Here is a 56,925-nt window from a genome sequence, read left to right as displayed (position 1 = left end):
AGGGTTTCTCCCGCCACCAGAAGCTGGACAAGCTGGGCATGCGCGGCTCCAACACCTGCGAGCTGGTGTTCGAAGACTGCGAAGTGCCGGAAGAGAACATCTTAGGCAGCGAGGGCGGTGGCGTACGCGTGCTGATGAGCGGCCTGGACTACGAGCGCACCGTGCTCTCCGGCGGTCCGACCGGGATCATGAGCGCCTGCATGGACGTGGTGCTGCCCTACGTGCACGAGCGTCAGCAGTTCAAGCAGTCCATCGGAGAATTTCAGCTGGTGCAGGGCAAGCTGGCCGACATGTACGCCGGCATGAATGCCTCCAAGTCCTACCTGTACAACGTGGCCAAGGCCTGCGACCGCGGCGAGGAATCGCGCAAGGACGCCGCCGCGGTGATCCTCTATACCGCCGAGATGGCCACCAAGATGGCCCTGGATACCATCCAGCTGCTGGGCGGCAACGGCTACACCAATGAATACCCGGCCGGCCGCCTACTGCGCGACGCCAAGCTCTACGAGATCGGCGCCGGCACCAGCGAGATCCGTCGTATGCTGATCGGCCGTGAGCTGTTCAACGAGACCAAGTGATCCCTTCTCCCGCTGGGAGAAGGTGCCCGAAGGGCGGATGAGGGGCTTTCCCCTCACCCCACCCCTCTCCCGGAGGGAGAGGGAGCCAAGCGAAGAGGCATCCATGCCCATCCTGCATACCCAGATCAACACCCGCTCCCCCGAGTTCGCCAACAATCAGGCGGCCATGCTCGCCCAGGTGAACGAACTGCGCGCCCTGCTCGCCCGCGTCCATGAAGGCGGCGGCGCCAAGGCGCAGGAGCGCCACACCTCGCGCGGTAAATTGCTGCCGCGCGAACGCATCAACCGCCTGCTCGATCCCGGCTCGCCCTTCCTCGAGATCGGCCAGCTCGCCGCCCATGAGGTCTACGGCGAAGACGTGCCCGCCGCAGGGGTGATCGCCGGTATCGGTCGTGTCGAAGGTGTCGAATGCATGATCGTGGCCAACGACGCCACGGTTAAAGGCGGCAGCTACTACCCGCTGACGGTGAAGAAGCACCTGCGCGCCCAGGCCATCGCCCGCGAAAACCGCCTGCCGTGCATCTACCTGGTGGACTCCGGCGGCGCCAACCTGCCGCGCCAGGACGAGGTGTTCCCGGATCGCGAACACTTCGGGCGGATCTTCTTCAACCAGGCCAATATGAGCGCGCTGGGCATTGCGCAGATCGCCGTGGTGATGGGCTCCTGCACCGCCGGTGGCGCCTACGTGCCGGCCATGAGCGACGAGACCATCATGGTGCGCGAACAGGCGACCATCTTCCTCGCCGGCCCGCCGCTGGTGAAGGCCGCCACGGGTGAAGAAGTCAGCGCTGAGGAACTGGGCGGTGCCGATGTGCACTGCAAGACCAGCGGCGTGGCCGACCACTATGCAGAGGACGACGAACACGCCCTGGCCCTGGCCCGACGCAGCATCAGCAATTTGAACTGGCGCAAGCTCGGCCAACTCGACAGCCGCGCGCCCATCCCCCCGCGCTATGCCGCCGAGGAGCTGTACGGGGTGATCCCGGCCGACGCCAAGCAGCCCTTCGATGTACGCGAGGTGATCGCGCGTATCGTCGACGACTCGCAGCTGGATGAGTTCAAGGCGCTGTTCGGCACCACCCTGGTGTGCGGCTTCGCCCGCATCAACGGCTATCCGGTGGCGATCCTGGCGAACAACGGCATCCTCTTTGCCGAGGCTGCGCAGAAAGGCGCGCACTTCGTCGAACTGGCCTGCCAACGTGGCATTCCGCTGCTGTTCCTGCAGAACATCACCGGCTTTATGGTCGGGCAAAAATATGAAGCCGGGGGAATTGCGAAACATGGCGCCAAGCTGGTCACCGCCGTGGCCTGCGCCCAGGTGCCGAAATTCACCGTGATCATTGGCGGCAGCTTCGGCGCCGGTAACTACGGCATGTGCGGCCGTGCCTACGACCCACGCTTTTTGTGGATGTGGCCCAACGCGCGGATCGGTGTGATGGGCGCGCAGCAGGCCGCAGGCGTGCTGGTGCAGGTCAAGCGCGAACAGGCGCAGCGTGCTGGCCAGCCCTACTCCGACGAAGACGAGCAGCGTTTGAAGCAGCCCATCGTCGAGCAGTACGAGCAGCAGGCGCACGCCTTCTATTCCAGCGCCCGGCTGTGGGACGACGGCGTGATCGATCCGGCGCAGACCCGCGAGCTGCTGGCCCTGGCGCTGTCGGCCAGCCTCAACGCGCCCATCGAGCCGACCCGTTTCGGTGTGTTCCGGATGTAACACCAGTCTGTAGGAGCCCGCTTGCGGGCGATCAAAAGCATCGCCGGCAAGCCGGCTCCTACACCAGAGTTCTGAGAGCGACAGACATGACCGAATTCACCACCATCGAGCTTGAAAAAGACCCACGCGGCTTCGCCACCCTGTGGCTGAATCGCCCGGAGAAGAACAACGCCTTCAACGCCGAGATGATCCGCGAGCTGATCCTCGCCCTCGATGCCGTCGGTGAAGACAAAAGCCTGCGTTTTCTCCTGCTGCGTGGCCGTGGCAAGCACTTCTGCGCCGGCGCCGACCTGGCCTGGATGCAACAGGCCGCCGGCCTGGACTACAACGCCAACCTGGGCGATGCCCGCGAACTGGCCGAGCTGATGTACAACCTGCACGGCCTGAAGATCCCGACCCTGGCCGTGGTGCAAGGCGCCGCCTTCGGTGGTGCAGTGGGTCTGGCCAGTTGCTGTGACATGGCCATCGGTGCCGAGGACGCCCTGTTCTCGCTGTCCGAGGTGCGCATCGGCCTGGCCCCGGCGGTGATCAGCCCCTTCGTCGTGCAGGCCATTGGCGAGCGCGCCGCCAAGCGCTACGCGCTCACCGCCGAGCGTTTCGACGGCAAGCGTGCCCGCGAACTGGGCCTGCTCGCCGAATGCTTCCCGGCCGATGAGCTGGACGCTCAGGTCGAAGCCTGGGTCGCCAACCTGCTGCAAAACAGCCCGCAAGCCATGCGCGCCAGCAAGGATCTGCTGCGCGAAGTCGGCAGCGGCGACCTGACCCCAGCCCTGCGCCGCTACACCGAGAACGCCATCGCCCGCCTGCGCGTCAGCGCCGAGGGTCAGGAAGGCCTGCGTGCGTTCCTGGAAAAACGCCAACCCACCTGGCAGGAGCAATGACATGATCGACACCCTGCTGGTCGCCAACCGTGGCGAGATCGCCTGCCGTGTGATGCGTACGGCCAAGGCCATGGGCATTCGTACCGTCGCAGTGCACAGCGCCATCGATGCCAATGCACGGCATGTGCGCGAAGCCGACATGGCGGTGAATCTCGGCGGCGCCAAGCCTGGCGAAAGCTACCTGCTGATCGACAAGATCATCGCTGCCGCCAAGGCCAGCGGCGCGCAGGCCATTCACCCCGGCTACGGTTTTCTCTCGGAGAACGCCGGCTTCGCCCGCGCCATCGAACAGGTCGGATTGATCTTCCTCGGCCCACCCGCCTCTGCTATCGAAGCCATGGGCAGCAAGTCGGCGGCCAAGTCGCTGATGGAGGCTGCCGGCGTGCCGCTGGTGCCCGGCTACCACGGTGAAAAGCAGGATCTTGATACCTTCCGCGAGGCCGCCAAACGCATCGGCTACCCGGTGCTATTCAAGGCCGCTGCCGGCGGCGGTGGCAAAGGCATGAAGGTCGCCGAGTCAGAGGTGCAGTTCGCCGAGACGCTGGAATCCGCGCAGCGCGAAGCGCAGTCAGCCTTCGGCGACTCGCGCATGCTGGTGGAAAAATACGTACTCAAGCCGCGCCATGTGGAGATTCAGGTGTTCGCCGACCAGCACGGCAACTGCCTGTACCTCAACGAGCGCGACTGCTCGATCCAGCGCCGCCACCAGAAGGTGGTGGAGGAAGCGCCCGCCCCCGGCCTGTCCGCCGAACTGCGCCGCGCCATGGGCGAGGCGGCGGTCAAGGCGGCGCAGGCCATCGGCTACGTCGGCGCCGGCACGGTGGAATTTCTGCTGGATGAGCGCGGCGACTTCTTCTTCATGGAGATGAACACCCGCCTGCAGGTCGAGCACCCGGTCACCGAAGCCATCACCGGCCTCGACCTGGTGGCCTGGCAGATTCGCGTTGCTCGTGGCGAGCCACTACCCATCAGCCAAGCGCAGATGCCGCTGAACGGCCACGCCATCGAGGTACGGCTGTACGCCGAAGACCCGGATCACGATTTTCTCCCCGCTACCGGCACCCTGGCGCTGTACCGCGAAGCTGCCAGTGGCGATGGGCGCCGTATCGACAGCGGCGTGGCCGAGGGCGACAGCGTCTCGCCCTTCTATGATCCCATGCTGGGCAAGCTGATCGCCTGGGGCGAGAACCGCGAGCAGGCGCGCCTGCGCCTGCTCGCCATGCTCGGCGACACCCTGGTCGGCGGTGTGAAGACCAACCTGGCGTTCCTGTGCCGCATCCTCGCCCATCCGGCTTTCGCCGCGTGCGAGCTGGATACGGGCTTTATCTCGCGCCATCAGCAGCAGTTGCTGCCTGCACCGAGCGAGTTGCCGGAGGCCTTCTGGCAACTGGCAGCCGATGCCTGGGTACAGAGCGAGGCGCCGCTAGAGCGCGACGACGACCCGCATTCGCCCTGGGCGACCCGCAGTGGCTGGCGCGCCGGTGGCGTGACGGAAATCGAGCTGCACCTGAGCAGTCAGGGCGAGAGCCGCAAGGTGCGCGCGAACAACCGGGCGTGCTTGCAGGGTGAAGAGCTGCTGGCGGAGATCGACGGCACACGCCAGCGTCTACGCGCCATTCGCCGTGGCGAAACCCTCTACCTGCAATGGCGCGGTGAACTGCACGCGATCACCCGCTTCGACCCCATCGCGGCCGTTGAAGCCAGCCACGCCCAGCATGGTGGCTTGAGCGCGCCCATGAACGGCAGCATTGTCCGTGTACTGGTCGAACCCGGCCAGACGGTCGAGGCTGGCGCAGCCCTGGTGGTACTGGAGGCGATGAAGATGGAGCACAGCATCCGCGCGCCGCAAGCCGGGACGGTCAAGGCGCTGTACTGCCGCGAAGGGGAAATGGTCAGCGAAGGTGCAGTGCTGGTGGAGCTCGAACCCTAGGGCGGGCCAGGCGCCAATCCGTTTCAGCCCACCGATTCTGCTCTGTGTAGGGCGGGTGCAACCCGCCAGATCGTGTTGGCGGGTTGCACCCGCCCTACGATTTCTTGCCGCAGACGGTGTGCACGGCGCACCCTACGATGAATACGAGGACAACCGATGAACCTGCCCAAATCCGTACGCCTGGTCGAAGTCGGCCCGCGCGACGGCCTGCAGAACGAGAAGCAGCCGATCAGCGTCGCCGACAAGGTACGCCTGGTGGACGATCTGACAGCAGCCGGTCTGAGCTATATCGAGGTAGGTAGCTTCGTCTCGCCCAAATGGGTACCGCAGATGGCTGGCTCCGCCGAGGTGTTCGCCGGCATTCAGCGCCAGCCGGGCGTCACCTACGCCGCCCTGACGCCCAATCTGAAAGGCCTCGAAGCCGCGCTGGAGGTAAAGGTCGAGGAAGTGGCGGTGTTCGCCGCCGCCAGCGAGGCCTTCTCGCAGAAGAACATCAACTGCTCCATCGCCGGCAGCCTGGCGCGCTTCGTACCGCTGATGGAGGCGGCGAAGGCGACGAACGTGCGCGTGCGCGGCTACGTTTCCTGCGTACTGGGCTGCCCCTACGATGGCGAAATCGCGCCCGAGCAGGTCGCCAGCGTCGCCCGCGAGCTTTACGCCATGGGCTGCTACGAGGTGTCGCTGGGCGACACTATCGGCACAGGCACCGCCGGCAAGACGCGCTCGATGCTCGAGGTGGTCGCTCGCGACATACCGCGTGACAGGCTCGCCGGGCATTTCCACGACACCTATAGCCAGGCCCTGGCCAACATCTACGCCAGCCTGCTCGAAGGCATCAATGTGTTCGACAGCTCGGTGGCCGGCCTGGGCGGTTGTCCCTACGCCAAGGGCGCCACCGGCAACGTTGCCACCGAAGACGTGCTCTACCTGCTGCAGGGCCAGGGTATCGAAACCGGCGTGGACATGGATAAGCTGATCGCCGCGGGTCAACGCATCTGTGAGGTACTGGGCAAGGCCAATGGCTCGCGGGTGGCGCGTGCTCGCCTGAGCCGATAGATGTCATCGCCTTCTGCACTGTAGGAGCGGATTCATCCGCGATTTTCGCGGCTAAAGCCGTTCCTACAAGGGGCTGCAGCGTATCGCCCCGTCGTTTTATCCAGAGTTTCGGAACCGATGAGAAAGTCGGTGCGATAGCAGCAAAGGTCGTCTGAGTTAAAGGTCAAATGCCCCGAACGCACTAAGCTGCAGCCCAGGGACAAGAACGACGAGGACTGACCATGCAGCAACCTCTGTGGACGCCTTCCGCCGAGCGTATCGCCGCCAGCCGAATGGATGCCTTCCGCCGTTTCATCAACGACCGCCATGCCCTGCATCTGGCCGACTACCCTGCCCTGCATGCCTGGAGCGTCGAGCAACGCGAAGCCTTCTGGCAGGCCATCGTCGATTTCTTCCAGATCCACTTCCACGCGCCCGCCGAACGAGTACTACGCGAAGGCCCGGCAATGCCCGATGCGCAGTGGTTTCCCGGTGCCACCCTAAATTTCGCCGAGCATCTGCTGCGTCGCCGTGACGGTCACCCGGCGCTGGTGGCCGTCGGCGAGGATGGTAGCCGCGAGCAACTCAGCCATGCGCAACTGGCCGCCCATGTCGCCGGGCTGCAACGCGCCCTGCACAACGCGGGCGTGGGCATCGGTGATCGGGTGGCTGCATTCATGCCCAACACCTGGCAGACCGTGGTGGGCGTGCTCGCCACCGCCAGCCTCGGCGCCACCTGGTCGAGTTGCTCGCCGGATTTCGGCACCCAGGGGGTCATTGATCGCTTCGGTCAGATCGAGCCCAAGGTGCTGATCGCCGCCGCCGACTACCGCTACGCCGGCAAGCGAATCGACCTCACCGACAAGCTCAACGAAATCCTCCCGCAACTGCCCAGCCTGGAACGGCTGGTTATCGTGCCCTACTCACGCGTCGAGGCCAGACCTACTGATTACAAGTCAGCTGCTCTAACGACCCTCTGGCAGGATTTCTACCAACCCGGCGGCGCGCCGCAGTTCACCCCTGTGCCCTTCGACCAGCCGCTGTACATCCTCTACTCCAGCGGCACCACCGGCGTGCCCAAGTGCATCGTCCACGGCGTCGGCGGCACCCTGCTGCAACACGTCAAGGAGCTGGGCCTGCATACCGACCTTGGGCCCGACGACACTCTGTTCTACTACACCACCTGCGGCTGGATGATGTGGAACTGGCTGATTTCCGGCCTGGCCCTGGGCGCCACCCTGGTGCTTTACGACGGCTCGCCCTTCCATCCCGAACCGGCCCGCCTGATCGATCTGATCGACGCCGAGGACATCTCCATCTTCGGCACCAGCGCCAAGTTCATCGCCGCACTGGAGAAAGCCGGCGTCAGACCTCGTGAAAGCCACAAGCTGAGCAGCCTCAAGGTCATTCTTTCCACCGGTTCGCCACTGGCTCACGAGAGCTTCGAGTACATCTACCGCGACGTGAAACGTGACCTGTGCCTGTCGTCGATTTCCGGCGGCACCGACATCGTCTCCTGTTTCGCCCTGGGCAACCCGACCCTGCCAGTCTGGCGCGGTGAACTGCAGTGCAAGGGCCTGGGCATGGACGTGCAGGTGTGGAACGACAATGGCCAGGCGCTGACAGGGGAAAAAGGTGAACTGGTCTGCGCCAGACACTTTCCTTCAATGCCAGTGGGCTTTTGGAACGATGCAGACGGCGAGAAATTCCGCGCTGCCTATTTCGCCACGTTCCCCGGCGTCTGGGCCCACGGCGATTATGCCGAGGAAACCGCTCATGGCGGCCTGGTCATCCACGGCCGCTCCGACGCCGTACTCAACCCGGGTGGCGTACGCATCGGCACCGCAGAGATCTATCGCCAAGTGGAAAAGGTGCCGCAGGTGCTGGAGTCCATCGTCATTGGCCAGGATTGGCAGGGCGATGTGCGCGTGGTGCTGTTCGTACGTCTGCGTGATGGCGTGACGCTGGACGACACCCTGCGCGAAGAGATTCGCCGAATGATCCGCGCCAACACCACGCCGCGACACGTGCCGGCGAAAATCATCCAGGTCGCCGATATCCCGCGCACCCTCAGCGGCAAGATCGTCGAGCTCGCAGTACGCAACGTCGTCCACGGCAGCCCGGTGAAGAACACCGATGCCTTGGCAAACCCACAAGCGCTGGAGCTGTATCGCAGCCTGGCAGAACTGCGAAACGAGTCGTAGCCAAAAGCCACCAGTCAGAAAAAATCACTATACTGACGCCATTTTTTCGTCTTCACAGCAGCTGAACCCTGGCCAAGGCCAACTCGGCAAATGGTAAGGTGGCGGCATGAACATCATCCAGCGCAACAACGTTCAACGCTTGAAAGCGGAAACGGCCGATGCCCCGACGCTCATCTACGGCCACGGCTTCGGTTGCAATCAGGAGATGTGGAGCAAGGTCACGCCAGCCTTCAGCCAGCACTGGCACCAGGTGCTGTTTGACTATGTCGGCAGCGGCCGCTCCGATGCCAGTGCCTTCCACCCTGCCCGCTATGCCCAGCTGGAGGGTTACGTAGAAGACCTTCTGGAAGTATGCGACGCGCTCGAACTCTCGGGTGATCTGACCTTCGTTGGCCACTCGATCAGTTGCAGCGTCGGCATTCTTGCTGCCATCAGGCGGCCCGAGCTGTTCTCCCGGCTGATTCTTCTCGGCCCCTCCCCCTGTTTTCTCAACGATCCGCCCGACTATCGCGGTGGGTTCGAACGCAGTGACCTGGAAGGGCTGCTGGAGCTGATGGCCCATAACTATCTGGGCTGGGCCCAGCAGTTCGCACCGTTGGTATCGGCCGACGAAACTCCCGCAGTCACCCGGCAGCTCTCCGACAGCTTCTGCTCGACCGACCCAATCATGGCCCATGCCTTCGCTCAAGCCACCTTCTTTTCCGATATCCGCCCGGCGCTACAGTCGTGTCCTTCGCCCAGCCTGATCCTGCACCACCAGCGTGATGCACTGGTTCCCACATCAGTTGCCGACTATCTGCATAGCGCACTCACGGGCAGCACCCTGGAAACGCTGGACGTCAGCGGCCATTGCGCGCACATGAGCCATCCTGAACTGGTGAGCGCCGCCATGCATCGCTACCTGCAGGGAGCACGCACACGTGTTCTATCTTGATCACCTACCCGGCCCGGTACTGGTCACTGACTGCAACGGCCGAATCAAGCACTCCAATTGCGATTTCAAGCGCCTGGCAGGTGCGGGTGCGGCCGAAGGCATGGACCAGTTCTTTCCGCCGGCCAGTCGCATCTTCCTGCAAACCCACGCCTGGCCCCTGTTGCTGCGCAACGGCGAGTTCAGTGAGCTTTACCTGCAACTGCAATCAGAAAACGGCCAGGCAATACCCGTCATGGCCAACGCACGCATCAGCGAAGTCGATGGCACGCCGGAGGTTATCTGGCTGTTCTTCGTCGCCAAGGATCGCCAACGTTTCGAAGCAGAGCTGCTCAAGGCTCGCGAACAGGCACAGGAAAGCGCAGCACAACTGGCCAAAGCCAACCTGGCGCTGCAGAGCGCCTACGCCCAGTTGGCCAACTACGCGGTGGAAATTCAGAGTGAAGCCGAGCAGCTTGCACAACTGAGCCATACCGACCCACTGACTGCGCTGAGTAATCGCAGAGCGCTGTCAGTGCATGTCGAGCAGTGGCTCGGCAGCGTCAGCGACCTGGCTTGCAGCAGCCTCCTGCTGATCGATATCGACCACTTCAAACAGATCAATGATCGCTTCGGCCACGCCGAGGGAGATCGAGTTCTGGTGGATATGGCGCAACGTCTTCTGGCCAGCGTGCGCAGTGGCGACAGTGTGGCGCGCTACGGCGGCGAAGAGTTCGCGATATGGCTACCCCACGCCGATCACGCTGAAGCCAGCGATATCGCCGAGCGCGTGCATGATCAGGTCAAGGCGCTTGAGATCGCCAACGAATCGGTCACGGTAAGCATCGGCATCGCCAGCCTGAAACCCTGTGAACGCTACCTGGAGCGTCTGCTGGCGGCAGCCGACAAAGCCCTTTACATAGCCAAAGCTCAGGGCAGGAATCGCAGCATTCGACACGAGTAGCCGGCTCAGGATCGATCGCTGCATCGGGCCGCAAACGGTGTTACGCTTTCTCGGGATCACGGCCTTGGCCCCTTGTTGCTCAACCTGCTCCCGAACTCTCTCGCTGTCATAGCCCTTGTCCGCGACAATGGTTTCTGCCTCCGGGAGCTTGGCAATCAATGCGGGAGCCTGGGTGCAATCATTGATTTGACCCCCGTAATTTCAAACTCGATGGACAGTCCATGAGCATCAACTGCCAGGTGAATCGTGCTGGTATTGCCAGCTCGACTTTTTCCTATGGCCTCATCGTTGCCACTGGCAGCGCCTGCACTGTGTTGGTGAGCCTTGGCATAGCTGCCATCAATGAACACTCATTCCATGTCGGGCTGCGCCACAAGCGCCTTGAAAACCTTCATTGTCGCTCCAGTATAGGAGGCGTGAAGCCCACCCTACTGACCCTTGCACCCACTCCCAACACTTAACGCAGACACAGCCTTTCTATGGCCTACCATCAGGGGCCCCTTCGGGCCGCAGCTCCACAAGAAATGGCTTGCGCTGGAAGCTCGACAACCCGCTGGACATGCCAAAGGCTTGTCCAGCGCCGCTCGCGCAGAGGACGGCGAAAGGACATTGGCGGACAAAGCTGCGCCATGTCCACCCTACGCCCCCCTGCTTCGTGCAGGAGCGACTCAAGCGCCAACCCGGCACCCCGCCGAACCGCCGGCAGCGCAAGCTGAGCGGCCGCCCAGCTTTTTGTGCACAATCCATAAATAAATTGTTTTTTAGCCATGGCCACAATTTCTATAGTCGGCATATTCTGACCGACAGGACAGCTTTCCTTCGAGCAGAGCAGAGGTGCCGTGAAGCCTCGTGTAAGCCCATGACCATATAAAACAACTGGCAGGCTATGACATGACCGCAGACAGCAACACCCAAGCCCCAGCTGCGCCCGTCGACAACAGCGACCTCATCTATCAGCTGGACGACACGCCAGCTTTCGCCCCTGCCATCTTCGCGGCGCTGCAGCATGTGCTGGCCAGCTTCGTCGGCATCATCACCCCACCCTGATCGTCGGTAGTGCCCTCGGTCTCGGCGCCCATGTGCCTTATCTGGTGAGCATGAATACGCTTGATGCTGCCATCGACCACGATTTTGGCTGCCTGCCCTTCGCGGTCGCGGCTTCGGCGGCGTTCTGCGCGCTCTTGGCTACTTCGTGCGCGGCAGCGGACATTCCATTGATCGCCGTGACCACCTGATCGGTTTCGTGGCGCTACTGCCCATGGCCTGCTCGGAGCGCTGCGCCTGCTCGGAAACCTGGCCCACCAGCTCGGTAAGCTGCCCGGTCATTTCGACGATCTGCCGCACCAGGCCATGCACCTTCTCGACAAACCGGTTGGTTGACCAACTCACGGTTGATGTACACACCGTTCGGGTCGTGCCGCTCGGCCAGGCTCTTGCCGACATCCACCGGGCTGTCGCCACGGAACAGGCGCACCACGTTGGAGTCGTGGCCGAAGAAGTAGCCGTCGGCGCCGTACTTGATCTTCGAGAGGATGGCGATGGCCTGTTCGCGCCTGGCCATGTCGCCTTGCGCGGCGCCATCGTAGAGCCCCTTCACCGAGCCCAGTGCGATCTGGATGTAGTGCTCGAGCTCGCTGCGTTTCTCCTGCAGCAGACGCTCACGGGTCTCGGCCACTTCATCAGCAGCCAGATTCTGCAACACCCTCGCCGCCGTGGCGCTGAGCACCAGCGCGAAGAGGTGACGGGAACCAGCGCAAGCAGGATTACCTTGGCTTTCAATGTCAGGTGCATTGTTATTGTCCTTGTGCGAAGCCAACGCAAAAACGGGGCTACCCGTCTATCGGCAGCCCCGTTCAGGAGTTAAGCGACCCAAGCGCCGAGAACTTAACCCGGCGTCTGTTCACACCTTTACAGCAGCATAGCGGCGGCCCAACCGAACGCCAGCAGCGGTAGGTTGTAGTGCAGGAAGGTGGGTACCACGCTGTCCCAGATGTGGTTGTGCTGACCATCGGCGTTCAACCCCGAGGTAGGCCCGAGCGTCGAGTCCGAGGCAGGTGAACCCGCGTCACCCAAGGCACCGGCCGTGCCGACGATGCAGACGATGGCCAGCGGGCTGAAACCCAGTTGCACGCCCAGCGGCACGAAGATCGCGGCGATGATCGGGATGGTCGAGAAGGAAGAGCCAATGCCCATGGTCACCAGCAGCCCGACCAGCAGCATCAGCAACGCGCCAACGGCCTTGTTGTGGCCAATCAGGGCTGCAGAGCTATCGACCAGCGTCTTGACCTCACCGGTGGTCTTCATCACCTCGGCGAAACCTGCAGCGGCGATCATGATGAAGCCGATCATGGCCATCATCTTCATGCCCTCGGTAAACAGACCGTCCGCTTCCTTCCAGCGCACCACGCCGGACACCGAGAAAATCACGAAACCGACCAGCGCACCGATGATCATCGAGTCCAGCCACAGCTGCACGACGAACGCCGCGGCGATGGCCAGCCCTGCCACCAGCAGGCTCAGCGGGTTGTAGTGCATGTCCACGCGTTCGGCCTGCGCGACTTTCTCCAGGTCATAGACGCGCTTACCACGGTAGCTGAACAGCACCGCGACAAGCAGGCCGAAGAGCATGCCCAGGGCCGGAATGAACATCGCCTGGGTGACATTGATACCCGTGACATCAACCCCGGACTTGGCGACATTGGCCAGCAGGATCTCGTTGAGGAAGATGCCGCCAAAACCCACCGGCAGGAACATGTACGGTGTGATCAGGCCGAAGGTCAGCACGCAGGCGATCAAGCGACGGTCGAGCTGCAACTTGCTCAATACATAGAGCAGCGGCGGTACCAGCAACGGAATGAAGGCGATGTGGATCGGCAGCAGGTTCTGCGAGGAGATCGCCACCGCCAGCAGCAGCCCGATCAGCAGCCACTTCAGCGCACCACCGGCGCCTTCCTGCTGCTTGCCGACCAGCGCCAGCGCCTTGTCCGCCAGGGCGTGGGCCAGGCCCGCCTTGGCGATGGCCACGGCGAAAGCCCCCAGCAGCGCGTATGAAAGGGCAACGGTCGCCCCACCACCGAGCCCCTGGTTGAACGCCTTCAGCGTGCCCTCGACGCCCAGCCCACCAAGCAGCCCACCGGCCAGCGCACCAATGATCAGCGCCACGACCACGTGTACGCGACAGAGACTGAGGACCAGCATGATGCCGACCGCAGCGATTACAGCGTTCATAAAGCACTCCACCTGCACGGCGCAAAAAGCCGCGTACTTTGCCGTAAGCGAGCCACACCTGTCAAAACGCATGCTCGTTCATTATTTAAATCGAAACGTGCATAATTTCGACCACACACGTATCGATCAAGAATACGGGCCGCACACCGATAACCCTCTAAGTCCATGTAGAAAGGAACGCACCATGCTGTTCAGCCGTCTTTCGATCCAATGGAAGATCACCCTGCTCGCCGGCCTGTGCCTGCTCGCCATCGTCACCTTGCTGGTGGGTGCCTCGCAGTATCAGTCCAACCGCAGCGCCAGCCTGGTGCGCGACGCAAGCTCTGCCATGCTGGAAGAGAGCGCGACACTGCGCCTCAAGGCGCGCAGTGAATTACAGGCGATTCGCATCCAGCGTTACTTCATGGACGCCTACCAGTACGGCAAGGGGTTTTCCCGGCAGATTCTGTTTCTGCGCGAGCAGGCTGAGAAGCGCTTTCTCGATGCCTTCGACCTGCGTGAGGACCTGACCCGCCAGGTGCGCAGCAGCCTGGAAGCCAACCCCACCCTGCTCGGCCTGTACCTGGTGTTCGAACCCAACGCTCTGGACGGCAAGGACGAGCTGTTCGCCGACCAGCCCGACCTGGGCAGCAATGACGCAGGGCGCTTCGCGCTGTACTGGGCACAACCCACGATCGGCAAGCTGGAAGCCGAGGCCATGACCGAAGAATTGCTCGGCGACACCACGCCGGGTGACAACGGCGTGGCCTACAACGCCTGGTACACCTGCCCGCGCGAGACCCGTCAGCCCTGCGTACTGGAGCCTTATTACGACGAGGTCGGCGGGCAGAAGACGCTGATGACCAGCATCGCCTTCCCGCTGGAACTAGACGGCAAGATCATCGGCGTGATGGGCGTCGATATCAGCCTGGCCAGCCTGCAACAGATCAGCCAGGAGGCCAATCGCGAGCTGTATGACGGCCAGGGCCATATCAGCATCTTCAGCCCCAGCGCCCTGCTGGCGGGCCACAGCCGCGACGGCAGCCTGCTGAGCCAGCCGGTCGAACGCGCCTTTCCCGAAAACGCCAGCGAACTGCGCGGCCTGATCCAGAGCGGCAGCGATGCCGAGCTGCATCACGGTGACATGCTCCGCGAGATCAGCCCGTTCAAACCCATCCCCGAGTCAAAGCCCTGGTCAGTGCTGCTCGAAGTACCTCAGAACGTACTGCTAGAGCGCGCCATCACGCTGGGCGCACAGCTCGATGCCAACCGTGCCAGTGACAGTCTGGTCGCGCTGCTGATGGGCCTTGTCGCGGTGATCGCCGGTCTGCTGCTGATGTGGCTGACGGCACGCGGCGTAACGCGGCCGATTCTCGGTGTGGCCGCCATGCTCAGGGATATCGCCAGCGGCGAAGGCGACCTGACCCGCCGCCTGCAATACGCCCGGCAGGATGAGCTGGGCGAGTTGGCTGGCTGGTTCAACCGCTTCCTCGACAAACTGCAGCCCATCATCGCCGACGTGAAGAACAGCGTGATCGACGCCCGCAGCACGGCCGATCAGTCCGCAGCGATCGCCAGCCAGACCAGCGCCGGCATGCAGCAGCAGTATCGCGAGGTTGACCAGGTGGCGACCGCCTTCCAGGAAATGAGCGCCACCGCCCAGGATGTCGCCCACAATGCCGCGCAGGCCGCAGAAGCCGCGCGCAATGCCGACCAGGCCAGCCGAGAAGGCCTGCAGGTGATCGACCGCACTACCAGCACCATCGATCTTTTGGCCAATGAAATGAATGTGGCCATGCAGGAAGTCGAAGGCCTGGCCAACAGCAGCGAGCAGATCGGCTCGGTGCTGGAGGTGATTCGCTCGATTGCCGAGCAGACCAACCTGCTTGCCCTCAACGCCGCCATCGAGGCCGCGCGTGCGGGCGAAGCCGGTCGCGGCTTTGCCGTGGTCGCCGACGAAGTACGCAACCTGGCCAAACGCACCCAGGATTCGGTGGAGGAAATCCGCCAGGTGATCGAAGGCCTGCAGAACGGCACGCGCGAGGTGGTCAGCACCATGCACAGCAGTCATCGCCAGGCTCAGGGCAGCGTCGAGCAGGTTCAGCAGGCCGTGGCCGCGCTGCAGCGCATCAGCCAGGCGGTCAGCACCATTACCGATATGAACCTGCAGATCGCCAGCGCGGCGGAGGAACAGAGTTCGGTGGCCGAGGAGATCAACCGCAACGTTGCCTCGATTCGCGACGTCACCGAAGCCATCACCGCGCAGGCCGACGAGTCGGCGCAGGTGAGCCAGAACCTCAATCGCCTGGCCAATCACCAGCAGAGCCTGATGGATCAGTTCCGCGTGTAACCTCAGATAGGGTGCGCCGCGCGCACCTCAAATCCGGGCGCGCACAGGCGGACATGACGCCAAATCATCCTCGATCTGGCGGCGCTTCCCTTGCGGCGCAGGCAGGCAATCACCTAGCCTGCGTTCTTTTTTCGGGGGAAGCAGCATGCTCAATATCGCCTTGGTCGCCGGCTCCAGCCGCAACAACAGCCAATCGGGAAAGGTCGCTCGCGTGCTGCGTCAGCGCCTGATCGAGATGGGGCAAACCACTCAGGACACCAGCAGCATCATCGATCTGGGCCTGGCGCCGCTACCGCTGTGGCCCGCTGAAGATGCCGGCCCCTGGGGCATGTATCAACAGCAACTGGCCGCCGCCGATGCGGTGGTGATCATCGCGCCGGAGTGGAACGGCATGGCCTGCCCGGCGATCAAGAATTTCTTCATCTACGCCAGCAAGGCCGAACTGGCGCACAAGCCGGGCCTGCTGGTTGGCGTTTCCTCCGGTATTGGTGGCGCCTACCCGATCAGCGAACTGCGCGCCTCCAGTTACAAGAACTGCCGCCTGTGCTACCTGCCGGAGCACCTGATCGTGCGTCAGGTCGAGAAGGTATTGAACGGCCCGCAGGCGGTGGACGAAGCCGATGAGCGCATCCGCGCCCGCATCGATTACGCGCTCGATGTACTGGTGCGTTACGCCCACGCCCTGCAGCCGGTACGCGCCGCCATCAGCTTCGACAACTCGGCCTTCGCCAACGGTATGTAAGGGATCCGTGGGTGGATTAGCGGCGCTGAACGCAGCGTTTGCAGGCGCCAACAAACTTACCGCGCCGCGTAACCCACCAGCGATGGCTCGCCTAACCTTGGTTCAACGCCGTGGCAGAATGACCACCACTCGCAGCCCGCCCAGCGGGCTGTCCTGCAGTTCTATACGGCCATGCCAGGCCTCGATGATGTCGCGCACGATACCCAGCCCCAGGCCGTGCCCCGCCACTTGTTCATCCAGGCGAGTACCGCGGCCCAGCACGGCCTCGCGGCGTTCGGCATCGATGCCGGGGCCGTCGTCATCGACAGACAGGCGATAGCCTTCGGCACTCTCCTCCACCGTCAACTGCACGCGCTGATCGGCCCATTTGCAAGCGTTGTCCAACAGGTTGCCGAGCAGCTCCAGCAAATCTTCACGATCACGCGGCAGCACCAGGCCTGGCGGCGCCTGCCAGTCCAGACTCAGGCCGCGGTCATGAATCATCGACAAGGTCGCGAACAATCCTGGCAGCTCCTGCGCGCAATCGAAGCGTGCCCCCGGCAGCACCTCACCAGCCAGGCGCGCACGCCCCAGCTCGCGGCTGAGACGCTGCTCGATCTGCTCCAACTGTTCACGCATGGTCGCGCGCAGGGCCGGATGAGCCGCCAACTCTTCACGACCCGCTAGGCTGATCAGCACTGCCAGCGGCGTTTTAAGTGCATGGCCAAGATTGCCCAACGCATTGCGCGAGCGCTTGAGGGTGTCCTCGGTATGCGCCAACAGGTGGTTGATCTGCGCGACCAGAGGCTCCAGCTCCTCGGGCACCTCGGCATCCAGATCGCTACGTCGACCCTGCTGCAGTTGCGCGATCTGCTGACGCACCTGTTCCAGTGGGCGCAGGGCTCGGCGAACGGTGTAGCGCTGGGCAACAAGGATCAGCAGCAGCGCAGCGCCTCCCAGGCCCAAACCCACCCACTGCATGCGGCGAAAACTCTGCAGTATCGGCTGGTAATCCTGCGCCACGCTGATCGACAGATTCTCGCCATAGCGACGGTAGTCGGCGCGGTAGATCAGCAGCAACTGGCCTTGCGGGCCATCGCCCAGCTCGGCCTGCATGCCAATGCCGTTGGGTTTGAGCAGCTCACGATCCCACAGCGAGCGTGAACGCCAGCTGCGGTCGGAAAAATCGATGCGAAAGTAATGCCCCGAGAATTGCCGTTGGAACGAAGGATCGAGACGTCGCTCATCCAGTTGCAAACCTGCCGGACCACGGATCAGCGCGGCCAGCAGGCCTTGCGCCTCGTCACGCAGATTCTCTTCCAGATAAGCGCGCAGGCCGCGGTCGAAGACCCAGAGGCTGGCCTGCGCCAGTACCAGCCCAACCAGCAGCAGCGTCGCGGCCAGGCCAATACCGAGCCGGCGCTGAATGGACCTCAACCCTGCTCTCCGGTAAAGCGGTAGCCCTGCCCGCGACGGGTCTCGATCACGTTACGTCCGAGCTTGCCGCGCAGGCGGTTGACGTGAACCTCGATGACGTTGGAATCACGCTCTGTCTCGCCGTCATAGAGGTGGTCGGCGAGATGACTCTTGGAGAGAATCTGCCCCGGATGCAGCATGAAATAACGCAGCAGACGAAACTCGGCTGCAGTCAGGTCGATGGCTTCGCCGCCTGCTGTCACGCACTGGCGGCTCTCGTCCAGTTGCAGCCCGGCGGCCTCCAGTTGCGGCTGGTTAGCCAGGCCATGGGCGCGGCGCAACAGCGCCTGGATGCGCAGGGCCAGTTCCTCGGGGTGGAAGGGTTTGGTCAGGTAGTCGTCGGCGCCGGCCTTCAGTCCTTCGATGCGCTCGGCCCAGGAACCTCGCGCAGTCAGCACCAGCACCGGCGTGGCCAGTCCGCCGGCACGCCACTCCTGCAGCACCTCAAGCCCCGGCTTGCCTGGCAGGCCTAGGTCGAGAATGATCAGGTCATAAGGCTCGCTGGCGCCCTGATAGGCCGCATCACGGCCATCGGCCAACCAGTCCACGGCATAGCCCTGACGCGTGAGGCTGGCGGTCAACTCATCGGCCAGGGGTACATGGTCTTCCACCAGCAACAGGCGCATCAGTCGTCTTCCTCATCCTTCAGAATATTGCCGTTGCGGGCATCCAGTTCGAGCTCACGCACCACGCCCGAGGTGGTCAGAATCTCGACTTCATAGACCAGCACGCCATCCTCTTCCTCCAGCTCCGCTTCGAGCAAAGTGGAACCGGGGTAGGCATTGCCGATGTGCTCCATCAGCTGCTCGAAGGGCATGATGACACCCTCGCGCCGCAGGCGCAGAGCCTCATCCTGGTCGAGATCGCGCGCAATCCCCGGCACACTGGCGAAACCGCATGCCAGAACCAGCAACAGCGCGGTGGTACGTCGAAACTTCATCAATCGTCCTGATGGTTCTTGAGGATTTCCCCGGTGCTGGCATCCAGCTCCAGGTCCCACTGCACGCCCTGGGTATCGCGCAGCTCGATCTGATAGATATAGCGACCGTATTCGTCTTCCAACTCGGTTTCTTCGATGCGCGCGCCTGGATGCTGGGCCAGTGCCGCTTCATTGAGCTGTTCGAAGGATTTGATGGTCCCGGCATCACGCAGACGCTGGGCCTCATCCGGGCCGAGATCACGCGCCTGGGCAATGGTAGCGACGCTGGCGAGGGTGGCAAGTGTTGCGAGGCTGATCAATCGTTTCATGGGTTTCTCCAGCAGTGAATCAGTGACTGCCACTCTAGGCCCAGGCACTTAATTCAAGCTGAATTCACTCACGTCATTCACCGCATGAAGTGGCTTGGCCTGCTCGCCCACGCCTCTATAATCGCCTGCTGCGAAAGGAGGCATGATGAGCGCGATCCATATCAAATCCCCTGCCCTGACTATCAAGGTCGGCCCCAGAGCCTTGGCGCGAATTAGCCAGAATGGCCTGAGCCCGGCGGACGTCGGCATCCTGCCTGGAGCGGCAGGCGGGCCCAAGGGCATCGGCATTCAAGGCCTGGATCTGGCACTGTTTGGTGACTGGTTGCTTCGCGCGCCGCGTGAACGCGCGCTGATCGGCGCGTCCATCGGCTCCTGGCGCTTCGCCAGTGCCTGCCTGCCCGATCCGGCAGTGGGGATTCGACGACTCGGTGAGCTGTACACCTCCCAGCGCTTCGCCAAAGGCGTGAGCATGGCCGAGGTGTCGGGCAGTTGCCGGCAGATGCTCAACGAGCTGCTCGCCGATCAGGATGCCGCCATCATCGCCAACCCGCACTACCGCCTGCATATTGTCGTGGTCAATAGCCATGGCCTGCTGCAACACGACCATCGCGGCAAACTCGGCCTTGGCCTGTCATCGGTGATCGGCAACAACTTTCTGGCCCGCCAGCGCCTTGGCCGTCATTTCGACCGAGTGATTCTGCACGATGCGCGACAGGTGCCGCCCCTGGCTCAGTTGAGCGACTTCCGTTCGCACTTCCATGCGCTGACCTCGAAGAACCTGCGCCACGCCCTGCTGGCTTCGGGCTCGATCCCCATGGTGATGGAGGCGATTCGTGAAATTCCTGGCCTGGAACCAGGCGCCTACCGCGACGGCGGCCTACTCGACTATCACCTCGACCTGCCCTACAGCGGCGAAGACATCGTGCTCTATCCGCACTTCACCGACCGGGTGATACCGGGCTGGTTCGACAAGAGCATGCCTTGGCGCCGTGGCGACCGCAGCCGCCTGCAGGACGTACTGCTGCTGGCACCATCACGCGACTACCTGGCGCGCCTGCCGCACGGTAAGCTGCCGGATCGTACCGACTTCAAGCGTTACCTGGGCAATGATGAGGGGCGCGAGCGCTACTGGCGTCAGGCCATGGCCGAGAGCGCGCGGCTCGGCGACGAATTTCTCGAACTGGTCGAAAGCGGCCGCCTGGCAGAACGCCTGCAACCCCTCTGATTGATCCGGTCAACCTTTTGAGCGGACGTGATTAGGCGGCAATCGGGCCATACCTGATAAACTGTGCCGCTCAACGCCAATCAGGCGGAATCATTTACGCGAGCGCTGTTCAGTGGAATTGTTCAAAGAGTTCATCTTCGAGGCGGCCCATCGCCTGCCACACGTACCGGAAGGCCACAAATGCGGCCGCCTGCACGGCCACTCCTTTCGAGTCGCCATTTATATCGAAGGTGAAGTCGATCCCTATACCGGTTGGATTCGTGACTTTTCTGAGATCAAGACGATCTTCAAACCGATCTACGAGCAGCTCGACCACAACTACCTGAACGACATCCCCGGCCTGGAAAACCCAACCAGCGAAGTGCTGGCCAAGTGGATCTGGCAACAGGTCAAACCCTTGCTGCCTGAGCTGTCGCGCGTACGCATCCACGAGACCTGCACCAGCGGCTGCGAATATCGCGGCGATTGATCAGCGCCCAGAAACAGCAAAGGCCACCTTCAAGGTGGCCTTTTTATTGATGCCGACAAAGCCTGCGGCTGGCTCAGGCGGTACTCCTGCCAGAGCAGCGCCAGGGTTACGCCGGGGCGGCGCAGTTCGGCATGCACCCATGCCCAATCGGGTAAAGGCCGCTTCTCACTGGCAACCGCCGGGGCCGGCGGGAACAGTTGCTGCTCCAACTCGGCATCGGACAACGAACAGGGCCAACTGAGACCGCTGGCGGCAAAACGATTGAGGTAGTCGCCGACGGTGACACGACCGACCTGCACGCTGACCGCAATCTGGCGAGCCGATAGTCCGACCTCGAACTTGAGACGTAGTACTTCGCGAATCTTACGCATGGATAAACGCTCCACGACGACCTCTCTGCTTCGAAAAAGAGGTCGATGGTAGTGAAGAAATCCTGCGTAGCTGCCTGCCCGGTTGAGTGGCCGGATGACCGTGGAATCAGTGGCCGGATCACCGTGGAATCGGTGGTCAGATGCTCATGGAATGAGTGCCAGATGACCGTGGAATCCGCATGCAGCTACAAGAGCCTCGAATCGATCCTGCGCCAGGGGCTGGAAAACCTGCCGCTAGCTCAAACCAACCTGCCGCTACTACCGGACGACCACGCCAACCTGCGCGGATCCGCCTACTACCACTGACCCCAAGGAAACTCACCATGCTGCCCCATCCGACCCTGGACAAGCTGCAAACCCTGCGCCTGCACGGCATGCTCAAGGCGCTGAACGAACAACTGAAAACCCCGGACATCGACAGCCTGAGCTTCGAAGAACGCCTCGGTTTGCTAGTCGACCGCGAACTGACCGAACGCGATGACAAGCGCCTGAGCAGCCGCCTGCGCCAGGCCCGGCTCAAGCACAACGCCTGCCTCGAAGACATCGACTACCGTAGCCCGCGCGGACTGGATAAGGCGCTGATCTTGCAACTGAGCAGTGGCCAGTGGCTGCGCGACGGCCTCAACCTGATCATCGGCGGCCCCACCGGCGTCGGTAAAACCTGGCTGGCCTGCGCCCTGGCCCACCAGGCCTGCCGAGAGGGCTACAGCGTGCGCTACCTGCGCCTGCCACGTTTGCTGGAAGAACTGGGTCTGGCCCATGGCGACGGGCGCTTCGCCAAGCTGATGAGCAGCTACGCCAAGACCGACCTGCTGATCCTCGATGACTGGGGCCTGGCCCCGTTCACCGGCGAGCAACGGCGCGACATGCTGGAGCTACTGGACGACCGTTACGGCCAGCGCTCGACCATCGTCACCAGCCAGATGCCGGTGGACAACTGGCACGAACTGATCGGCGATCCGACCCTGGCCGATGCCATCATCGACATAACGCAGGGTGGGCCTGCTGGCCGCTTCACAAATTGCCTGCGCATCGTTCGCGTCGTTCTTGCCGCCTTTCACGTAAGGCTTGACGAACTGCGGAGCAATTAAACGCACCTCATGCCTCAGCTTGCCTAATTCACGGGCCCAGTAATGCGCGCTGCCACAGGCCTCCATCGCCACCACACACGGCTCCAGTTGGCGGAAAAAATCCAGCATCTGATGCCGTTTGAGTTGCTTGCGGCATTTGACCTGCTCATGGCTGTCGACACCATGAACTTGAAAAACCTGCTTTGCCAAATCCACGCCTATGCGTTTAAGTTTCATGCGGGCTCCCCCTCCGGGATTGTTTGTTTTACAACCTTCAGTCTGGCGCAATGACGCCGTAGGAGGGAGGAGTCCATCTCATTGGGCTACGAACGGTCGCGCAACGGATCGAGCAACGGTTTGAGGCCGTTGTGATCGATCTCCTGCATCAGCGCGAGCAACTGACCCAGCTCGCCCTTGGGAAAACCCGTGCGGGCGAACCAGTTGAGGTAGTGGCCCGGCAGATCGGCGATCAGTCGATCCTTGTACTTGCCGTAAGGCATGCGGCGGGTCACCAGGAGCTTCAGCGCTTCGGGGTTCATCGGTTACTCGAATGGCCGGAAAATGAGCCGTCCATTGTGCCAGGCATCAGGCCCTGGACGAAAAGCACCTAGCCGCGAAGCGCTTCGCGAACGAAATCCAGGCGATCCTGACCGAAGAACATCTCACCGCCAACAAAACAGGTCGGCGCGCCAAATACGCCGCGTTTGACCGCCTCCTCGGTAGTCGCCTTGAGCGTGTCCTTCACTGCCGGTTCAGCGGCTTGCGCCTGCAGGGCGGCTGCATCGAAACCAGCGGCAACCAGCACGCCTGCCACCCTGGCCGGATCACCCATGTTCACCCCGTCGACCCAGATCGCCCGGAATAGCGCCTGCAAAGCATCGTCGAAGCGCTCCGCCTGATACAACTGTAGCGCCACCAGCAAGCGCATCAGCGTCAGGGTATTGATCGGGAAATGCGGGTTGAAGCGCATCGGCACGCCATAGCGCTCGGCAAAACGCGCCAGGTCGCGAATCATGTAACGCCCCTTGGCCGGAATCATCGCCGGCGAGGCGTTGCCGGTGGCCTGGAACACGCCGCCGAGCAGCATTGGCCGATAGACCAGTGCAGCGCCAGCGTCGCGACACAGATCAGGCAACTGGGTATGGGCCAGGTAGGAGGCCGGGCTGCCCAGATCGAAGAAGAACTCCACCGTCTTGCTCATCAGCTTCACTCGCTCGTTATTGTGATGATGGGTTCAGCGCAGGTTACCAGCGCTCCATCCACGGACGCAGATCCAGCTCGAAGGTCCAGGCATCACGCGGCTGGCTGTGCAGAAACCAGTAACTGTCGGCGATATGTTCGGGATCGAGAATGCCATCCTGATCCTTCTTGGCGTAGAGCTCGGGAAAGCTGTCGCGAATGAACGCGGTATCGATGGCGCCGTCCACCACCACATGTGCGACATGGATATTCAACGGCCCCAACTCGCGCGCCATGCTCTGCGCCAGCGCGCGGATGCCGTGCTTGGCCCCGGCGAAAGCGGCAAATCCGGCGGCGCCACGCAGGCCGGCCGTAGCGCCGGTGAACAGGATGGTGCCGCGTCCACGGGTGACCATGCGCCTGGCCACCGCCTGGCTGGTGAGAAAGCCGGAGAAGCAGGCCATTTCCCAGATCTTGAAGTACTTGCGTGCGGTTTCATCAAGGATGCTACAGGGCACGTTGGCGCCGATATTGAACACCATCACCTCGATCGGCCCGATGTCACGCTCGATGCTCTCTACCAGTTCAGCCACCTGCTCCTCACGTCGCGCATCGGAAGCAAAACCATGCGCTTCGCCGCCCTCGCTGCGGATTTCTTCCAGCAACGGTTGCAATTTATCGAGGCTGCGCCGGGTGACGCAGGCCACGTAACCCTCACGGGCAAAACGCCGGGCAATGGCGCCGCCGGTGGCATCACCCGCGCCGATGATCAAAGCGACTTTCTTGTTCTCGTTCATGGCTTCCTCTGTTAACTAACGATCGTTAGCTTAACGAACGTTATGATACTATCTCGGGCAGGTCAACCCAGCATAGAACGGAGCCATCCATGCGTTATTCCGCCGAACACAAGGCCGAAACCCGCGAGCGCCTGCTCGCCAGCAGCGGCGCCCTCGCCAAGCAGCAAGGTTTTGCCGTGACCGGGGTGGATGCACTGATGAAAACCATCGGCCTGACCGGCGCGGCGTTCTACAGCCACTTCCCGAGCAAGAACGACCTGTTCGCCGAACTGATCGAGCGCGAGCTGCGCAATAGCCTGAGCCGACTCGGCGGCGAAGCGGGTGTTGCCGGACGCGACAAACTGAAACGCTGCCTGACGGCCTATCTCAGCCTGGCGCATGTCGAGCAACCGGACAAAGGCTGCGTACTGCCGGCCCTGGGCGCGGAGATCGCCCGTGCCGATGAAGGCGTACGCTTGCGCACCGAGCAACAGATCCTGCAACTACAGAGCACCTGGGCCGAGATCATCGGCGACCCACAACTGGCCTGGACGATTCTCGCTCAATGCCTCGGCAGCCTGCTGCTGGCGCGCATGATGGCCAGCGAGGAATCGCGTCAGCAGGTGCTCGGCGCCAGCCTGGACATGCTCGAAAACACATTGAAGCCTGTCAGCTGAACGCGGATGCCGTTACCCTAGGCAGGCTCTTCTTGTCAGGATCGCCCCATGCCGTACACGCCCTCCCCGCTGGTGGGTGAAAACCCGCTGCACGCCATCGAAGTCCGCATCCTCGGTTGCCTGATTGAAAAGCAGTTGACCACACCGGAGACCTACCCACTGACGCTCAACGCCGTGCAGCTGGCCTGCAACCAGAAAACCAGCCGCGAGCCGCTGATGAACCTGGAAACCGGTGAAGTCGGGCGTTACCTGCGCAGCCTGGAAGGCCGCCAGCTGGTGCATCTGGTGATGGGCAGCCGTGCCGACCGCTGGGAGCAGCGCTGCGATAAGCAGTTGGAGTTGGTCAAACCGCAAACCGTACTGCTCGGTCTGTTGCTGTTGCGCGGCCCGCAAACGCTCAATGAACTGCTCACCCGCAGTAATCGCATGCACGATTTCGACGATGTCGCCGAGGTCCAGCATCAGCTGGAACGTCTGATCGGTCGCGGCCTGGCGCTTTTACTACCACGCCAGAGTGGTCAGCGCGAGGATCGCTATATGCATCTGCTCGGTGAGCCTGCCGATCTGGAGAGCCTCTTGGCCAGCCACCCCACTACTCGTGGGGAGGCTGCGGCACCTAACGAAGATCGACTGGCCGAACTGGAAACGCGCATCGCCGCCCTCGAAGAACGTCTGGCGCGCCTGGAAGGCGCGCAGTAACCTAAGGAGCTAATGCATTGAATTTCAAAACTCGTCTCTGCCTCATCCTGGGCGCCACCCTGCTCGCAGCCGGCTGCAGCAGCACCGCCGAGAAACCGACCTCCGCTGCCGCACCGAGTGGCCCGACTCCGGACAGCTGCACCTCGTCCGCCGTCGAGCACTTCAAAGGCAAGACCGCGACGCCCGAACTGCTCGAGCAGGCACGTCAGCAAGCCGGAGCCAGCACAGCTCGTATACTCACGCCCGACAGCGTAGTGACCTTGGAATACAATGGTCAACGCCTTAACCTCAATGTCGATGATCAGCGCGTGATCACCCGCGTATCCTGCGGCTGAACTCACAATTGAGTGCGGGTTGCCCCGCGCTCAATTGCCGGCAACGCCAAGCACCTTTGCATAGGCCAATGCCATGACCTCCCAAGTGGAACCCTGCGCCGAGCTGATGCTGGACAACCAGCTGTGCTTCGCCCTCTATTCCACCTCACTGATGATGACCAAGACCTACAAGCCCCTGTTGCAGGCGCTTGGTCTCACCTATCCGCAATATCTGGCCATGCTGGTGCTGTGGGAAAACGAGGGCATCACCGTCAGTGAGATCAGCGCACGCATGCTGACCGATCCGGGCTCGTTGACGCCTCTGCTCAAGCGCCTGGAGAGCGAAGGCGCCAGCGCAGCAGCCAGGACGAACGCGTAGTACAGCTGTACCTGACCGACAAGGGCCGCGCCCTGCACGAGCAGGCCAAGGCACTGCCGGCTTGCATCCTCAAGGCCTCCGGCCTGAGCCTGGAGCAGCTCGCCTCGCTCAAAGAAGAGCTGGTGGAGCTGCGCAGCCACCTGCAGCAATCGCTGTAAGCCAGGCGCTCAGGCCACCCGATCGCCTGGAAGCGGTTGGGCGGCCATTCGTCAGCACGCCACCCGTTCGCCTCCAGCACCTCTATCCCCCGTCACGCCTGCTTATGCTCTGAACTTCCAGGGTTATAGCGAAAAACTCATAAAACTATATTGCACGCAAAATATATGCGAACCGCAGGTCGCCCCATGGAAATAACTTGCACTCAAAACATTAGCGCGAAACCTTCCACGGAGACTTCTCAGTCGTCACCACCCGCTACCTACCGAAGCCTTGGAGAAACCGATGAAAACACTGATCGCACTGACCGACACGCTGATCCTGTCCGCCCCGGTTCTGGCCGACAATGGTCAAGCCAGCCAGAACGGCAAGGGCCTGCACCCCGAAGGCTGATCGACGCATCCCTACGCCCCCCATCGCATCTGAAGAGGAATACCGCCATGACCATCGAAAACGTTCTCTACCGTGCTACCGCTGAAGCCTTCGGCGGCCGTGAAGGCCGCGCCGCCTCCTCCGACGGCGTACTGGACATCGCCCTGACCACGCCGAAGGAACTCGGCGGCGCCGGCGGCAATGGCACCAACCCGGAACAACTGTTCGCCGCCGGCTATTCGGCCTGCTTCCTCGGCGCCCTGAAGTTCGTCGCCGCCCGCGACAAGCTGAGCATCCCGGCCGACACCTTTATCGAAGGCACCGTGGGCATCGGTCCGATCCCCACCGGCTTCGGCATCGAAGTGGAGCTGCGCATCAGCCTGCCGGGCCTGGATCGCGAAGCGGCGCAGACCCTGGTGGACCGCGCGCACATCGTCTGCCCCTATTCCAACGCCACCCGCGGCAACATCGACGTCACCTTGACCATCGTCTGACCCCCAGGGGCGACCGCTGACGGCCAGGCCGTCAGCGGGCCCAAGAGGAGAACACCGCAACCACCCCAGTATCGCTGCGGCTTGCCGCTGAATATCGCCAAGGTGATTGCCATCGGCGTACCCGCCAGCCCCTGGTGCAAAGTGGTCACCGCGAAGATGACCTCTCGCCCACGAGCTGCTGTCCAGCGCCAGCAGCAACCAGAACTGCCCCTTGTGAACCTGTCCGGCATCCTGGTGGACACCAAGGTGATGCAGATGAGCGCTCGACAACCTACCGAGCCAGCCCAAGCGGCATTGCCCAGACCAAAGCGCGTCCGGAAAAACGCCGCCGTCTTCACCGCATCAGACTAAAAGGCAAGCCAACTGACGTACAGGCAGATATTCATAGGCCCGGGCAAGGCGGCCGGCTGGTCGGGATCCATACTCTTCTTTACGAGTCAATCGCGCACAACAATAAACGCGAGAAGTGTGATGAACCTATATCAGCCTGACCCCGTTACCCAGCACAGCGGCCATATCGGCGCTCGTCAGACCCGTGTCGAGGATGCTGCATTGCTGCGTGGCCTGGGCTGCTATGCCGACGATGCGGCCACCCCGCCCGGTACCCTGCACGCGGCCATTGTCCGTTCACCCCATCCCCATGCACGCATCACTGCCGTGGACTTCTCCAAAGCGCTGCTGATGAAAGGCGTGCACGGCGTACTCATCGGTGAGGACATCAAGCGTTGGGCCCAGCCATTCCCGGTCGGCGTGCGCCAGCCGATGGAGCATTGGTGCATCGCCGTGGACAAGGTGCGCTACGTCGGCGAGCCGGTGGCGGTCGTGATCGCCGAGAGCCGTTACCTGGCCGAAGACGCCCTGGAAGGCGTACGTGTCGACTATGAGCCGCTGCCGCCGATCATCGACCCGGAGGCCGCCACCACCGAACAGGCGCCGGTGCTGCATGAGGCAGTCGGCAGCAACGTGGTCAACGAGCGGCATTTCCGCTACGGCGAACCGGAACAAGCCTTCGCGCAGGCGCCGCACCGGGTAGCGCTGAAGGTGAGCTTTCCGCGCAGCTCCTGCACTCCCATCGAATGCTACGTGGTGCTTGCCCAGTACGAACGCGCCACCGGCATCTACGACGTGCTGGCCAACTTCCAGGGACCCTATGCGCTGCACACGGTGATGGCCCGCGCGCTCAACGTGCCGAGCAACCGCCTGCGTCTGCGCACGCCGAAAGACTCCGGCGGCAGCTTCGGGATCAAACAGGGCGTGTTCCCCTACGTGGTGATGATGGGACTGGCGGCACGCAAGGTCGGAGCCCCGGTGAAATGGGTCGAAGACCGCCTCGAGCATCTGCAAGGCGCGTCCTCCGCGACCAATCGGGTCACCGAAATCGAGGCGGCGGTGCAGGCCGACGGTCGCATCACCGCCCTGCGCTATGACCAGATCGACGACTGCGGCGCCTACCTGCGCGCACCGGAGCCGGCCACCTTCTACCGCATGCACGGCAACCTCACGGGTGCCTACGCGATTCGTAACCTGCTGGTGCGCAACCGCGTGGTGCTGACCAACAAGACCCCCACCGGCCTAAACCGAGGCTTCGGCGGCCCGCAGGTGTACTTCGCCCTGGAGCGTCTGTTGCAGCATATCGCCGTGCAGCTGGATCTCGATCCGCTGGAGGTGATCCGCCGCAACCTGGTGCCGGCCGACGCCTTCCCCTACCGTGCCGCGGCCGGCGCTCTGCTGGATTCCGGCAATTACCAGGCCGGCATCGATTTGGCGGTCAAGGACGGCGGTCTCGACGAGTTGCTGCGCCGCCGCGACCAGGCGCGCGGCGAAGGCCGGCTGTACGGCATCGGCTATGCCGCGGTGATCGAGCCGTCGATCTCCAACATGGGCTACATCACCACCGCGATGACGCCCGAGGAACGGCGCAAGGCCGGGCCGAAGAACGGTGCGGTGAGCACGGCGACCATCAACGTCGGCCCGCTCGGCGACGTCAGCGTGCACGTCTCCTCGACGCCCCAGGGCCAGGGGCACCAGACCGCGGTGGCGCAGATAGTCGCCGATGTGCTCGGCGTGGCGCTGGAATCGATCGTGGTCAACGTCGAACTGGACACCCAGAAGGATGCCTGGTCGATCGCCTCGGGCAACTATTCCAGCCGCTTCGCCGGCGCGGTGGCCGGGGTGGTCTACCAGGCCGCGCTGAAGGTGCGCGATCGCCTCGCCGCGATCGCCGCCGCGCAACTGCAAGCCAAACCGGAGGACATCCGCTTCGGCGGCGGCAAGATCTTCGTCGCCAACGGCGGTCCTTCCGCACCTTTTCACCGCATCGCCGGCGCCACCCACTGGACGCCTGGCCTGCTCCCGCAAGGCGAACCGGGCGGCCTGCGCGAGACCGCATTCTGGAGCCCGCCGCAGCTCATGGCGCCGGACGACGACGATCTCATCAACAGCTCGCTGTGCTACGGCTTCGTCTTCGACATCTGTGGCCTGGAGATCGACCGCGTCACCGGCGCGATTCACCTCGACCGCTACGTGACCTGCCACGATGCCGGTCGCCTGCTCAATCCCGCGCTGGTCGACGGACAGATCCGCGGCGGCTTTACCCAGGGGCTTGGCGCGGCGCTGATGGAAGAGTTCGCCTATGGCGAGGACGGCAGCTTCCTCTCTGGCACCTTCGCCGACTACCTGGTGCCCACTGCACCGGAAGTGCTCGAGCCGGTGATCCTGCATTTGGAAACACCGTCGCCGTTCACCCCCCTGGGGGCCAAGGGCGTCGGCGAGGGCAACAACATGAGCACGCCGGTGTGCATCGCCAACGCCGTGGCCGATGCCCTCGGCCGCGCCGACATCCGCCTGCCGCTGACCCCCTCGAAGGTGCGCAGCATGATCGGCATCGACGAGCCGCCGCGGCCGGCCGGCATGCAGCAGGACGACGCTTTCGCCGCAGAGCCGGCCGCTGGTTCGGCCCTGCGCGCCAACGATGCAGTGGTGATCCCGGCGCCGCCACAGCAGGTGTTCGACACCCTGCTCGACCCGGCCACCCTGGCGGCGATCATCCCCGGCTGCCATGCCCTTGAGCTGCAGGGCGAGAATCGCTACCGCGCGGACGTCACCGTCGGCGTCGGCATGATCCGCGCACGCTTCGAGGCCAAGGTCGCCTTGAGCGAGCTGGACCCACCGCATTCGTTACGCCTGTCCGGCTCCGGCACCAGCTCCATGGGCTCGGCCGAGGGCCACGCCAGGGTGCGTTTCGTCGCCTTGGAGAACGGTCACACGCGCCTGGAATACCAATACCAGGTCGCCGTCAGCGGCAAGGTCGCCGCGGTCGGCAGCCGCATGATGCAAGGGGCCTCGAAAGTGATCATCGGACAGATTTTCACCCGCCTGTCGCAGCGGGTCAGTGGCCAGGCGATCACCGCTGGCTGGTGGAGCCGTCTGCGTGCGCTGTTCGCCGGGCTGCTCGGCAAGGGAGGTGCGCAATGAAACCGGCTGCCTTCGATTACGTCCGCGCCGAGAGCCGCCACCAGGTGCTCGAGCTGCTCGCCGAGTATGGCGCGGATGCGCGCATCATTGCCGGTGGGCAGTCGCTGATGGCGGTGCTGAACATGCGCCTGGCCCAGCCCAAGCTGCTGATCGACATCAACCAGGTCGCTGACCTGGCCTATATCGAACTGCGCCAGGATTGCCTGGCGGTTGGCGCGGCGGTGCGCCAGGCGCAACTGCTGGCGCGGCCGACGCTGGTCGACGAGGTGCCGCTGCTGGCCCTGGCGATGCCCTGGATCGGCCACTTCCAGACCCGCAACCGCGGCACCGTGTGCGGTTCGGTGGCCCACGCCGACCCCAGCGCCGAGCTGCCGTTGTGCCTGGTGACCTTAGGCGGCGAGATCGTCCTGGAGTCGAAGAAGGGCAAGCGCGTGGTCAAGGCCGCCGAGTTCTTCCAGGGCATTCTCACCACCGACAAACGCGCCGACGAACTGCTCGTCGAGGTGCGCTTCCCGCTCAAACGCGAAGGCATCGGCTACCGCTTCCGGGAAATCGCCATGCGCCACGGCGACTTCGCCATCGTCTCGCTGGCCGCCTGTGTCGGCATCGACGAGGTGCGCCTGGGCGTCGGCGGGGTCGCCGACCGCCCGGTGATGCGCAGCCTGCCGCGCGGCGCGGCGCTGGCCGACGCGCTCAACGAAACCGCCTGGTCGCTCGACGCCCAGGACGATGTACACGCCAGCGCGGCCTACCGCCGGCAACTGATTCGCGAGCTGGGTCACCGGCTCATCGAAGGAGTCTGAACATGCGTGCAACCGCCGAACAACGTTTTCCCGTCCGTCTCGAGCTCAATGGCCGCTCGCGCGAAGGCCTGGCCGAGCCGCGTACCCAGTTGTGCGATTTCCTGCGCCACGACCTCGGTGCCACCGGTGTCCATGTCGGCTGCGAACACGGCGTTTGCGGCGCCTGCACGGTGCTGGTGGACGGCGTCGCCGTGCGTTCCTGCCTGATGCTCGCCGTGCAGGCCCACGAGCGGCGCATCGAGACAGTCGAATCGCTGGCCGACGACGACACGCTGAGCGACCTGCAACAAGCGTTCCGCCGTCATCACGCCCTGCAGTGCGGTTTCTGCACTGCGGGCATCCTCATGTCCTGCGTGGATTTCCTCGAGCGGCAGCCCGACCCGAGCGAGGCCGAAGTGCGCGACATGCTTTCCGGGCACCTGTGCCGCTGTACCGGTTACACCGGCATTGTCCAGGCAGTGCTGGAAGTGGCTGCCCAACGCCAAACGAACGAAGAGGTACAACAATAATGTTCGATCTCGGACGCAGCTTCCTCGCTGCCACGGAACGCCGCCCGCTGGCCACTGCGGTCAGCGACGGCACGGTGAAAAAAACCTACGAACAGTGGTTCGCCGATATCCAGTGCGCTGCCCACGGCCTCGAGTCACTCGGGCTGAGCAGGGGTGATCGCCTGCTGGTGGCCATGCAGAACCGCTGGCAGATGGCGACCCTGCATTGGGCCTGCCAGTTCGCCGGCATCGTCATGACCCCGCTGAACTGGCGCTCGACTGCCGAGGAGTTGGCCTACTGCATCGAGGATGCGCAGATCCGCGCAGTGGCCTACGACGACGCCACCGTGGCCGCGGTCGCTGCCTGCACGGCCGCGCTCAATCTGCCGCGGATCGCCGCGGGTCAGCGCGCCGCGGACGGCGACCTGAGCTTCGCCGAGCTGTGCGCAAAGGCGCCGACGGCGACCATCCTGCGCGCCACGCCCGAGGATTTCTCCCTGCTGCTCTATACCTCCGGCACCACCAGCAAGCCCAAGGGCGTGCCGCGCCGGCACCGCGCGGAACGCGCCGCGGCGGTCGCCCATGTGGCGCAGAACCTCTATCGCCACGGCGAGTGCACCCTCGGCGTGATGCCGCTGTACCACACCATGGGCGTGCGCTCGCTGCTGGCCATGGCGCTGATCGACGGGCATTTCGTCTGCGTGCCGAAGTTCGACGTCGAGGCCACCCTGGAGGCTATCGAACGGGAACAGGTCAGCAACCTGTACCTGGTGCCGACCCTCTATCACATGCTCATCGAGCACCCGGCCTTCACCCGCGAACGAGTCGCCAGCGTGGAGAAAATCGGCTTCGCCGGCGCGCCCATGAGCGACGGGCTGATGCGCCGCGTCGAACAGGCGTTCCAGCCGCAGTTGTTCGTCAACCACTACGGCAGCTCGGAGATCTATACCTTCACCATCGATCAGCAGGCCAGCCGCAAACCTGGCTCCTCGGGGCGTAGCGCGCTAAACCAACGGGTGCGGGTGGTGCCGATCGACGCCGAATCGGCACAGGTGCAAGTCAAGCCCATGGAAGAAGGTCAGATCGTCGCCGACCTGGCCAGCGACGAGGCGTTCGAAGGCTACCTGAACCGCCCCGAAGCCACGGCCAAGGCGTTGCGCGAAGGCTGGTATTTCACCGGTGACACCGGCTATTTCGATGAGGACGGCGACCTGTTTGTCACCGGACGGGTGGACGACCTGATCATCACCGGCGGCGAGAACATCAGCCCAGTGGAGATCGAGAACGTGCTCTCACTGCACCCCGCCGTCGAGGAAGTGGTGGTGGTCGGTTTGCCGGACGAGCAGTGGGGCAAGATCATCGCCGCCTTCATCAAGCTGCGTGCCGAGGTCAGCGAAAGCGAACTGGATGCCTACTGCATCACCTCCGGCCTGGCCAAGTTCAAGCGGCCGCGGCGTTACCAGTTCATCGACGAAATTCCCAAATCCCCCGTTGGCAAGGTGCTGCGCCGCGTCTTGCTGGCCCAGCACCAGGAACAGGCCCAAAAAGGCTGACTGCTCACTATCCCGAGGACATCCATCATGCAACTGCAAGCGATCCAGCAATTTCTCGAAACCCCGTTCGACGGCTTCCAGGTCGAGGTCAATGCGGCCCGTGAGCGCGCCGACATCATCCTCAACCGCCCGCCGCTGAACGTTATCTCCATGGGCCAGCGCGACCAGCTGCGCCAGGTCTTCGAAGCGCTTGACGCACATCCACAGGTGCGCGTCATCGTGCTGCGCGCGGTGGGCGAGCACTTCTCCAGCGGCGGCGACATCAAGGGCTTCCTCGAGGCTTCGCCGGAGCACGTCTCCAAGCTGGCCTGGAACGTCGCCGCACCGGTGCGCTGCGAGAAGCCGGTGATCGCCGCCAACCGTGGTTACACCTTCGGCGTCGGTTTCGAGCTGTCGCTGGCCTGCGATTTCCGCATCGCCTCGGAGACCACTCGCTACGCATTGCCCGAGCAGAATCTCGGGCAGATCCCCGGCTCCGGTGGTTCGGCGCGCCTGCAGAAGATCATCGGCGTGGCCCGCACCAAGCACATGGTCATGCGCGCCAAGCGCATCAGCGGCGAACAGGCCTACGACTGGGGCATCGCCACCGAGTGCGTGGCGGACGCCGAGCTGGAAAGCACGGTAGACGCGCTGGTCGATGAACTGCGGCGCTTCTCGCCGCTGGCCCAGCGCACGGCCAAGCGCTTGATCAACGACAACGAAGACGCGCCGCTGAGCGTGGCCATCGAGATGGAAGGCCATTGCTACAGCCGCCTGCGCAGCTCGCATGACTTCAAGGAAGGCGTCGAGGCGTTCCACAGCAAGCGGCCGGCGGTATTCCGCGGCGAGTAACCTTCCCTCCGGGGCTTGCCTGCGGCAGGCCTCGGCAGACAACGGCTGTACCGCATTACAACAACAATCGCGGAGAACGGGTCATGCTTGGCAAAAAAGCGAACACTGATATTGCACCACCTTCCGACGCCTCATCGGGCTACTCAATCCGAGAGGCAATCAACCTCAAGTCGGTCAGCGCCGGGGTAGTAGCCGCGCTGTTCGGCTGTTCCGGGCCGGCGCTGATCGTCATCAGCGCCGCCGAAGCCGGCCAATTGAGCAATGGCCAGACGGTTGCCTGGCTATTCGCCATCTACGTGCTCGGCGGACTGATCAGCATCGGCATGGCGCTGCGCTACCGTCAGCCGATCTGCGGCGCTTATTCGATTCCTGGCGCGGCGATCATGATCGCGGCACTTGCCGGTCTGGATTTTCGCCAGGCGGTCGGCGCTTTCATCATGAGCGGCGCGCTGGTCTTGCTGCTCGGCTTGAGCGGGGTGATCGGCAAGTTGATGCGCTGGCTGCCGATGCCCATCGTCATGGCGATGATCGCCGGGGCGATGATCCGCTTCGGCGTCGGTGCGGTAGAAGCGGTCGGCAGCGTTCCGCTGATGGCCGGTCTGGCGGCGCTGACCTACTTCCTGGTCATGCGCTTCTTCAAGGCGGTGCCGCCAGTGCTGGCTGCCGGGCTGGTGGGCTTCGCCGCGGCCTTGGCTCTGGGCCTGCTGAAACCGGCGGATGTGGACATCGCCTTCGTCATGCCGGCTTTCACCACGCCCATGTTCACCCTGGAGACCTTCTTTGCCATATCGGTGCCGCTGGCGGCGCTGGTAATCGGTGCCGAGAATGCCCAGGCCACCGGTGTGCTGATGGTCGAGGGCTACAAGCCTCCGGTCAATGCGATGACCGTGGTGAGCGGCGTGGGCGGCATGCTGGCCGGGCTGTTGGGCGGACACAACGCCAATATCGCCGGGCCGATGACGGCGATCTGCAGTTCCGAGCAGGCCGGCGACGATCCGCGTCAACGTTACGGGGCGACCCTGGTCAATGGCGTGCTGTTCGCCCTGTTTGGCGTATTCGCCGGTATCGCCGTGCCGTTCATCCTCGCCTTGCCGCGTGAGTTGATCCTGGTGGTCGCCGGCCTGGCGATGATCGGCGTCTTGCTCAGCGCGTTGCAGCAGGCCTTCCACAAAGACACCGGTTGCCAGATCGGTGCATTTGTCGCCCTGGTGGTGGCCATGAGCAAGTTCAGCCTGTTCGGTATCAGCGCGCCGTTCTGGGCGCTGGTGATCGGCGTGGCGGTGTCCTGGGTGCTCGGCGAGTTGCACCGAGAGCGGGCCGCCTAGAGTCGCGTGGCCCTCGCCGAGTAACGACAAACCGCGCACGTCTTAAACGCTGTACCCCTCGAGAGTTCCCACTGCCACACATGGACCTGCAAGAGGCCCGTGGGAGCTCTTTTGCCTAAAAATCGAATAAGAAAGAGAGCGTATAACCATGACCTTTACCTTGACTCGCCTATGCAAAGCCACCCGTTGCCTGGTCTACACCGGTTTGCTGCTGGGGTTGCCGTTCCAGGTTTTGGCGGCCGACAGCGATTTTTTCAAGGACGCCACGGCAACCCTGCAAGCACGCAATTACTACTTCAGTCGCGACTTCTCCGACATCGTCGGGCCGAACCAGCAGTCCAAGGCCGAGGAGTGGGCGCAGGGTTTCATCCTCAACTTCAAATCCGGCTACACCCCGGGCACCGTCGGTTTCGGCGTGGATGCCATCGGTCTGCTCGGCCTCAAGCTCGATAGCAGCGCGGATCGGGTCAACACCGGCCTGTTGCCGACCCGCGAGGGCGGCAAGGCCGCCGACGATTACAGCCGCCTGGGCGCCGCCTTGAAGGTCAAGCTGTCGCAGACCGAGCTGAAGGTCGGCGAGCTGCAGCCCAACCTGCCGGTGCTGGCCTTCAGCGACATCCGCCTGCTGCCGCCGAGCTACCAAGGTGCCAGCCTGGTCTCCAACGAGATCGCCGGGCTGACCCTGCAAGGCGGCCAGTTGCGCTCCACCAGCCTGCGTAACGAGGCTGGTGATGAGGAGTTGGGCGCCATGGTCGGTTTCGCCCCGCGGCGTAATGCCGGCGGCCTGATCACCACGGATCGTTTCAACTACACCGGCGCCGACTACGCCTTCAACGCCAACCGCACCTCGGTCGGCGCCTGGTATGCCCAGCTGGAGGACCTCTACAACCAGCGCTACTTCAGCCTCAAGCACAGCGAGCCGGTCGGCGACTGGGTGCTCGGCGCCAACCTCGGCTACTTCGACTCGTCCGAGGACGGCGAGCAACTGGCGGGCGAGATCGACAACCAGGCCTTTTACTCCCTGCTGTCGGCCAAGCACGGCGGCCACACTTTCTATCTCGGCTACCAGGCCATGTTCGGCGACGACGGCCTGCCACGGGTATTCGCCAACGTCAGCCCGCTGGGCAACGAGGTGCCGACCTTCACCTTCGACTCGGCTGACGAGCGTTCCTGGCAACTGCGCTACGACTACGACTTCGCCGCCATGGGCGTGTCGGGTTTGGTCGCCGGGGTGCGCTATATCCGCGGCGACAACGTCGATGCCCAGGCCACCAACCGTGGCGGTGCGCGTTACGAGGGCAAGGACTGGGAGCGCGACCTGGACATCGGCTACACCGTGCAGAACGGTGCGTTCAAGGGTTTTGGCGTACGTGTGCGCAACGTCACGGCGCGTTCCAACTACCGCAGCGACATCGACGAGAACCGGCTGATCCTCAGCTACACCCTGACTTTGTTTTGAGCCCTTCCCGGTATCCCGGGTGATGGCTTGGCCCGCTCTCGCGGGCCTTTTTTCTCCAGTCGGCGCCCTCTGCGCATGAATCAGATGCAAAGACAAACCGGCGGTCGACAGGGAAAGTGTTCATCGGCTTGGTAAGGCTGCCTGGGCCGCCCTCACGATGAAACGCAGGTGGCGGGGTGCAGCAAACCTGCTGCTGCCCCCCCGTTACCAGGGCTGATAGGTGGCATCAATATTAGTTAATAGAAAATCCTCCCCCGCACTTTTAGGGTGAGAACTGGCCCAGCGATTTCAAACAATAACAATGGAGATTGCGCCGTGGAAAAACCTAGCGTTGTTGTACCCCAGCATGCCCAAGCGGCCCTGCCTCTGCCCCTGGCTTCGATCGAGCGACAGCAGGGGCGCTGAGGGCACACGCCGCCCACGGGCGGAAATCTTTAACCGACATGTCGCCCAGCAACACGACAAGTCGCCAAAACAATCACAACGAGGTACGGCCATGCAGCCTGTGACCACTCCCCCACCAGCTATTGGCGGACCCTTGCCAGCAGGCGCCTGTCTGCGCGGCTGGCTCGACCATCTCCAGCGGCACCAACGCCTGGCAGTGATCCACCCTGGCGTGGACTTGTGTTTCGGCGTCGCGGCGATTGCCAATCGCCTGGACGGAAAAAGCGCCTCTTTGTTCCTCGAGCCTAGTGGCCATAAGATCCCCGTGGTTTCCGGTCTGCTCTCCGATCGTCAGTGGATGGCCGAGGCGATGGGTGTCGAGCCCGGCGAGGTGCTGGCACGTTTCGAACAGGCCAGTCTCAATCCGCTGCCCTGGTATGAAATCTCCGATGCGCCGTGCCAACAGGTGGTGCACCGTGAGGTCGACCTGAACAAACAGTTGCCGATCCCCACTCATAACGAGCACGACAGTGGCCCCTACATCACCGCCGGCCTGCTGATCACCCGCAACACGCGTACCGGGGTGCAGAACGTCTCCATCCATCGCCTGCAGGTGAGCAGCCCGAACCGCCTCGGTGCGTTGCTGTTGCCGCGCCATGCCCTGGCGTTCTTTCAGGAGGTAGAAGCACGCGGCGAGGACCTGGAAGTGGCGGTGGTGATCGGCGCTGACCCGCTGACCCTGTTGGCTTCCCAGGCCATCGTGCCGATCGATCACGATGAACTGGAAATTGCCGGCGCCCTGCACGGCCGGCCACTGCCGGTGGCGCGTTGTGTGACCAACCGGATCCGCGTGCCGGCCGAGGCCGAGATCGTCATCGAGGGCCGCCTGCTGGCCCAGGCGCGGGAAATGGAAGGCCCGTTCGGTGAATTCCCACAGTACTACGGCGAGCGCGCCGAGCGCCACGTGATCGAGGTGGACGCCATTACCCACCGCCGCGCGCCGATCTTCCACACCATCGTCGGCGGCGGTCTCGAGCACCTGCTGCTCGGGGGTATCCCGCGCGAGGCAAGCATGCTCGCCCATCTGCGCCGCAGCTTTCCCTGCGTGCGCGACGTGCACCTGGCCAAGGGCGGGGTGTGCCGCTACCACCTCTACGTGCAGATCGACAAACGCTCCGAGGGTGAGGCGAAGAACGTGATCCTCGGCGCCCTCGGCGGTCACTACGACATCAAACACGTCACCGTGGTCGATTTGGATGTGGATATCCACAACCCGAGCGAAGTGGAGTGGGCGATCGCCACGCGCTTCCAGGCCGATCGCGACCTGGTGCAGATCCACGAGTCGCAAGGTTCCAAGCTCGACCCCTCCACCCGTGAAGGCGTGGGCTCCAAGTTGGGGTTCGATGCCACGGTGCCGCTCAGTGCGCCGTCGTTCAAGTTTCTGAGAATCCAGGTGCCGGGCGAGTCAGAGGTGGATCTTGCCCAGGTAATTGATACCGCAGCAGGTGATTGGCGTCAGCGAGTCTTGGCTGAAACGACGGCGGAGAGCCGTCATGACTCGCCCTGAAAGGTGCCTGGCGCTCGACAGCCCCCTCAGCGGGGGGGCGTGGCTCACCATTGCCTTTCCATCGCTATAGCAGTCCTGCCTAACAATAGATCGTCTGATGTGATCCACACTACCCAAGGAGAAATCCAATGAAGACAAGAACAAAAATGATGGGTGTCATCTTCGCTGCAGCAGCCTTCGCGTTCAGTGCGGCAGCGAGCGCCAAGGACCTGAGGCTGGGCTTGATCGTGCCGGGAACCCATGCCTGGTCTGTCGCGGCCTCAACCATGGGCGATGAACTGCAAGAACGCTCCGGCGGCAAGTACAGCATCACCATTTTCCCGGCCGGCCAGCTCGGCAGCGAGGCGCGGATGCTGCAGCAACTGCAAACCGGTGCGCTGGACATGGCCTTCATGACCACGGCCGAAATCACCAACCGCATCCCCGATTTTGGTGTGCTCTATGCGCCCTACCTGGTGCACAACGTCAAACAGGCCGGCGAATTGCTGAATGGCCCGACGGCACAGGGCCTGCTCGACAAGTTGCCGGCGGAGGCTGGTGTTGTGGGCCTGGGCTATGGCACTGCAGGCATGCGCTTGATGCTCAATGCTTACCCGACCAACAGCATCGCCGCGATCAATGGCCGAAAAATGCGTATTACGCCCTTTGCGCCGGTTAAGGATTTTTATCAGCTGCTTGGCGCGGCCTCGACTCCGATGCCGCTACCCGATGTATACGACGCGTTGGCCAACGGTCAGGTCGACGGCGTTGACGCCGATCTCGAGCTGGTCTGGAAGCTGCGGCTGCATGAGCGCGGCAGCGTGCTGGTGCAGAGCAACCACATGATGTTCCCGGTCGTTGGCCTGGTCTCCGGCCGGCTCTGGGCTCAGCTCAGTCCAGAGGACCAAGCCTTGCTCGGCGAGCTTACGAAAAAGCACTTGAACAACCTCTTCGGGCAATACACCGCTATCGAGGCAGAGATGCTGGAGAACGTGCAGAAGGCTGGCGTCAAGGTGGTTCCGGCGGGTCCCGAGTTCTTCGGCGACAAGCTGCAGCAATGGGAAACCCTCTGGCTCAAGAAGGCGCCGGTGCTGGCTGACCTGCGACGCGAAGCCGAAGCGATTCGATAATCGAAGCCTCCCCAGGTTCGGCAGCGCTGTCTGCCGGACGGGCTGCTCCTGCTTGACCGTATTTAAGGAGTGCAAATGGTTCATTCAATTCAAACGCTCAGCAACGGGATTGGTTGGTGCGAGCGGGGACTGATGCGTGTGTTGGTTCTCGCTCTGCCGCTCATGATTCTGGTCAACGTCACCGGTCGCGCCCTGAAGATGCCGATCTTCTGGCTAGATGAACTGGCCATTCTGACCATGGTCTGGCTGGCCATGATCGGCCTCTCGGTGACCCTCAAGAGTCGTGATGCCGTCGCGGTGACCCTGCTGCAGGATGCCGTTCCCCCAGCACTCAGAAGGGGGCTGCAGTGCATTTCCGATGGCCTGGTGCTGGTGTTCGCCGTCGCTATGCTGGTGCTCTGCTATCTGTGGTTCGATCCGCTCTTGTTGATCAGTACGGGCTTCGACTTTCAGGCGTTTGCGGCGCAGTCGTTCAACTTCATTTACGAGGAACCAACTGCGACCCTAGGCATAGCCAAGGTCTGGTTCTGGCTGATTTTGCCGCTGGTTGCGTTGTCCAGCAGTGTGCATGCTTTGGCCAACCTACTGCAGACGCTGACCATCCCTCAGGCGGAGTTCCTTAAGCACGCAGTTCAAATCAGTTCCGGAGAATGATCCATGGCCGCGACTATTTTCATCGTGCTGCTGTTCATTGGCGTACCTATCGCGCTGGTATTGGCGGTGACCGCCATGTCCTACATCCAGCTGAGCGGCAATAGTGTGTTGTTTCTTTCCTATCCGCAGCAATTCTTCGGTGGGCTGGATAACTACGGTTTGCTGGCAATTCCGCTGTTCATGCTAGTGGGGGAGCTGATGAATGAGGGGGGCATAACCAAGCGGCTGGTGGCTTTTGCCTCAGTCTTTCTCGGCGCCGTCCGCGGCGGCCTGGCCTACATCAACATCATCGCCAACATGATGCTGGCGTCCATTGTCGGCTCGGCCAATGCTCAAGTGGCGGTGATGGCGCAGGTCATGGTGCCGGAGATGCACCGCAAGGGTTATGACCGCAATTTCGCCACGGCGACCACGGCAGCCGGGGCCTTGATGGCACCGGTGATTCCGCCGTCAATGCTGTTCGTCATCTTTGGAGTGTTGGCACAGATTTCCATCGGTGACCTGTTTATCGCCGGCATATTGCCGGGGGTGCTGATGGCCGGAGGCTTTATCACCGTTATCGCGCTGCTCGGCTTTTATTATCAATATCCAGCCAGCGAGCGTCTGAGCCGGGCGGAGAAACTGAACAACATTCTCCGCAGTCTGCCTTCCCTCAGCGTACCCGTAGTGATGATAGGCAGCATTCTCGGTGGCTTGGCCACTCCGACCGAGGCTGCCGCCGTGGGTGCTGCGATGGCAGTGTTGGTCGGGCGTTTTGCCCACGGGGAAATGAAGTTCGAGCGCATGGGCGGCATGCTGTTAAGGGTCGGTATCAACAGTGGTGTGGTGCTGGCCCTGGTGGCGGCCGCCGCGGTTTTCGGCTGGGTGATCGTCTACGAAAGGATTCCGCAACAGCTTGGCGAGGTGATGCAGAGCATGACCTCCGATCCATTCATCTACATGTTGCTGGTGATTGCCCTGCTGCTGGTCGTGGGCATGGTCATCGACGGTATCGCGGCCCTGATCCTGCTAGTGCCGATCCTGTTGCCGGTGGCCCAGAGCGTCTATGGCATCAACCCCTATCACCTGGGGGTAGTGATGTGCATCAACCTCACTCTGGGGCTGCTGACACCACCTGTCGGGGCCGCCCTTTATGTCGCTTCCCGCGTCACGGGTTGTCGTCCCAGCGACATCATGCGGCCTCTGCTGCCTTTCCTGCTGGTGACTCTGTTGGTCATGGTACTGATTGCCTGGCAGCCCGGCTTGGTGACCGTATTTATTTCATGAAAGGCCCCGTCTTAGTGGACGGAGCCCTCACCCGGCCCTCCCTGCCGGAGATCAACCTGGAGAAAATGCTGTGAACAGAATGAAAGATAAGGTGGCGATCATTACCGGCGCCGCGCAAGGAATAGGTGCTACCTACGCCAAGGCTCTGGCTGCCGAGGGAGCGAAGGTCGTCCTCTGCGACCTGAATACCCCGAACGAGACCGCGGCGGCGATCCGCGCCGAGGGTGGCACGGCCCTGGCTCTGGCCTGCGACGTGACCGATGGCGGCACCGTACACACCATGGTTGAGGCAGCGGTGGCGGAATTCGGCGGCGTGCAGGTGCTGGTTAATAACGCAGCGTTGTTCGCTACCCTCGATCTCAAGCCCTTCGAGCAGACTAGCTCGGGGGAGTGGGACAAGATTATGGCGGTCAACGTGCGTGGCTCCTTCGAGTGCGCCAAGGCGGTCCTACCGGTGATGCGCAAACAAGGCTACGGCAAGATTATCAACATTGCCTCTGCTACCGCCTTCAAGGGGGCGCCAATGATGCTCGCCTACGTCGCCTCGAAGGGTGCAGTGATCGCCATGACCCGCTCCATTGCCCGCGAAGTAGGCGATGCCGGGATTTGCTGCAACTGCCTGGCTCCCGGGCTAACCATGAGCACTAACGTGCAAGCCAACGCCGCTTGGGCCGGCGACATGGTGCGCAACAACATCGCCAGCCGCTGCCTCAAACGCGAGGCAGTGCCGGACGACTTGATCGGCGCGCTGCTGTTCCTGGCTAGCGCCGAGAGCGACTTCATGAGTGGCCAGACCGTGGTCGTCGACGGCGGCTCTGTGACCCACTGACCGTGGCGAATCCAAGGGCAGCCTATATTTCATAGAAGAGGTAAACCGTTATGACGCGTGAAGAACAAATTATAGAGCGTTCGAATGCATATCGCGAGAGCTATCGTGCCTCCACGCCCAGCTGGTATCGCGGCGAAATGCACCTGGCTTTCACCCTGCTGTTCACTGGTGGAGTGCTCTGGTACTGCGCCAGCCAGATTGTCGATGCGAGCTGGCAGGAGTGGGTACTGGTGGTGGTGCCGATGTTCCTATTCGGAAATTGGGCCGAATGGGCAGCTCACCGGTATTTGCTACATAGCCCGAGGACCCCGCTCAAATCGGCCTACAAGCGACATGTCGCCACCCACCATCAGTTCTTTTCGCACAAGACGCTGGACTATCACGGCCATAAAGATTGGCGCGCTCTGCTCTTTCCCCCATTCGCTCCGGTGTTATTCGTGCTGGCCGCGTTGCCGCTGGCTCTGCTGCTGGGTACGTTCTGGACGGCAAACGCCGGCTATATCGCTATGCTGACGATGGCGGCCTATTTCCTGATGTACGAAGGCCTGCACACGCTGTCGCACCTCGAGCATCCGCTGCTCGATGCCATTCCGTTGGTTAACACGGTGCGCCGCATGCATGTCCTGCATCACAACCCGGACTTCATGCACACGCGCAATTTCAACCTGACCTTCCCGATCTGCGATGCACTGTTTGGCACCAGCGACCTGAACAAGGGCGTGCTGGGCACGCTGTTCAATGGTATGTCGGATGCGGCGCGCAAACCCGAGGACCAGGCTCGCGTTGATGCGCAGCAGGTCGAGCGCGCGTCCAAAGCGGCTACCGAACACCAGCTCTGACAGCGACTCAATGGGCGGTCGGCTCTGGTGGTCGACCGTTGCTCGCTGATCCACGGAATACCGGAGGACTCATGCAAAGCAGACATTTCATCGATGGGCAATGGACCGATGCGGGACGTTGGGCGGATAGCTTCGACCCGGCCAGTTGCGAGTTGATTGGCCGCATCGCCGATGGCGGCGAAGCCGAGGCGCAAGCGGCAGTCTCCGCCGCCGCGCGCGCCTTCGCCAACCCGCAGTGGTCACAGAATCCGCGCCTGCGTCAGCAATTGCTGCTGGATTGGGCCGCAGGCCTCAAGGCCCGCCAGGAGGAACTGGCGCAGCTGCTCACCCGCGAGAATGGCAAGGCCCTGGCGCAATCGCGCGGCGAGATAGCCGGGGCGATTTCCGAGATTGTTTATTATGCCGGTCTGGCCCGGCACAACCCCGGCCATGTGCTGGAGGTGGCGCCTGGCGAGCTCTCCACCATGCTGCGTGAACCGGCCGGGGTCGCGGGCCTGATCATTCCATGGAATGCCCCGGCGGTGCTGCTGGTGCGCGCCCTTGCCCCGGCGCTGGCGGCCGGCTGCACCGCCGTGATCAAGCCGGCGCCGCAGACCGCGCTATTCAACGCGGCCATGCTCGAGCCGCTATTCGCCCTGCCGGGCCTACCGGCCGGCGCGGTCAACCTGTTCGCTGAAACTGGGCACGCCGGCGCGGCGTACCTGGTGGCTTCGCCACTGGTAGATGTGCTCAGCTTTACTGGCTCCACTGCCACCGGCCAGCGCATCATGCAAGACGCCGCAGCGACCATGAAGAAGCTGTCCCTTGAACTCGGCGGCAAGTCCTGTTGCCTGGTCTTCGAGGATACCGACGTCGAGGCTATCGCACCGAAGCTGGCGGCAGCAGCAACTATCATTTCCGGCCAACAGTGCACCGCCGCACGGCGCGTGCTGGTGCAGGCCAGCCGTTTTGCTGAGATGAAACGTGCGCTCAGTGCCTCGCTCAGCGAAATCCGCCTGGGCCACGGTTTGGAGGCGACGACGCAAATGGGCCCACTGATTGACTGGCAGTCGCGCGACAAGGTCGAGAGGCGTATCGCCGAGGCGCTGGACTGTTGCGACGAGGTGTTGCTGGCTGGTGGCCGCCCGGATGGCGCGCTGAGTCAGGGTGCCTTCCTCGCCCCTGCACTGATCGCCCACCGCGATAGCGGCGCGTTCTTCTGCCAGGAGGAAATCTTCGGCCCGCTGCTGGTACTGGAAGCTTTCGACGACGAGGCCGAAGCGGTAACCCGTGCCAACCACAGCGAGTTCGGCCTCTCCGCCAGCGTCTGGACCAATGAGGGCGCGCGGGCCTGGCGGGTCGCCCGCGCACTGCGCAACGGTACCGTATGGCTCAATGACCACAACAAGCTGTTCGCCGAGGCAGAGACCGGCGGCTACCGCAAGAGCGGCCTGGGTCGCTTGCACGGGGTCGATGCCCTGCTGGATTTTAGCGAACTCAAACACATCTACCAGAACGTCGGCACACTGGGCTGACGGCAAAGGCGAGGGTGACGACGATGGAGCTGCGCCAACTGAAGTACTTCACCTGCCTTTACGAGGAAGGCTCGGTCACCCGCGCGGCGCAGCGACTGAACATCGTCCAGCCGGCGCTATCCATGCAGATTGCCAGGCTCGAGGAGGAGCTAGGCCAGACATTGTTCGAGCGCAGCTCCAAGGGTATGACGCCAACCGAGGCCGGCGAGCAGGCCTACCGACTGTTCATGCCGGTCCTCGGGCAGATCCTCGAGGCGCGGCAGACCCTGATCAATCGTAGCGGCGAGATCGGTGGGCGGGTAAGCGCCGGGCTCATCGCCTCAGCCACCAACAATGCTTTGGCCAGCACCCTGGCCTACTTCGTTGAGCATCACCCTGAGGTGGAGCTGTGCGTGACATCCGGTTACAGCCAGGAACTGATTGAGAAGGTGCTGGCAGGCGCGCTGGATTTCGCAGTGATCAACCAGAGCTTTCAGCAGGACAGCCTGCTGGGGCGCGATATCCTCGACGAGGAGCTGCTGCTGGCCACTGGAGCGGCCAACCGCCTGAGCGGCCCACTGCCGCTGCCGCTGGCCAGCCTGCCTGGGCTGAAGCTGGTGCTGCCGTCGCGTCGCCACGGGCTGCGAATGGTCATCGACCAGCGGCTCGCCAGCCTGGGGTTGGAGGTTACTCCGCAGCTGGAGGTGGACGACCTGGCGGTGATCGAGGACTTCCTCCGTCGCAGCGACTGGGTCAGCCTGCTGCCGGCTACGATGCTGCACCGCGGCCTGCACGAAGGAGCTCTGCGCGCCTACCCACTCGCCGCACCAGGGATTACCCGGCGCATGGTCTGTGTGTACGACCCGCGCCGTCCGTTGACCCCGGCGGCGGTGTTGTTCATTGAGGTGATCGGTAAAACCATGATGGCGGCGCTGAATGCCATTCATTTTTACAAGGAAGGTCAGATTGAGGAGAGCGAGCATGAGCGAGTTGATTAAACCCCGCGTGCCGCGGCTTATCGTCGGAATTTCCGGTGCTTCCGGGGCCATCTACGGTGTGCGCCTGCTGGAGCTGCTGCAGGACACGCCGATCGAAACACATCTGGTGGTAAGCAAGTCGGCGTTGATCACTCTGGCCCACGAGACCGAGCTGTCCTGGTCGCAGCTCAAGGGGCTGGCGGATGTCAGCTACTCCAACCAGGACATCGGCGCGGCCATCGCCAGCGGCTCGTTCAAGACCATGGGCATGGTCATCGCACCCTGTTCGGTGCGCAGTATGTCGGAGATTGCCAGCGGCGTGACCTCGACATTGTTGACCCGTGCTGCCGACGTGGTGCTCAAAGAGCGTCGGCGTTTGGTACTTATGGTTCGCGAGACGCCGTTGCACCGCAACCACCTGCGCAGCCTGACCGAGCTGGCCGAGCTCGGCGCGGTGATCGCGCCGCCGGTGCCGGCGTTCTATGCCAAGCCGAGCTGCCTGGAAGAGATGGTCGATCACACCCTGGGGCGGGTGCTGGATATGTTCGATATCGAGTTGGGCATTGTTCGCCGCTGGCGCGAGCAAGTGGAAAATGTCGCGACTCTGGACGAGGTGCGAGTTGATGCATGACTGAGATACGGCGGCTTCAGCCAGGTAGCTCTGCAATAAGTCAGTGATCAGTTGCAGGGGCTGCACGCACACCTCGTTCTACGAAAAGGGCCAGCAGTCGTCCAGCAGCACTGCGCGGCAGGGGTCTGCCATGCGGAGCTGAACAATAACCACTTGCTCCGGCGTGGCGAGCTCTGGATTACCAACAAGGACCGGCGGATGTTCGCCAGATGCACCTCCAGGTCGGACAGGGGAATGTCCGGGTGCAGTCAGCTGTCGCTCCACCGTGAAAGATGCACTCGATATTGTCAGCGTGGTGAAACGCCAGGCGGCGGTGGTACAGCGGATACCATCGAGGCTATAGGTTTCGACGATGATACGTGGCGCCAGGGCGCTACTACCGAGCACCCTAGGGTCTTTTTAGTCGTCAGCGAGTAGCCTTTTACGTATCGATCAGACTCAAAGGCAAATTTATGGACTACAGGGTCAATATTCCATTGGGTTGGCAAGGCGTGCGCCATTGCGTGCCGTAACCTGACCATCCGGCGGACGGCTGATAAAACGCAGCAACGACAAAACGGAGGCATCACCGGGGATTTCCCGCACCAGCGCATGTCTGGACAAGTGCAAAACGGGCAAGTTCGCGTCTGCTGCCTCCCCCTGTGAAGACACGGGTGATACCGGCTCTACGAGGTACTGGAATCATGCGCCATCTCGATCTACAGGTTGTCAGCCAGGCGCTCGACTGGGCCCGTGCCGGTCGTGCGTTGTGGTTCTGTACGGTCCTCTCGACCTATGGCTCGGCGCCGCGCGCGCCGGGGGCGATGCTGGTGGCCAGCGCTGCTGGTGAACATGTCGGTTCACTCTCCGGCGGCTGTGTCGAGGAAGAGTTCCTCGCCAGCCTGGCCCGTGGCGAGCTGCGCGAGCCGGCGCAGATTGTCCGCTACGGCGACAGCGCCGAGGAGAGTCGGCGCCTGCGTTTGCCGTGCGGTGGGGTGCTGGTGGTGCTGGTGGAACACCGCGCGCCCAGCTGCGAGTGGATCGAGCACCTGCAAGCCCTGCAGGCGGCCTTGCTCGGCCAGCATCGCCTGGTGCGTCATGTCGACCTTGGCAGTGGTGCGCTGCGCCTGGATCCGGACGCCGTTCAGGGTAGCGAACGGGTGCAAGTCGTCGATGAAACGGTGCGCATTCATGTCGGCCCGGTGCTGCGCCTGATTCTCGCCGGGCTCTCCCCGGTGGCCGAGGCCTGCGCCGCTTTTGCCCGCGCCATCGGCTGCGAAGTGATCGCCTGTGACCCCCGCGAGGAGGTCGAGCACATCGTGCTCGACGGCGTACAGATGCAGCGCGTGCTGCCCTCGCTGTTTATCGCTGCTGGCGGCTGCCACGCCGCCACCGCAGTGGTGGCGTTGACCCACGATCCGCGTATCGACGACCTGGCCCTGATGGAGGCGGTGCGCACCCCGGCGTTCTACATTGGCGCCATGGGCTCGCAGGCCACCTCGGCCAAGCGCGCCGAGCGGCTCAAGCGCGTTGGCGGCCTGTCCGACGAGCAGATCGCGCGCCTGCACATGCCCATCGGTCTGGATCTGGGCAGTAAGGCGCCGGCGGAAATAGCCCTGGCGGTAATGGCGGATGTCCTGCGCGTATACCACGGCAGGGAGCGTCATGCCTTGTGATCAGGTCATTGCGCTACGACTAAGAGGTACTTGTGCGCCAAGCTGAATTGGTCAAATATTGCTCAGCCGCGCTATCGAGGCTACTCAGGACATCCGCTGTTGTTTGGCCAAGATTGCTGGCCAGCGCTGCGGCAACTCGATGGCGATAGCGGTGAGCAAGCGGCGTCCTGCGTGAGGGTCGACGTGGAGGATTCAGGTATCCACCAGGATATCGATACGCCTGCCGACCTCCGGCTAACCGCCCCGAGAGAAATTTTCCAAGACGGCGCAGATAGAACCAAGCGCTGCGGACAACGCTCATCCAGCGGATGAGGGAGAACTGCCTATGTCGGTCGCACAACGCGTATTTCATGGCAACTTTGGCCGAGTTGCCTTGTTGAACATGAATAAACCCTTGGTCATGCATACCCATTCGGAATGCCATGTGCTGGTGAAAGTGGCGGGCGACGACACCTTCTTCAACGTGCGCGGCCGTCAGGTGCCGCTGACTGACCGCAATGCGGTCTTGGTCAACGCCTGGGAACCGCATTATTTCGATTATCAGGCAGGTGCCGGCAATACCTTGATTCTGGCTCTGTATATCGAGCCGGCCTGGCTGGCCACCGCGCAACAGTCGCTAGCCTTAAGCAGTCGTCCAGACTTTTTTGCGCAATCCTCCATGGAACTGGGCACGCAAAACCGCAATCTGGCGGATCGCTTGATTGCTGAAATGCACAGCCCCGACCTGGTTCCACAGGAGCGTATCGAGTTTTACTTGTTCGACTTCCTCATCCAGTTGATCGAAGACTCCTCGCAGTGGCGGCATCTCTGTCGGATGGGCGTTCGCACCGTCAATGAATACCGCGACGCGCGGGTGCGCAAAGGTACCGACTATTTGCTCAATCACCTGGATGACCCGGCGCCAATCGACAATGCGGCCAAATGCTGTGGTCTGTCACGCGCGCACTTCTATTCCCTGTTTCGCAAGGACACCGGCATGACACCCAACCTGCTGCTCAACGCGGCGAGGATGCGGCGTGCCTTTTCCTGGCTCGACAGCGAGCGTAATGGCACCCTGGGCTTGCTTTCCGAGTCGTTGGGGTTCTCCGAGCAGGGGCATTTCACGCGTTTCTTCAAGCACCATATCGGCGCCTCGCCGAGCCAGTACCAGCGGGTGGTGGACAGTTACCCGCATTCCTGAGCCATGGATCCTTGGCGGTTGCCGGAGCCCAGTGCACAGGGTTCTTGCATTGAAGCGAGTGGCTGCTGCCGGTCGTGGCCGGCCAGAGATGACCAGGGCCGGCGGTGCGCACCGCGCTGGATCGTGTCGCCCGAGCGCCGAACAATAGCCTCGAGTAAGCGGCTGAAAAACCAAACCCCGCCACCGTTACCGGTGGCGGGGTTTTCTTTTGATCATCGTCCCTCCCGGCTGAAGCGGAATGCCGCCCAGCCGCTCCTACAGATGCAGTCTTCGCGTAGGAGCGGCTTCAGCCGCGAATTGCTGCTTACACAGCGCTACGCACCTGCTCCCAGGTCAGATCCAGGCACTTACGCGCCTTTTCCACCAGCTCGTCGATCTCGGCAAGGCTGATCACCAGAGGGGGCGCAATGATCATGGTATCGCCCACGGCGCGCATGATCAGGCCGTTATTAAAGCAGTGGCCGCGGCAGATCATGCCTACCGCCTTGTCACCCGGATAACGTGTGCGCGTCGCCTTGTCTTGCACCAACTCGATGGCGCCAAGCATGCCGATGCCGCGCACTTCGCCCACCAGCGGGTGATCCGCCAGCTCACGCAAGCGCTTCTGCAGGTAGGGCGCCGTTTCTGCCTTCACCCGCTCGACGATGCCTTCTTCCTTTAGAATGCGCAGGTTCTCCAGGCCCACCGCTGCCGCCACCGGATGGCCGGAATAGGTGAAGCCGTGGTTGAAGTCGCCATGCGCCTCGATCACTTCGAACACCTTGTCGCTAACGATCAGCCCGCCCATCGGCACGTAGCCGCTGGTAAGGCCCTTGGCAATGGTCATCAGGTCAGGCTTGAGATCGTAGTACTGGCTGCCGAACCATTCGCCGGTACGGCCGAAACCGCAGATCACCTCATCGGCAACGAAGAGTATGTCGTACCTGGCGAGGATTTCCTTGACGCGCGGCCAGTAGGTCTCCGGCGGGATGATCACGCCGCCCGCGCCCTGGATAGGCTCGGCGATGAAGGCCGCCACATTGTCCACGCCCAGTTCGAGAATCTTCTTCTCCAGCTGGTCGGCGGCCCAGATGCCAAATGCTTCCGGCGATTGCTCGCCACCCTCGCCGAACCAGTACGGCTGCGGGATATGCGCGATGCCCGGGATCGGCAAGTCGCCCTGCTCGTGCATGAATTTCATGCCGCCGAGGCTGGCACCGGCCACGGTGGAGCCGTGGTAGCCGTTGTCGCGACCGATGATGATCTTCTTGTTTGGCTGGCCCTTGCATGCCCAGTAGTGGCGCACCAGGCGCAACATGGTGTCGTTGCCCTCCGAGCCCGAACCGGTGAAGAACACGTGGTTCATGCCGGCCGGCGCCAGTTGGGAGATGGCATGGGCCAGCTCCAGCACCGGCGGGTGGGCAGTCTGGAAGAAGGTGTTGTAGAACGGCAATTGACGCATCTGCGCGCTGGCGGCTTCGACCAGTTCCTCGCGGCCATAGCCGACGGCCACGCACCAAAGACCGGCCATGCCGTCGAGGATCTTGTTGCCCTCGCTGTCCCACAGGTGCACGCCCTTTGCTTCAGTGATGATGCGCGGGCCCTTCTCGGCCAGTTGCTTGTAATCACTGAACGGCGCCAGGTGGTGGGCCTGGCTGAGGGCTTGCCAGTGGGCGGTCTTGGGGTTGTTCACGGCGTTATTCATGGCGCCTCCTTCTATCCGTGACATCACAGGTACCAGCGGTATTCGCGCGGGCTGATGTCGTGCATGAAGGCCAGGTGATCCTGGCGTTTGTTCTCGCAATAAACCATGACGAACTCGCTGCCGAGGCCAGCGGCGACGCGCTCGCTGGCCTGCATGCGACGCACGGCGTCGAGCATGTCCTTGGGAAAGTCGACACCGCTTTCGCGGTCGTCATTCAGCGGTGCAATGGGCTCAACCTTGGCGTCGAGGCCCTGCTCGATACTGGTCAGCAATCCCGCCAGCACCAGATAGGGGTTGGCGTCTGCGCCCGGCAGACGAAATTCCAGGCGCAGGTTGCGTGCGTCCGACTCGGGAATACGCACGCAGGCGTCGCGATCCTCGAAGCCCCAGCTGGCCTTGCTCGCCGAGTTCACCTGGGCGCCGAAGCGGCGATAGCTGTTGTGGTTCGGCGCGTAGATCGGCATCAGCTCCGGCAGCAGTTCCAGGCAACCGGCCACGGCATGCCGCAGCGGGCGCTGCTCATCACGCGCCAGCAGGTTGTCACCGGCCTCATCGTACAGGCTAACGTGGATGTGCATGCCGCTGCCGGGATACTGCAGATACGGCTTGGCCATGAAGCTGGCGCGATGGCCGTATTTGAGCGCCACGCCACGGGTCACCCGGCAGAACAGCGCCGACCAGTCGGCCGCCTGCATCGGATCCATATTGTGGCTGAAGTTGATCTCGAACTGCCCCGGGCCGATCTCGGCGGTGATCACCGTGGTGTCGATGCCCTGCAGACGCGCGGTCTCGGTGATGTCGTCGAGCACCTCGGAAAAACGCGACAGCCGTTCGATGTGCATGTTCGGCTGGTCGTCGGCATCGCCACTCAGGTCATCGCGCGGGTACTGCGGCAAGCCGTCCTTGAGCGCCTTGTCGAACAGGTAGAACTCCAGCTCGAAGGCCACCACCGGACGAATGCCGCGCGCAGCCAGGCGCTGCACCACGCGTGCCAGCACCTCGCGCGGTTCGAACTCGATGGGCGCTTCGGTGCCGTCGGAGCTGATCAGCATCTGCCCCAGCGGCTGGCGCTCCCAGTTCACCAGCTTGAGCGTGCCGGGGATCAGCCGCCGTGGCGCGTCCGGGTCACCGTCATGGAAGCAGTAGTCGCCGATCTCGTACAGCCCGCCCTGAGCGCCGAGCAGCACGCAGTTCTGCGGCAGTTTCAGGGCGCTGCCGGCGGCGACCTTCTCCAGCATCTCGATGGGGTAGCGCTTGCCATAGAAATGCCCGGGAATGTCCAGGCAGATCAGGTCGACGAAGCGCACCTCGGGGTGGACCTGGCGAAATTGACGGACTTCGTCGAGCAGCTCGACTCGGGTGGCGTTCATTGTGGTTATTTCCGGGTTCACGGGAAGGTTCAGGTGTAGATCCACAACACCCGCGCGGGGGTGTCGCCCTGGTTGGCATAACGCAGGCGCGCATAGCTCGGCACCTGGAAAACATCACCGGGATAGAGGGTGGCACTCTCTTCGTCCTCACCCAGCCACAGCGTCAACTGACCTTCGAGCACATAGCCGGCCTGCTCGGAGCGGTCGCTCATCTGCCGCTCGCCACTGCTGGCCCCCGGTTCGAGCAGGCTATCGACGACCATGAACGCGCCCTGCAAGGTCGGCGACGCCATGATGTCGGTGATGCCACCGGCCAGGTACAGGGTGCGGCGCTCGTCCGGACGAGTCACCCAGTCCAGCGCCTTGGGCTTGGGCAGGCTGTAGAAATAGGTGGTGGGTACGTCGAGTGCCTCGCTGATGGCGGTCAGATCTTCCACGGTCGGGCGCGACAGGCCACGCTCGACCTGCGAGAGAAAGCCCACGGAACGACCGATGCGCTCGGCCAGCTCGTTGAGGGTGACCTTCTTGTGCTTACGCAGGTCGTGAATGAGCACGGCCAGCGCGGCCATCTCCAGATTCTTGTCCATGTCAGGGCTGTCCATTTCAGAAGCTGTCCCTCAGTCGATACCAGGCCTTGCCGATGGCCTCGAGCGGTGCCGCCAGGCGCTCGCCGAATAGGAATTCGGGATTGCGTAGTTGCTGATACAGCGCCAGTTCGTCGTCATTGCCGAGAATGGCATCACTGACTGCCCGCGCTGCCGCCAGGGTCGGCAGCACACCATGCCCGGAAAAGCCCTGCAGCCAGTAACGGCCGTTCTCGCCGCCAACGTCGGGCGTGCGAGCACGAGTCACGTCGATATGGCCGCCCCAGGCAAAGTCGATGGCCACGTTTGCCAACTGCGGGAATACACGCTCGAGGAGTGGCCGCGTGGCAGCGGCCATGTCCTTCGGCAGACCGCCGAGATAGGTGCAGCCCCCGCCAAACAGCAGGCGGTGATCCGGGGTGCGGCGGAAGTAGTCGAGGACGAACTGGTTGTCGGTCACACAAGCATTGCGCGGCAACAATGCCTCGGCGCGCTCGGCGCCCAGCGGCGCGGTGGCGATCTGGTAGGTACCGACCGGCAGGATGCGCCGGGCCAGACGGGGCTCCAGGCTGTCGACATAGGTGTTGCAGGCCAGCACCAGGTTATCGGCCTGCACACTGCCCTGCCCGGTACGCACACGGTAGCCCGTGCCCTGCTTGTCCTGACTCAGCACACGGCTCTGCTCGAAGATCTGCCCACCGGCGCGAACGAAGGCTTCGGCCAGCCCGAGCGCCAACTTGAGCGGATTGAGATGCCCGGCCTCGGGGTCGTAGAGGCCAGCGCGGTAACGCTCGCTGGCGACCCACTCCGGCATCTGCTCACGGGAAACGAACTGCAGCGCGCGATGCCCCCATTTATAAGCGGCCTCCTCCTGCCACTCATGCAGCAGCGTCACGCGCCTTGGCAGCACCGCCGTCCACAAATGGCCGCGGCGGTAATCGCAGTCGAAGCCGTGGCGCTCGGGCAGTTCACGCAGCTCACGGGCTGCCCAGCTCATGCCATCCCACAGACGGCGGGCGCGTTCGATGCCCAGCGCCTTTTCCAGCGGCGGCATATCGCAGGACCAGCCCAGAATCGCCTGCCCGCCGTTGCGCCCAGAGGCTGCCCAGGCCACACGACTGGCCTCCAGCAGAATGGCCTTGCGCCCTGCTTCGGCCAGGCGCAAAGCAGTGTGCAGGCCACTGAAACCAGCACCGATCACCAGCACATCGCACTGCAGATCATCTTGCAGCACGGGATGATGCGTCAGTCGATCCTTGCAGCTATGGGCGTAATAGCTGTCGACGTGCTCACTGGCATGGCGAAACATAGACGACTCATGAAATTTAGAATAATTAATTTCATGAAAATCTATAGATATAATTTCACAAAGGCAAGCCTGAGCGGCTCAGGCGACCTGCTGCAGCAACTCCATACCGCATTCGAGATGGGTGAACAGCCCTTCATCTATCGCCTGGGCCAAAACCCGACGCAGGCTGCGGATTCCACTCGGTCATACGCAGATAGCGCGGATCCGCTTCCTCGCCAGCATCACGAAACAAAAAACCAGTCTCATCCGCCTCAGCTGTTGCTGAGTCGAACAGCAAATCGAAGTGCAAAATGCGCCCGTTGAAACGATGTCGAAGCACCGAATACAACGTTTGCAAGCGTTGCTGACCGTCATATACCAGAGCCTTGGCTGCGCCCCACCGCCCCTCATCTACCTGACGCGCATAGTGGCCTGGTAGGTAATCCTGGACGAAATAGCGATACGGCACCTTCTGATCCGTTTCCCAGAGTACTACGCCTCCAATCGGGTAGCACTGGAGTAAGGAGTCGAGCAGAAAGACTACGAAGAGCTTCCCGCTGGCCAGAAGTATTCCGGCACTCGCCCGGTCAACACGCGAGTCCAGTGCGCTCTGTGGATCTGCCTGAGCACCCTATGTCGTATCGGCGAACTGCTTAAGGCCGAGTGGCGCTACCTGGACCTGAAGAAAGGCACCTGGTTCATCCCTGCCGAGGCTACCAAAGGCCATAAAGACAAACGTCAGGATCACCATGTGTTCCTATCAGCTTTTTCCATCGCGCAGTTCCAGCGACTGCAGAAAGAAACCGGTAATACACCGTTCTGCTTCCCCAGCAAGGACGGTAAAAGCCACGTTGATACCAAGACTGTCAGCAAGCTAATCGGAGACCGGCAGTGCCGGTTCAAAAACCGTACCAAGCCTTTGGCTGGCCGACATCATGACGACTCACTGGTACTGAGCAAGGGCATAAAGGGCGAATGGACACCACACGACCTGCGTCGCACAGGTGCAACCATGATGCAGGAGCTCGGTGTCACGCTGGAAATCATTGATCGCTGCCAGAACCACCTGCTGGGTGGCTCCAAGGTACGCCGGCATTACCTGCACCACGATTACGCCAAGGAAAAGACCGAAGCATGGCGGTTATTGGGAGAGAGGCTGGAGTCGATTCTTGCCGGGAGCCCGAAAGCTGCTGTCCAGCCTCAGTAGCCAGCTTCTTTTTGATGGCGAAAGGCCAAGACATAGGCGGTGTCATCTGCACGCTCATAGCGGTACAACGCTACGTAACCTGAGTCACCAAATTCGATGATGAGCTCACGCAGCTCCGGCAGATCTGGAAATGGACGCCCTACTTCCGGACTTTCCTCCAATCGAGCGAATTGGCGCTCGATTGCCTGTGCAACACGGCGCGCGACCTGCGGATCTTTGTCTGAGAGGAATCGCCGGCAACGCTCCAAGCCCTTCGCCGCGCCTTCAGTAACAATCAATCGTGGCACTTGGGAAGCTCTACCTCAGTATCTGTTCCCCAGCTACCGAGCCAGGCCCGAGTTTCTTGGCTGGTCAAATGCCGTCCGGTTTCCTGATATGCCGCCCACGATGCCAGGGCTTCCTGCTTGAAGCTCTCACGGGCCTCCTCACGCTCGACGTACTGGGTGATTGCCTCGCGCATGATCCAGTGAGACGAGCGCTGGCGTTGGCTCGCCAACTGCAGAATGCGGCCTTTTAGCTTGTCATCAATTTTGATGGAAGTGGCCATGGTTAGCCCTCTTTATCTAAAGGTATTACCTTTTAATAAGGTAGCAGCAGTCGTGAAAGCTGTCTATCCGATGCTCACAAACAGATCACGATGCTGGAGGTTCGACCGGGTCACTCGCACCGGTATAGCTGAGTCATCTTCAGCATCTTGGTACGAGCGCTTTCATTAAAACCTAAACCAGACGCCCCCCCGAAAGGGGCAGTTTCAGTCTCGAAACCGGCAATGCGTGAATCTACGCAGTGCAGCGGATACTTCGCTGGCCAACAAGCCGGGAATCATGAACGCTGCTAACACGCTACGCGATTCAAAAATATTTCAGACCTTTATTACCC

General features: G+C 62.7%; 51 protein-coding genes and 8 pseudogenes (1 of these 59 only partly in view). 40 read left to right on the top strand and 19 right to left on the bottom strand.

From position 1 onward, the window contains the following. The 8 genes from N5J71_RS16075 to N5J71_RS16040 all read left to right on the top strand — a co-directional run. Positions 1–578: the 3' portion of an isovaleryl-CoA dehydrogenase gene (locus N5J71_RS16075; RefSeq protein ID WP_074855996.1), read on the top strand. Its footprint begins 586 nt before the window's first position; only the last 578 of its 1,164 coding nucleotides appear in the window; the start codon falls outside the window, past its left edge; the stop codon is at positions 576–578. Positions 579–681: 103 nt separating this feature from the next. After that, complete coding sequence (locus tag N5J71_RS16070; protein ID WP_206419297.1) at positions 682–2,289, top strand: carboxyl transferase domain-containing protein; 1,608 nt, start codon at positions 682–684, stop codon at positions 2,287–2,289. 86 nt (positions 2,290–2,375) lie between these two features. Continuing rightward, positions 2,376–3,170: a gamma-carboxygeranoyl-CoA hydratase gene (locus N5J71_RS16065; protein WP_074855992.1), complete on the top strand. Its 795-nt coding sequence runs from the start codon at positions 2,376–2,378 to the stop codon at positions 3,168–3,170. A gap of 1 nt (position 3,171) precedes the next feature. Continuing rightward, the gene (locus N5J71_RS16060; protein ID WP_084340751.1) at positions 3,172–5,100 is read left to right on the top strand and encodes an acetyl/propionyl/methylcrotonyl-CoA carboxylase subunit alpha; all 1,929 of its coding nucleotides are present in this window, start codon (positions 3,172–3,174) and stop codon (positions 5,098–5,100) included. 156 nt (positions 5,101–5,256) lie between these two features. After that, on the top strand, positions 5,257–6,156 hold the full coding sequence (locus tag N5J71_RS16055) for a hydroxymethylglutaryl-CoA lyase (protein ID WP_279917217.1): 900 nt from the start codon (positions 5,257–5,259) through the stop codon (positions 6,154–6,156). 221 nt (positions 6,157–6,377) lie between these two features. Beyond that, entirely contained in the window at positions 6,378–8,339 is a 1,962-nt protein-coding gene (locus tag N5J71_RS16050) for an acetoacetate--CoA ligase (RefSeq protein WP_116618531.1), read from the top strand. Between the two features lie 106 nt (positions 8,340–8,445). Further along, positions 8,446–9,273, top strand: a complete 828-nt coding sequence (locus N5J71_RS16045; protein WP_003461339.1) for an alpha/beta fold hydrolase — start codon at positions 8,446–8,448, stop codon at positions 9,271–9,273. Positions 9,274–9,373: 100 nt separating this feature from the next. Next, on the top strand, positions 9,374–10,213 hold the full coding sequence (locus N5J71_RS16040) for a GGDEF domain-containing protein (RefSeq protein WP_306811871.1): 840 nt from the start codon (positions 9,374–9,376) through the stop codon (positions 10,211–10,213). On the opposite strand, the pseudogene N5J71_RS16035 reads toward N5J71_RS16040, so the two are convergent. Beyond that, positions 10,196–10,611: pseudogene (locus N5J71_RS16035) on the bottom strand (IS5 family transposase); the annotation flags it as partial. The gene N5J71_RS16040 and the pseudogene N5J71_RS16035 sit on opposite strands and share 18 nt — an antisense overlap. A gap of 493 nt (positions 10,612–11,104) precedes the next feature. Here N5J71_RS16035 and N5J71_RS16030 point away from each other — a divergent pair. Further along, positions 11,105–11,313, top strand: a pseudogene (locus tag N5J71_RS16030) (xanthine permease XanP); the annotation flags it as partial. On the opposite strand, the pseudogene N5J71_RS16025 reads toward N5J71_RS16030, so the two are convergent. Continuing rightward, positions 11,304–12,004 (bottom strand): annotated as a pseudogene (locus tag N5J71_RS16025) (cache domain-containing protein); the annotation flags it as partial. The pseudogenes N5J71_RS16030 and N5J71_RS16025 sit on opposite strands and share 10 nt — an antisense overlap. 117 nt (positions 12,005–12,121) lie before the next feature. Beyond that, positions 12,122–13,441: a Na+/H+ antiporter family protein gene (locus N5J71_RS16020; protein ID WP_003461330.1), complete on the bottom strand. Its 1,320-nt coding sequence runs from the start codon at positions 13,439–13,441 to the stop codon at positions 12,122–12,124. A gap of 184 nt (positions 13,442–13,625) precedes the next feature. Here N5J71_RS16020 and N5J71_RS16015 point away from each other — a divergent pair, with 184 nt between their 5' ends. After that, entirely contained in the window at positions 13,626–15,770 is a 2,145-nt protein-coding gene (locus N5J71_RS16015; RefSeq protein WP_104729705.1) for a methyl-accepting chemotaxis protein, read from the top strand. 145 nt (positions 15,771–15,915) lie between these two features. After that, positions 15,916–16,512, top strand: coding sequence for an NADPH-dependent FMN reductase (locus tag N5J71_RS16010; protein WP_017676629.1), 597 nt, complete (start codon positions 15,916–15,918; stop codon positions 16,510–16,512). A gap of 102 nt (positions 16,513–16,614) precedes the next feature. On the opposite strand, the gene N5J71_RS16005 is transcribed toward N5J71_RS16010, so the two are convergent. From N5J71_RS16005 to N5J71_RS15990, 4 genes are read right to left on the bottom strand one after another with little or no spacing between them, the layout of a single operon-like run. Beyond that, a complete protein-coding gene (locus tag N5J71_RS16005; RefSeq protein WP_279917216.1) occupies positions 16,615–17,928 on the bottom strand; it encodes an ATP-binding protein in 1,314 nt (437 codons plus the stop codon). Further along, positions 17,925–18,593, bottom strand: a complete 669-nt coding sequence (locus N5J71_RS16000; RefSeq protein ID WP_003461322.1) for a response regulator transcription factor — start codon at positions 18,591–18,593, stop codon at positions 17,925–17,927. Before N5J71_RS16000 ends, N5J71_RS16005 begins: the two co-directional genes overlap by 4 nt. Next, positions 18,593–18,907: a PepSY domain-containing protein gene (locus N5J71_RS15995; RefSeq protein WP_003461320.1), complete on the bottom strand. Its 315-nt coding sequence runs from the start codon at positions 18,905–18,907 to the stop codon at positions 18,593–18,595. Before N5J71_RS15995 ends, N5J71_RS16000 begins: the two co-directional genes overlap by 1 nt. Then, positions 18,907–19,215 carry a PepSY domain-containing protein gene (locus N5J71_RS15990; RefSeq protein WP_003461318.1) on the bottom strand — a complete coding sequence of 103 codons (309 nt, stop codon included), beginning with the start codon at positions 19,213–19,215 and terminating at the stop codon, positions 18,907–18,909. The genes N5J71_RS15995 and N5J71_RS15990 overlap by 1 nt, the downstream gene beginning before the upstream one ends. Before the next feature lie 145 nt (positions 19,216–19,360). On the opposite strand from N5J71_RS15990, the gene N5J71_RS15985 reads away from it, so the two are divergent. Further along, the gene (locus N5J71_RS15985) at positions 19,361–20,440 is read left to right on the top strand and encodes a patatin-like phospholipase domain-containing protein (RefSeq protein ID WP_074855978.1); all 1,080 of its coding nucleotides are present in this window, start codon (positions 19,361–19,363) and stop codon (positions 20,438–20,440) included. Between the two features lie 112 nt (positions 20,441–20,552). Beyond that, positions 20,553–20,909, top strand: coding sequence for a 6-carboxytetrahydropterin synthase QueD (gene queD / locus N5J71_RS15980; protein ID WP_074855975.1), 357 nt, complete (start codon positions 20,553–20,555; stop codon positions 20,907–20,909). Positions 20,910–20,956: 47 nt separating this feature from the next. Here queD and N5J71_RS15975 read toward each other — a convergent pair. After that, a pseudogene (locus N5J71_RS15975) lies at positions 20,957–21,280 on the bottom strand (IS21 family transposase); the annotation flags it as partial. Between the two features lie 162 nt (positions 21,281–21,442). On the opposite strand from N5J71_RS15975, the gene N5J71_RS15970 reads away from it, so the two are divergent. Continuing rightward, positions 21,443–21,586: a hypothetical protein gene (locus N5J71_RS15970; protein ID WP_156157174.1), complete on the top strand. Its 144-nt coding sequence runs from the start codon at positions 21,443–21,445 to the stop codon at positions 21,584–21,586. A 17-nt stretch (positions 21,587–21,603) separates the two neighbouring features. Then, a pseudogene (gene istB / locus N5J71_RS15965) lies at positions 21,604–22,266 on the top strand (IS21-like element ISPpu7 family helper ATPase IstB); the annotation flags it as partial. Here istB and N5J71_RS15960 read toward each other — a convergent pair. From N5J71_RS15960 to N5J71_RS15945, 4 genes and pseudogenes are all read right to left on the bottom strand, one after another. Then, a pseudogene (locus N5J71_RS15960) lies at positions 22,264–22,587 on the bottom strand (IS110 family transposase); the annotation flags it as partial. The pseudogenes istB and N5J71_RS15960 overlap by 3 nt on opposite strands. Positions 22,588–22,673: 86 nt before the next feature. After that, a complete protein-coding gene (locus N5J71_RS15955) occupies positions 22,674–22,889 on the bottom strand; it encodes a DUF3820 family protein (protein WP_003243834.1) in 216 nt (71 codons plus the stop codon). Positions 22,890–22,957: 68 nt separating this feature from the next. Continuing rightward, positions 22,958–23,551, bottom strand: coding sequence for a 2-hydroxychromene-2-carboxylate isomerase (locus N5J71_RS15950; protein WP_003461307.1), 594 nt, complete (start codon positions 23,549–23,551; stop codon positions 22,958–22,960). A 43-nt stretch (positions 23,552–23,594) separates the two neighbouring features. After that, entirely contained in the window at positions 23,595–24,326 is a 732-nt protein-coding gene (locus N5J71_RS15945) for an SDR family oxidoreductase (RefSeq protein ID WP_279917215.1), read from the bottom strand. An 89-nt stretch (positions 24,327–24,415) separates the two neighbouring features. Between N5J71_RS15945 and N5J71_RS15940 the strand changes: the two genes are divergently transcribed. The 24 genes and pseudogenes from N5J71_RS15940 (at position 24,416) to N5J71_RS15825 (ending at position 49,913) form a co-directional block, all read left to right on the top strand. After that, positions 24,416–24,982, top strand: a complete 567-nt coding sequence (locus N5J71_RS15940) for a TetR/AcrR family transcriptional regulator (RefSeq protein WP_084340746.1) — start codon at positions 24,416–24,418, stop codon at positions 24,980–24,982. 48 nt (positions 24,983–25,030) lie between these two features. Further along, positions 25,031–25,681, top strand: a complete 651-nt coding sequence (locus N5J71_RS15935; protein WP_084340745.1) for a YceH family protein — start codon at positions 25,031–25,033, stop codon at positions 25,679–25,681. A gap of 17 nt (positions 25,682–25,698) precedes the next feature. Then, complete coding sequence (locus N5J71_RS15930; protein WP_045733160.1) at positions 25,699–26,016, top strand: I78 family peptidase inhibitor; 318 nt, start codon at positions 25,699–25,701, stop codon at positions 26,014–26,016. Between the two features lie 73 nt (positions 26,017–26,089). Continuing rightward, a pseudogene (locus tag N5J71_RS15925) lies at positions 26,090–26,532 on the top strand (MarR family winged helix-turn-helix transcriptional regulator). A gap of 438 nt (positions 26,533–26,970) precedes the next feature. Further along, positions 26,971–27,396 (top strand): organic hydroperoxide resistance protein, encoded by a 426-nt coding sequence (locus tag N5J71_RS15920; RefSeq protein WP_279917214.1) that lies wholly within the window; start codon positions 26,971–26,973, stop codon positions 27,394–27,396. A gap of 81 nt (positions 27,397–27,477) precedes the next feature. Next, the gene (locus tag N5J71_RS15915; RefSeq protein WP_075747180.1) at positions 27,478–27,747 is read left to right on the top strand and encodes a hypothetical protein; all 270 of its coding nucleotides are present in this window, start codon (positions 27,478–27,480) and stop codon (positions 27,745–27,747) included. A gap of 120 nt (positions 27,748–27,867) precedes the next feature. After that, entirely contained in the window at positions 27,868–30,870 is a 3,003-nt protein-coding gene (locus tag N5J71_RS15910; protein WP_279917213.1) for a xanthine dehydrogenase family protein molybdopterin-binding subunit, read from the top strand. Next, a complete protein-coding gene (locus tag N5J71_RS15905; protein WP_003461288.1) occupies positions 30,867–31,673 on the top strand; it encodes an FAD binding domain-containing protein in 807 nt (268 codons plus the stop codon). Before N5J71_RS15910 ends, N5J71_RS15905 begins: the two co-directional genes overlap by 4 nt. Before the next feature lie 2 nt (positions 31,674–31,675). Then, entirely contained in the window at positions 31,676–32,182 is a 507-nt protein-coding gene (locus tag N5J71_RS15900; protein ID WP_003461286.1) for a (2Fe-2S)-binding protein, read from the top strand. Beyond that, positions 32,182–33,714, top strand: a complete 1,533-nt coding sequence (locus N5J71_RS15895) for an AMP-binding protein (protein ID WP_003461283.1) — start codon at positions 32,182–32,184, stop codon at positions 33,712–33,714. The genes N5J71_RS15900 and N5J71_RS15895 overlap by 1 nt, the downstream gene beginning before the upstream one ends. Before the next feature lie 27 nt (positions 33,715–33,741). Then, entirely contained in the window at positions 33,742–34,545 is an 804-nt protein-coding gene (locus tag N5J71_RS15890) for an enoyl-CoA hydratase/isomerase family protein (protein ID WP_279917212.1), read from the top strand. An 83-nt stretch (positions 34,546–34,628) separates the two neighbouring features. After that, positions 34,629–35,870 carry a benzoate/H(+) symporter BenE family transporter gene (locus tag N5J71_RS15885; protein ID WP_279917211.1) on the top strand — a complete coding sequence of 414 codons (1,242 nt, stop codon included), beginning with the start codon at positions 34,629–34,631 and terminating at the stop codon, positions 35,868–35,870. A gap of 148 nt (positions 35,871–36,018) precedes the next feature. Further along, positions 36,019–37,329 (top strand): OprD family porin, encoded by a 1,311-nt coding sequence (locus tag N5J71_RS15880; protein ID WP_143511197.1) that lies wholly within the window; start codon positions 36,019–36,021, stop codon positions 37,327–37,329. A gap of 496 nt (positions 37,330–37,825) precedes the next feature. Further along, positions 37,826–39,280 (top strand): UbiD family decarboxylase, encoded by a 1,455-nt coding sequence (locus tag N5J71_RS15875; RefSeq protein WP_143511198.1) that lies wholly within the window; start codon positions 37,826–37,828, stop codon positions 39,278–39,280. A 128-nt stretch (positions 39,281–39,408) separates the two neighbouring features. After that, positions 39,409–40,389, top strand: coding sequence for a TRAP transporter substrate-binding protein (locus N5J71_RS15870; RefSeq protein WP_143511199.1), 981 nt, complete (start codon positions 39,409–39,411; stop codon positions 40,387–40,389). Positions 40,390–40,464: 75 nt separating this feature from the next. After that, a complete protein-coding gene (locus N5J71_RS15865) occupies positions 40,465–41,043 on the top strand; it encodes a TRAP transporter small permease (protein ID WP_279917210.1) in 579 nt (192 codons plus the stop codon). A 3-nt stretch (positions 41,044–41,046) separates the two neighbouring features. Beyond that, positions 41,047–42,309 carry a TRAP transporter large permease gene (locus tag N5J71_RS15860; RefSeq protein WP_279917209.1) on the top strand — a complete coding sequence of 421 codons (1,263 nt, stop codon included), beginning with the start codon at positions 41,047–41,049 and terminating at the stop codon, positions 42,307–42,309. Between the two features lie 79 nt (positions 42,310–42,388). Beyond that, the gene (locus N5J71_RS15855; RefSeq protein ID WP_279917218.1) at positions 42,389–43,138 is read left to right on the top strand and encodes an SDR family NAD(P)-dependent oxidoreductase; all 750 of its coding nucleotides are present in this window, start codon (positions 42,389–42,391) and stop codon (positions 43,136–43,138) included. A gap of 50 nt (positions 43,139–43,188) precedes the next feature. Continuing rightward, positions 43,189–43,977 carry a sterol desaturase family protein gene (locus N5J71_RS15850; RefSeq protein WP_279917208.1) on the top strand — a complete coding sequence of 263 codons (789 nt, stop codon included), beginning with the start codon at positions 43,189–43,191 and terminating at the stop codon, positions 43,975–43,977. 71 nt (positions 43,978–44,048) lie between these two features. Continuing rightward, on the top strand, positions 44,049–45,491 hold the full coding sequence (locus tag N5J71_RS15845) for an aldehyde dehydrogenase family protein (protein WP_143510898.1): 1,443 nt from the start codon (positions 44,049–44,051) through the stop codon (positions 45,489–45,491). 23 nt (positions 45,492–45,514) lie between these two features. Further along, complete coding sequence (locus N5J71_RS15840) at positions 45,515–46,468, top strand: LysR family transcriptional regulator (protein WP_143510900.1); 954 nt, start codon at positions 45,515–45,517, stop codon at positions 46,466–46,468. Then, a complete protein-coding gene (locus tag N5J71_RS15835; RefSeq protein ID WP_143510902.1) occupies positions 46,452–47,078 on the top strand; it encodes a UbiX family flavin prenyltransferase in 627 nt (208 codons plus the stop codon). Before N5J71_RS15840 ends, N5J71_RS15835 begins: the two co-directional genes overlap by 17 nt. A gap of 683 nt (positions 47,079–47,761) precedes the next feature. Continuing rightward, positions 47,762–48,733 (top strand): XdhC family protein, encoded by a 972-nt coding sequence (locus N5J71_RS15830; protein WP_143510904.1) that lies wholly within the window; start codon positions 47,762–47,764, stop codon positions 48,731–48,733. 325 nt (positions 48,734–49,058) lie between these two features. Beyond that, a complete protein-coding gene (locus tag N5J71_RS15825) occupies positions 49,059–49,913 on the top strand; it encodes a helix-turn-helix transcriptional regulator (RefSeq protein WP_075747163.1) in 855 nt (284 codons plus the stop codon). 304 nt (positions 49,914–50,217) lie between these two features. Here N5J71_RS15825 and N5J71_RS15820 read toward each other — a convergent pair whose 3' ends face one another. The 5 genes from N5J71_RS15820 to N5J71_RS15800 all read right to left on the bottom strand — a co-directional run bounded on the left by N5J71_RS15820 (position 50,218) and on the right by N5J71_RS15800 (position 55,344). Continuing rightward, positions 50,218–51,597 (bottom strand): aspartate aminotransferase family protein, encoded by a 1,380-nt coding sequence (locus tag N5J71_RS15820; protein ID WP_143510906.1) that lies wholly within the window; start codon positions 51,595–51,597, stop codon positions 50,218–50,220. 23 nt (positions 51,598–51,620) lie between these two features. Further along, the gene (locus tag N5J71_RS15815) at positions 51,621–52,967 is read right to left on the bottom strand and encodes a glutamine synthetase family protein (protein ID WP_279917207.1); all 1,347 of its coding nucleotides are present in this window, start codon (positions 52,965–52,967) and stop codon (positions 51,621–51,623) included. A gap of 29 nt (positions 52,968–52,996) precedes the next feature. Continuing rightward, on the bottom strand, positions 52,997–53,554 hold the full coding sequence (locus tag N5J71_RS15810) for a helix-turn-helix domain-containing protein (RefSeq protein WP_021489866.1): 558 nt from the start codon (positions 53,552–53,554) through the stop codon (positions 52,997–52,999). Positions 53,555–53,570: 16 nt separating this feature from the next. After that, a complete protein-coding gene (locus tag N5J71_RS15805) occupies positions 53,571–54,860 on the bottom strand; it encodes an NAD(P)/FAD-dependent oxidoreductase (protein ID WP_003461258.1) in 1,290 nt (429 codons plus the stop codon). A gap of 133 nt (positions 54,861–54,993) precedes the next feature. Continuing rightward, a complete protein-coding gene (locus N5J71_RS15800) occupies positions 54,994–55,344 on the bottom strand; it encodes a DUF262 domain-containing protein (protein ID WP_242408933.1) in 351 nt (116 codons plus the stop codon). 27 nt (positions 55,345–55,371) lie between these two features. Here N5J71_RS15800 and N5J71_RS15795 point away from each other — a divergent pair. After that, a pseudogene (locus N5J71_RS15795) lies at positions 55,372–56,046 on the top strand (site-specific integrase); the annotation flags it as partial. Here N5J71_RS15795 and N5J71_RS15790 read toward each other — a convergent pair. Together N5J71_RS15790 and N5J71_RS15785 are read right to left on the bottom strand one after the other, a co-directional pair. After that, entirely contained in the window at positions 56,040–56,333 is a 294-nt protein-coding gene (locus tag N5J71_RS15790) for a type II toxin-antitoxin system RelE/ParE family toxin (protein WP_003461247.1), read from the bottom strand. The pseudogene N5J71_RS15795 and the gene N5J71_RS15790 sit on opposite strands and share 7 nt — an antisense overlap. Further along, positions 56,321–56,593, bottom strand: a complete 273-nt coding sequence (locus N5J71_RS15785; RefSeq protein WP_003461245.1) for a CopG family ribbon-helix-helix protein — start codon at positions 56,591–56,593, stop codon at positions 56,321–56,323. Before N5J71_RS15785 ends, N5J71_RS15790 begins: the two co-directional genes overlap by 13 nt. Between the last annotated feature and the right edge of the window lie 332 nt (positions 56,594–56,925).

Source organism: Ectopseudomonas oleovorans (assembly GCF_029845265.1).
Taxonomy (GTDB): domain Bacteria; phylum Pseudomonadota; class Gammaproteobacteria; order Pseudomonadales; family Pseudomonadaceae; genus Aquipseudomonas; species Aquipseudomonas oleovorans.
The sequence above is the reverse complement of the archived record's forward strand: the minus strand, read 5'-3'. Positions and strand labels throughout refer to the sequence as shown.

Coding starts and splice junctions, on each gene's coding strand:
- N5J71_RS16070 (WP_206419297.1), top strand. CDS start 682: ATGCCCATCCTGCATACCCAGATCAACACCCGCTCCCCCGAGTTCGCC.
- N5J71_RS16065 (WP_074855992.1), top strand. CDS start 2,376: ATGACCGAATTCACCACCATCGAGCTTGAAAAAGACCCACGCGGCTTC.
- N5J71_RS16060 (WP_084340751.1), top strand. CDS start 3,172: ATGATCGACACCCTGCTGGTCGCCAACCGTGGCGAGATCGCCTGCCGT.
- N5J71_RS16055 (WP_279917217.1), top strand. CDS start 5,257: ATGAACCTGCCCAAATCCGTACGCCTGGTCGAAGTCGGCCCGCGCGAC.
- N5J71_RS16050 (WP_116618531.1), top strand. CDS start 6,378: ATGCAGCAACCTCTGTGGACGCCTTCCGCCGAGCGTATCGCCGCCAGC.
- N5J71_RS16045 (WP_003461339.1), top strand. CDS start 8,446: ATGAACATCATCCAGCGCAACAACGTTCAACGCTTGAAAGCGGAAACG.
- N5J71_RS16040 (WP_306811871.1), top strand. CDS start 9,374: ATGGACCAGTTCTTTCCGCCGGCCAGTCGCATCTTCCTGCAAACCCAC.
- N5J71_RS16020 (WP_003461330.1), bottom strand. CDS start 13,441: ATGAACGCTGTAATCGCTGCGGTCGGCATCATGCTGGTCCTCAGTCTC.
- N5J71_RS16015 (WP_104729705.1), top strand. CDS start 13,626: ATGCTGTTCAGCCGTCTTTCGATCCAATGGAAGATCACCCTGCTCGCC.
- N5J71_RS16010 (WP_017676629.1), top strand. CDS start 15,916: ATGCTCAATATCGCCTTGGTCGCCGGCTCCAGCCGCAACAACAGCCAA.
- N5J71_RS16000 (WP_003461322.1), bottom strand. CDS start 18,593: ATGCGCCTGTTGCTGGTGGAAGACCATGTACCCCTGGCCGATGAGTTG.
- N5J71_RS15995 (WP_003461320.1), bottom strand. CDS start 18,907: ATGAAGTTTCGACGTACCACCGCGCTGTTGCTGGTTCTGGCATGCGGT.
- N5J71_RS15990 (WP_003461318.1), bottom strand. CDS start 19,215: ATGAAACGATTGATCAGCCTCGCAACACTTGCCACCCTCGCCAGCGTC.
- N5J71_RS15985 (WP_074855978.1), top strand. CDS start 19,361: ATGAGCGCGATCCATATCAAATCCCCTGCCCTGACTATCAAGGTCGGC.
- N5J71_RS15970 (WP_156157174.1), top strand. CDS start 21,443: ATGACCGTGGAATCCGCATGCAGCTACAAGAGCCTCGAATCGATCCTG.
- N5J71_RS15955 (WP_003243834.1), bottom strand. CDS start 22,889: ATGAACCCCGAAGCGCTGAAGCTCCTGGTGACCCGCCGCATGCCTTAC.
- N5J71_RS15950 (WP_003461307.1), bottom strand. CDS start 23,551: ATGAGCAAGACGGTGGAGTTCTTCTTCGATCTGGGCAGCCCGGCCTCC.
- N5J71_RS15945 (WP_279917215.1), bottom strand. CDS start 24,326: ATGAACGAGAACAAGAAAGTCGCTTTGATCATCGGCGCGGGTGATGCC.
- N5J71_RS15940 (WP_084340746.1), top strand. CDS start 24,416: ATGCGTTATTCCGCCGAACACAAGGCCGAAACCCGCGAGCGCCTGCTC.
- N5J71_RS15935 (WP_084340745.1), top strand. CDS start 25,031: ATGCCGTACACGCCCTCCCCGCTGGTGGGTGAAAACCCGCTGCACGCC.
- N5J71_RS15920 (WP_279917214.1), top strand. CDS start 26,971: ATGACCATCGAAAACGTTCTCTACCGTGCTACCGCTGAAGCCTTCGGC.
- N5J71_RS15910 (WP_279917213.1), top strand. CDS start 27,868: ATGAACCTATATCAGCCTGACCCCGTTACCCAGCACAGCGGCCATATC.
- N5J71_RS15905 (WP_003461288.1), top strand. CDS start 30,867: ATGAAACCGGCTGCCTTCGATTACGTCCGCGCCGAGAGCCGCCACCAG.
- N5J71_RS15900 (WP_003461286.1), top strand. CDS start 31,676: ATGCGTGCAACCGCCGAACAACGTTTTCCCGTCCGTCTCGAGCTCAAT.
- N5J71_RS15895 (WP_003461283.1), top strand. CDS start 32,182: ATGTTCGATCTCGGACGCAGCTTCCTCGCTGCCACGGAACGCCGCCCG.
- N5J71_RS15890 (WP_279917212.1), top strand. CDS start 33,742: ATGCAACTGCAAGCGATCCAGCAATTTCTCGAAACCCCGTTCGACGGC.
- N5J71_RS15885 (WP_279917211.1), top strand. CDS start 34,629: ATGCTTGGCAAAAAAGCGAACACTGATATTGCACCACCTTCCGACGCC.
- N5J71_RS15880 (WP_143511197.1), top strand. CDS start 36,019: ATGACCTTTACCTTGACTCGCCTATGCAAAGCCACCCGTTGCCTGGTC.
- N5J71_RS15875 (WP_143511198.1), top strand. CDS start 37,826: ATGCAGCCTGTGACCACTCCCCCACCAGCTATTGGCGGACCCTTGCCA.
- N5J71_RS15870 (WP_143511199.1), top strand. CDS start 39,409: ATGAAGACAAGAACAAAAATGATGGGTGTCATCTTCGCTGCAGCAGCC.
- N5J71_RS15865 (WP_279917210.1), top strand. CDS start 40,465: ATGGTTCATTCAATTCAAACGCTCAGCAACGGGATTGGTTGGTGCGAG.
- N5J71_RS15860 (WP_279917209.1), top strand. CDS start 41,047: ATGGCCGCGACTATTTTCATCGTGCTGCTGTTCATTGGCGTACCTATC.
- N5J71_RS15855 (WP_279917218.1), top strand. CDS start 42,389: ATGAAAGATAAGGTGGCGATCATTACCGGCGCCGCGCAAGGAATAGGT.
- N5J71_RS15850 (WP_279917208.1), top strand. CDS start 43,189: ATGACGCGTGAAGAACAAATTATAGAGCGTTCGAATGCATATCGCGAG.
- N5J71_RS15845 (WP_143510898.1), top strand. CDS start 44,049: ATGCAAAGCAGACATTTCATCGATGGGCAATGGACCGATGCGGGACGT.
- N5J71_RS15840 (WP_143510900.1), top strand. CDS start 45,515: ATGGAGCTGCGCCAACTGAAGTACTTCACCTGCCTTTACGAGGAAGGC.
- N5J71_RS15835 (WP_143510902.1), top strand. CDS start 46,452: ATGAGCGAGTTGATTAAACCCCGCGTGCCGCGGCTTATCGTCGGAATT.
- N5J71_RS15830 (WP_143510904.1), top strand. CDS start 47,762: ATGCGCCATCTCGATCTACAGGTTGTCAGCCAGGCGCTCGACTGGGCC.
- N5J71_RS15825 (WP_075747163.1), top strand. CDS start 49,059: ATGTCGGTCGCACAACGCGTATTTCATGGCAACTTTGGCCGAGTTGCC.
- N5J71_RS15820 (WP_143510906.1), bottom strand. CDS start 51,597: ATGAATAACGCCGTGAACAACCCCAAGACCGCCCACTGGCAAGCCCTC.
- N5J71_RS15815 (WP_279917207.1), bottom strand. CDS start 52,967: ATGAACGCCACCCGAGTCGAGCTGCTCGACGAAGTCCGTCAATTTCGC.
- N5J71_RS15810 (WP_021489866.1), bottom strand. CDS start 53,554: ATGGACAAGAATCTGGAGATGGCCGCGCTGGCCGTGCTCATTCACGAC.
- N5J71_RS15805 (WP_003461258.1), bottom strand. CDS start 54,860: ATGTTTCGCCATGCCAGTGAGCACGTCGACAGCTATTACGCCCATAGC.
- N5J71_RS15785 (WP_003461245.1), bottom strand. CDS start 56,593: ATGGCCACTTCCATCAAAATTGATGACAAGCTAAAAGGCCGCATTCTG.